This is a genomic window from Marinovum sp. E3 (genome assembly GCF_055755275.1).
In genome coordinates, this window is record NZ_CM146908.1 from 3225548 (window position 1) to 3282326 (window position 56779).

Sequence of the window (56779 nt, forward strand, 5' to 3'; positions counted from 1 at the left end):
CGCCGGGTCGAGGGGGCCAGCGGCGTGTCCTCGTCCACCCAGCCGCCACCGTGATCGCCATACACCCCGGTGGTCGAGAGATAGCCCACCCAGGCGAATTGCCCGGCGCGCGCGGCAATCTCCTGGCCCAGCGCGGCCAGCACCGGATCGCCCGCCGCATCCGGCCCGGCCGAGATCAGCAGGTGATCGGCGGCCTCCAGCGCCGGGCACAGGTCGTCGCCGGGAAAAAGCCCGGGTTCGATGCTCTCGGCTTCGAGCTGCGGCCGCTTGTCGGGGCTGCGAGTGGTGCCGATGACGCGCCACCCCTCGGCCAGAAGCAGAGGGGCAAGGGCGCGGGCGCTGTAGCCATGGCCAAAAGACAAAAGCGTGTGTGTCATGCGCGCAACCTGTCCGCAGCGGCGCCCGAAGGCAAGCGTTTCGGCGGCGGTCCGCGCAGCTTTCCGGCGGGAGGATGCAACCTTGCCCCGGCCTCGCTAGGCTCGCGCCATCTGCCACTGACCGAGTCGTCCGGATGCCCCACCTCTCCCGCCGCGCGCTGCTTCTCGGCGCGTTTGCCAGCCTCGCCGCCTGTGGCCGCCAACGCGCGCCCGAACCCGCGCCGCCCGCCGCCTTCAACCCGCCGCTCCATCCCAACGAGACGCCCGAGCTGCGCCGGAAGATCAACAGATGGGCCGATCACTACGAGATCCCCCGCACGCTGTTGCACAAGCTGGCGATCCGCGAGAGCACGCACCGGCCCTGGGCGCGCAACGGGCCCTATTGGGGCCTGCTGCAAATCCTGCCGCAGACCGCGCGCACCATGGGATTTCGCGGCAAACCCGCCGACCTGCTCGATGCCGATACCAACCTGCAATATGCCGGCAAATACCTGCGCGGTGCCTGGCTCCTGTCAGACGGCAGCGAGACGACGGCGATCAAATGGTACGCGCGCGGCTATTATTACGAGGCCAAACGGCGCGGCATGCTGGTGGAAACCGGGCTGCGGCCGGGCTGACCGGCCTCCGGCTAGGCCGCGCCGATCTCTGCCAGCGTCAGGGGGCAGCGGTCGCCGCCGTAAAAGATATCGATCAGCCGGGTATGCACGTCACTGCCATGGTCCGCACGTTCGAACAGCGTGGCGCAGGAGCGCAGCTTGAGGGCGTCGATCCCGCCCAGGATCTCTTCTGCCGCGCGCCCGCGATGGGCCAGCACCGCGGCGCCCGCCTCGCGCAGCCGCGGGCCAAGCACGGCATGCGCCGCATAGGCCCGCGCCTCGGCCAGATCGGCGAGACCGTAGCGCTGCGCCTTGGCCGAACGGCCGAGCGAGGCCAGTTGCGGAAAGATGAACCACATCCAGTGGCTCCGCTTGCGCCCGGCCTGCAACTCGCCCAGCGCCTGCTCCCAGATGCCATCCTGCGCGGCGATGAAGCGCGACAGGCTCATGCCGCGTAATCCGAACCCTCGCCATCGAGGATCGCCTTCAGCTCGGCGAAATGCCGAATGTCCTGCTCGGGATAGGTCTCGACCTCGCGCGCCACCTTGTCCGCCACCGCGTCGGAGAGCACCCGCAGCTCCCGGCCGGTCTGCAAGGCGCGGATATAGGTCTCGGCGGCGCGCTCGAAGTAATACAGCCGGTTGAAGGTATCGGCGACGGTCGCGCCGATCACCAGCACACCATGGTTGCCCATGATCATCACCTTCTGCTTCGGATCGGTAAAGAGCCGGGCGCAACGCTCCCCCTCGTCCTCGAAGGCCAGCCCGCCATACCCTTCGTCGATCACGTAGCGACCAAAGAAGGTGGCGCAGTTCTGGTCGATCGGCAGCAGCCGGCTGTCGGCCAGGCTGGCCAGGACGGTGGCAAAGATCGAATGCACATGCATGACGCAGCGCGCCTGCGGACAGTGCCGGTGCAGCCAGCCATGCAGCCCCCAGGCGGTCGGGTCCGGCGCATCCGGCCCTTCCTGCGCCGTGGGGTCGTCCAGATCGACCTCGATCATGTCGCTGGCCCGGATGCGGGCGAAATGCATCTGGTTCGGGTTCATCAGGAACCGCGTGCCCTGATCATCGACCGCGAGGCTGAAGTGATTGGCCACGGCCTCATGCATGTTGAGCCGGGCGGTCCAGCGAAAGGCGGCGGCCAGATCGACGCGCTCCTGCCAATGCTGCATGTTGGGGCGAATTTCGGTGACGGACATCTCGGGCCTCCTTCTGTCTGGCGCCACAGTGCCAGCCTTCGACCGCCGCGCCAAGCCCGGCCGGAGATCGGGAGCCCAGCCCCCAAATGCAAACGGGAGAGCCTGGGCTCTCCCGCTGCAGGTGTCGCACGTCAGCCGCGACCTACATCGCGCCGCCGATCGAAAAGAACATGGTCTCTCCGGAATGATCGTCGACCCCGTCGTTGTCGGTCGAGACGAAGATCTCGCCGTCTTCGGTGATCGCCAGGCCCTCGACCTTGTCGAGCACATAGCCGCCTGTCGATTTCAGATCGGGGATCAGGTCGTGCACCTCCTGTTTGGCCACCACGGGCAGCGGGCCGCCCAACGGCGCCGGCTGCATCTCGGACAGGGCGATGCGATAGATCTTCTTGGTCACCGCGCGGTCGTCGTGCTGGTTGTCGCGTTCCACCACATAGACATGATCACCGAAAGCGGTGATTTCCGACAGCCCGACCCAGCCGGTCTCGGGCGCGGCCTTCTCATAGAGCACGGCGCCCCAATCCCCGGTCTCGGTATTGTAGGCAACCAGTTTCACGTGGTTCTCGGGGTCGTCCTTCCATTCGCGTTGCACCGCCATCCACAGGGTGTCGCCGACACGGGTCACACCTTCGAAGCCGAAGCGCCGCTCCACCGCCATCAGCTCTGCCGGCAGGCCGATTTCCCGGTCGATCTCGCCCTTGGCGGTCACGTGATAAAGCGCATGCGGGATGAGCCGGTCGCTGCGCCCTTCGGAAGCCAGCCAGAAGCCGCCTTCTCCGTCCAGCGTGATGCCTTCGAGGTCGAGTTTCTGCGCCACGCGCCCGGCACGGGTGACCTGCATCGCGGCGGTGATCCGCGCCGGGGTCTGGCCGGCGTCGATGGTGTAGATCGTCGGCTGGTAGCCATAGAAGCTGTCGTTGACCGCATGGATCGTCTTGCCGTCGCCGGCGACCATGCCGGAGATCGCGCCCCAGCCGGTCAGCGTCGCCATGCCTTCGGAAGTGAGATGCGGATATTGCGCCGCGCCCTCCTGGTATTCGAAGAGCATGACATGCGCGCGGGCGCCGCCATCTTCGATCAGGTCGGATTCATTGGCCGAGACCAGCAGGTTGCGCTCGGGAATGACGACGTATCCTTCCGGGCCGACCCCCGAGGGCAGCAGCTGTTTCAGCACCGGAGCGGCCGGGTCGGTCACGTCATAGACGCCGACCACCGAGGCACGCTCGGCACCGACAAAGACAAAAGGCGTCTCGCCAAATCGGCCGAAGGTCACGGATTCCGGCTCCACGCCTTTGCTGTCGGAGCGCTTGTCGGGGTAATGGCCGATCTGGATGATCGCCTGTTCGAAGCTGGTGCCGCTTTCATGAACGACGGTGCCATCCTTGTGAAAGATCGTCCAGCCGCGCGCGCCGCCCTGATAATCGCCTTCGTTGGCGGTGGCAAAGTGGTCCTCGTCGATCCAGGCCACCGCGTCGGGCTCGCGCTTGCGGGCCTTCTGGCTTTCGCTAAAGATCAGCGCGCCGCGTTCGTCGGTGGCGTCGATGCCGTCGAGATCCACCGTGCCGGCCGAGAAATGCGACAGGATTTCACCCTCTTTCGACACCACGACCATGTGGTTGTTTTCCTGAAGGGTCACCACGATCTCGCCCTTGGCATTGATCGAGACATATTCCGGCTCGGGGTCCTCGCCGGCAACTTCGGCCAGGCCGGTCAGATCGACAAACCGCATCGAGCCGCAATCGAGGCGCCCCTCGGTGACATTGACCAGGGCCAGCGTGCCGGCGGGCATCTGCGGGAGCCTGCCGCCATCAAGGTCTTCGTCGCGCTCGTTCTCGATGGCGACCGCAACAAACGAGCCGTCCTGCGCCTTGGCGAGGCTGTCGGGCTGACCGCCGAGATCGCAGGTGGCGATCTCGGTGCCGCTGACGGTGTCGATCGCCGCGATCCGGCCCGACGGGGCGGTGTAGCTCTCCGAGGTGTTCACGCCGACAAAGGCGGTGGTGCCGATCACCGCCACCGAAGTCGGTTCGCCGCCGACCGCGATATTGCCCTTGGGCTGCGGATTGGCAGGTTCGGTGATGTCGATCAGGCCGATCACCTCGAGCGGGCTGTCGGTATAGACCAGCGTCATGCCGTCGGCGGTGACATCGATGATCTCCGGCGAGCTTTCGCGGCTGGTGTCTTCCCCCGCAGCCATGTTGGCGATGACCGGAAAGGATGCAACGCGGTTGAAATTCATCTCGGCCATGGCCGACCCGGCGCTCAGCGCGAGGACGGAAGTCAGACAGATGCTGCGAAAGCCCATGAAACGTCTCCTGGTAGGACAATGTCGCAAATCTCCTGCGCCGGCGATGTAACGCTGGAATGACGGAGCAAAGACGCCTTGGTGACAAAACTCCGCCCGGAGGCCGTGGCCATTGACCTTCGGTGAGGACGAGGGCTAACTGCCGCCATGTTCATCAGTCGCGGTATCGCGCTCAAAATTTCCGCTCTTGCCGTGTTCACGATCATGGCCGTTCTCATCAAGGCAACCTCGGACGCGGTGCCGCCCGGCGAAGCCGTCTTCTTTCGCTCGGCCTTTTCCATCCCGGTGATCCTGATCTGGCTGGTCGCGCGCGGCGAGCTGCGCACCGGATTGCGCACCGCCAATGTCATGGGCCATGTCTGGCGTGGGGTGATCGGCGTGTCGTCGATGGGGCTGGGCTTTGCCGCGCTGGGCCTGTTGCCGCTGCCCGAGGTGACCGCCATCGGCTTTGCCGCGCCGCTGATGACGGTGATCCTTGCCGCGCTTCTGCTGGGCGAAAAGGTGCGGCTGTTCCGGTTGAGCGCGGTGGCGATCGGGCTGATCGGGGTGATGATCATCCTCTGGCCGCGGCTGAGCCTTGACGGCACCGCCGACAGGCTGGCCACCATCGGCGCCATCGTGGCGCTGATCTCGGCCGGGTTGCGGGCGCTGGCCCAGGTGCATATTCGCCGGCTGGTGCAATCCGAGGATGCGGCGGCGGTGGTGTTCTACTTCATGCTCACCGCCACCGGCTTTTCGCTTTTCACCCTGCCCTTCGGCTGGACCGTGCCGAATGCCACCGAAACCGCGATGCTGGTCGCCGCCGGGGTGATCGGCGGGATCGGGCAGATCCTGGTGACCTCGGCCTATCGCTTTGCGCCGGCCTCGGTGCTGGCGCCCTTCGATTACAGCCAGATGCTGTTCGCGGTGGCGGCGGGCTATCTGCTGTTCGCCGAGATCCCGACCGCGGCGACGATCTGGGGCTCGCTGGTGGTGATCGCCGCCGGGGTGCTGATCATCTGGCGCGAACGCCAGCTGGGCCTCGAGCGCGGCAAGGCGCGTTCGAAAATGGGCCATATGGGCTGATTGCCAAGGCGTTCGAGGTGCGGGTCCTGAAAGCTGCATGTCGCCCTTTGACCCGACATTCGAACCGTCCCGGGCCCGACCCGGGACCTCGCGGCCAGCGGAGAGGCCCCGGCGCGGGGGCCGGGGCGCGGGGCGGCTGATGTGAACCTGTGACCCCTTGGCCCGACACCCGAACCGTCCTCGTCCCGGGCCCGACCCGGGACCTCGCGGCCAACGGAGAGCCCCCGGCGCGGGGGCCGGGGCGTGGAGCGGCGGATGTGAACATGTGACCCCTTGGCCCGACACCCGAACCGTCCCCGCCCCGGGCCCGACCCGGGACCTCGCGGCCAACGGAGAGGCCCCGGCGCGGTGGCCGGGGCGTGGAGAGGCGGATGTGAACCTGTCGTCCATTGGTCCGACACCCGAACCGTCCCCGTCCCGGGCGCGACCCTGGACCTCGCGGCCAACGGGGAGGCCCCGGCGCGGGGGCCGGGGCGCGGGGCGACCTAACCCACCACGTTGAATTCCGGCCCATAGGGGTAGCCGGTGATGTTCTCGTTCCCGTCCTCGGTGATCACCAGGATGTCATGCTCTCGGTAGCCCCCAGCCCCGGGCTGGCCTTCGGCAATCGTCAGCATCGGCTCCATCGAGATCACCATCCCCGGCTCCAGCACCGTGTCGATATCCTCGCGCAGCTCCAGCCCCGCCTCGCGGCCGTAGTAATGGCTCAGCACGCCGAAGGAATGACCGTAGCCGAAGGTCCGGTATTGCAGCAGGTCGCGTTCCTCGAAATACCGGTTGATCGCCTCGGTCACCTCGGAACAGCGCGCCCCCGGCCGGAGCAGCGAGATCCCCAGCTCATGCGCGCCGATATTGGCCTGCCAGAGCGCCAGCGAAGCGGCATCGACCTCCTGCACGAACAGCGTCCGTTCCAGCGCGGTGTAATAACCCGAGATCATCGGAAAGGTGTTCAGCGACAGAATATCACCACGCTGCAAGGCCCGCGCGGTCACCGGGTTGTGCGCCCCGTCGGTGTTGAGCTCCGACTGGAACCAGACCCAGGTGTCGCGATATTCCGCCTCTGGAAAGCGCCGGGCGATCTCCAGTTCCATCGCATCGCGCCCGGCCATGGCGACCTCGATCTCACGCGCGCCGGGCCTGATCGCCTCGCGGATCGCATAGCCGCCGACATCGGCCACCGCCGCCCCGGCGCGGATCAGCGCGATCTCGGCCGGGCTTTTCATCATCCGCTGCCGCATCGTCGTGTCAAAGAGATCGACCATCTGCGCCGGCCGCAGGAAGCTCTCGAGCTTGCCCATCTGCCAGAGCGTCAGGTGGTCGCTCTCATAGCCCAGCGCACGCCCCGGACCGGTGACCGAAAGGATCGCCCGCCAGTAATTGTCGCGCTGCCAGTCGGTATAGGTGATGTTGTCGCCATGACACCGGCGCCAGGGCTGGCCGGCGTCGATGCCGGCGCTGATCGTGACGCTGGTTTCCGGCGTGACCACCAGAGCGTAAGGCCGGCCAAAGGCGCAATAGGTGAAGCCGCTGTAATAGCTGACATTGTGCATCGAGGTCAGCACCGCCGCCTCGCAGCCGAGATCGGCCATGCGGGCGCGCAGCCCCGCCAGCCGGGCCTCGTATTCCGCCTCGGAGAATTGCAGCGGGGCCTTCTGGCCGTTGTGAAACCGATAGAAATCAGGACGTGCCGTCATGGCGACCCTCCTCGTCAAGGAAAGCTCCCGGCGTTCAGGAATTTGGGAAAAGGCCCTGAGGGGCGACGCCATCGCCCGGCCCGCGGCCAGATTGGCGATCCGGCGTCAAAAGGCAAGCGTTTTGCGGCGCCGCGGTCTCAGCCGTGGCCGTAAAGACGGGCATCGCGGCCGCAGCGCGCCTCATGTTCGAATTCCAGGCTGGAATGGGTGATGTCGAAACGCGCCGCCAGCCGCGCCTTGATCTCGGACTTGATCGCCTCCAGCCGGCCCCAACCGGCTGCGGTCAGCACCACATGGCAATCGAGCGCCGCCGCATCCTCCTGCATCTGCCAGAGATGGACATGGTGCACATCCTCGACGCCGTCGGTGGCCTGAAGCGCCGCGATCACCTCGGCGGCGTCGATCTCGGGCGGGCTGCCCAGCATCAGGGTGCGGATCGGGCCGCCGATCTCGGTCAGGGCGAGGTAGAGGATATAAAGCGCGATGCCGATGGTGATCGCCGGATCGACCCAGCGCAGATCATAGAGCAGGATCAGCGTGCCGCCGACAATCACCGCCACCGAAGCCAGGGCATCGGACAGGTTGTGCAGGAACAGCGCGCGAATGTTGACGCTGTGTTTCTGCATGCTCCAGGTCAGCCCGGCGGTCAGCGCATCGACCAGCAGCGCCAGGCCGCCCAGGATCACCACGGTCCAGCCCGCCACCGCCGGCGGATCGATCAGCCGCAGCCCGCCCTCGTAGATCAGGTAGGCCCCGACAAGGATCAGCGTGGTATAATTGATCAGCGCCGCCACCACCTCAATCCGGCCATAGCCAAAGGTCATCCGCGCATCGGCCGGCCGCCGGGCGATCTTGCGCGCGGCAAAGGCGATCACCAGCGCGGCCATGTCCGACAGGTTGTGCAATGCATCGGCGATCAGCGCCAGGCTGCCGGAAAGGAGCCCGCCGAGGATCTGCGCCAGGGTCAGCGCCGCATTGGCCCAGATCGCAATCGCCACCCGCCGGTCGCCGGAGCCGGGGTCGAGATGGGCATGGCCATGATCATGCGGCATGGGTGGCGTCCTTTCGCGGGGGTCGGGTTCCCAGAAACCTATGGCCACCGCTGGAAGGTCAAGACGAAGAATGGCCAGCGCGAGGGGCGCCGGCCATTCAAAATTCTCCGGTTGGCGCCCCGGGCGCCGAACGGCGGATCACTCGTCGTTGGCGCTGTCTTTCAGAGCCTTGGCGATGGTCACCTTGACGACCTTGTCCGCCTCTTTCTGGAATTGCTCACCGGTGGCGGGGTTGCGCACCATCCGCGCCGGACGCTCTTTCAGATAGAACTTGCCGACACCCGGCAGGGTCACTGCGCCACCGCCGGCCACTTCGCGGGTGATGATGTTGCACACCGCGTCGAGCGCCGCGGTCGCGGCTTTCTTGTCGGAATCGAGTTCTTCTGCCAGAGCCGCAACGAGCTGGGTCTTGGTCAACGGTTTTGCCATTTTCTGGTCTCCTTCAGTCTGCCCAGCACTTGGGCCTCATCGGACGCATTAAACGTCATGTTGCGGGGGGACACAACGATTAGTGGCACGTCGGGCCTTAAAAATATGGGGTTTTGCCGGTTGACCCAACGTCACAGAAAGGCGGTTTCGTCGAAAGCCCGCAATTTCCGGCTGTGAATCCGCTCCAAAGGCATCTCACGCAGCCGTTCCATCGCCCGGATTCCGATGCGCAGATGCCGCGCGACCTGAGTCTGATAGAAGGCGCTGGCCATGCCCGGCAGCTTCAATTCGCCATGCAGCGGCTTGTCCGAGACACAGAGCAGCGTGCCGTAGGGCACCCGGAAGCGAAAGCCGTTGGCGGCGATGGTTGCGCTCTCCATGTCGAGCGCCACGGCGCGCGACTGGCTGAGCCGCTGCACCGGTCCCTCCTGGTCGCGCAGCTCCCAGTTGCGGTTGTCGACGCTGGCCACGGTGCCGGTGCGCATGATCCGCTTGAGGTCGTAGCCCTTGAGCTGGGTCTCCTCGGCCACCGCCTCTTCGAGGGCGATCTGGATCTCGGCCAGCGCCGGGATCGGCACCCAGACCGGCAGATCGTCGTCCAGCACCCGGTCCTCGCGCAGATAGGCATGCGCCAGCACGAAATCGCCCAAGGCCTGGGTGTTCCTGAGGCCGGCACAATGGCCCACCATCAGCCAGGCATGCGGCCGCAGCACGGCAATGTGGTCGGTGGCGGTCTTGGCGTTCGACGGGCCAACGCCGATATTGACCAGGGTGATCCCGGCATCACCCGGCCGCTTGAGGTGATAGGTCGGCATCTGCGGCTGTTTCAGCGTCGGCGGGATCTCCTGATCGGCGGCGGTGATCTCGACATTGCCGGTCGAGACAAAGCTGGTGTAGCCGCTGTCCGGATCGGCCAGCATGGCGCGGGCAAAGGCCTCGAACTCGCTGACATAGAACTGATAGTTGGTGAACAGCACGTAATTCTGGAAATGCCCGGGGTCGGTGGCGGTGTAATGCGCCAGCCGGGCCAGCGAATAATCGATCCGCTGCGCGGTAAAGGGCGCCAGCGGCGCCGGATCGCCCGGCGCAGTGTCATAGGTGCCGTTGACGATGTCGTCGTTGGTGGTGCTCAGATCGGGCACGTCAAAGACATCGCGGAGGATGAACTCGGCCGCGCCTTCCTGCGGCACGGTCACATCGGTCTGGGCGGCAACCGCAAAATGCACCGGGATCGGCGTGTCCGACACCGCGACACAGACCGGCACGCCGTGGTTTTCCATCAGCAGGTGGATCTGCTGCCGCAGATAGCGCCGGAACAGCCGCGGCTGCGTCACCGTGGTGGCATGGGTGCCGGGCGCCGAGACATGGCCAAAGCTCAGCCGGCTGTCGACATGGGCAAAGCTGGTGGTGGTGATGCGCACCTCGGGATAGAAGGCGCGATACCGCGTGGCCGGCTGCCCCTCGACCATCGCCCGGCGAAAGGCATCGGCCAGAAAGGCGGTGGCCTTCTCATAGAGCATACAGAGCTGGTCGACCGCCTTGTCGGCATCGGTAAAGAATGTCTCGCTGCCAAGCTCGGGGGTCTGCACCGCCCTGTTTCTGTCGCTGCCCGCCATGCCGATCCCCGTCCTTGCGCCTGTTGCCGCCGACATTGGCTTAGGCCGGGGGGGACTTCAACCATCAGCACGCAACAAGCCGCCGCAACCGGCCGCTCCCCGACCTCTGCCGCAAGGCGCCCCCTGCTTCTTCTGTTGAATAAGACCGTAGGGGGTCCGGGAGGCAAAGCCGCCGGCTCTCAGCCGGCGCGCAGCCCGCGCCAAGCCGTGATGATTTCGCGCGCCGCCAGGTCGGCATGTTCGGCCTGGGTGGCATATCCCGATACCGAAATGCGGATGATCTGCCGCCCGCGCCAGACGCCATGCGAGGGATAGACCCGCCCCCGCGCCTGGACCTCGCGCAGCACGGCCTCGGTCTGCCGGTCGCCCTCGGCCCCGGCACCGCAGCAAAGCGCCACCTGGTTGAACACCACGTCGTTGAGCACGGTCAGCCCCGGCTCGGCCGCCACCGTGCAGGCAATCCGCGCCGCCAGCTGGTGATGCCGCAGGATCAGCGCGCTGAGGCCGGAGCGGCCGAGATGGCGCAGAATGGCATAGCTCGGCACCCCGCGGGCGCGGCGCGACAGCTCCGGCGTGCTGTCGGACGGCTCCCAGTCGTCATTCCGGCTCGGCAGATAGGCGCCGCGCGCCGACATTGCCGCCACCAGCGCCGCCCGGTCGCGCACGAGCACCACGCCGGCGTCGAACGGCGCGCTCAGCCCCTTGTGCAGATCGACGGCCCAGCTGTCGGCCCGCGCCACCCCGGCGCAGAGATGCGCCAGCTCCGGCACCGCGGCGGCCCAGAGGCCGAAGGCGCCATCCACATGGACCCAGCCGCCCCGCGCATGGACCTGCGCGATCAGCGCCTCGAAGGGATCGAAAGCACCGGTGTTGATCTGGCCGGCTTGCAGGATGACCAGCGGCGGCGCCTCGCATTGCGCCAGTTTCTCGGCAAAGTCCGCCGGGTTGATGCGGCCCTGATCGTCGGTCGCCACCCGCCGGGCACGGCCGGCGCCAAGCCCGGAATAGCGCAGCGCCGCGCTTACTGCCGAATGCGCCTCCGCGCCGATCAGCACCGGGATCGCCGGCGCACCGATCAGCCCGTCCTGTTCCACATCCCAGCCCTGTGCCGCCAGCAGCGCATGCCGCGCCGCCAGCACCCCCGAGAAATTCGCCGCGCTGGCGCCGGTGACAAGCCCCGCCCCGGTGCCTTGCGGCAGGCCGAAGAGATCGACCAGCCAGTCGCAGAGCGTGCGCTCCATGCCGGTGATCGCCGGGGTTTCGCTGGCCGAGCCGGCGTTCTGCCCCCAGGCCGACACCAGCGCATCCGCCGCCACGCCCACCGGGTGCGAGCCGCCCAGAACATAGCCGAAAAAGCCCGGCGCTGTCATTGCGTGCAACGCGCCGTCGGCGCCGGCGGTGATCCCGGAAATCACCTGCGGCGCAGGCTCTCCCGTTTCGCTCAGAGGCTGGCGAAACCGCGCCACAGCCTCGTCCAGCCCGACGCTGGGCCGCACCGGCTGATGCGGCAGGTTCGACCGGTAGGACAGCGCCGCGGAATAGGCGGTGGCCAGGGCGGCGCGTTCTTCGACGGTCAAGCCCATGGAAAGCTCTGTCATTCTCATGTCCAACTGACGTCGTCCCTTGCGAATCACGGGGCCGCGCCCCTTGCAGTCAGGTCAAAACCTAGCGCGGGAAATTTGCGGTCCCGGATGATATGGCGCACACTTGCGACACTTTTCACGGGAAGCTTGGCAGATATATTCCCCTGAAAGCGCTTCGAATATCGCAAGTCGACTCGCCTTACCCGGGTAACGTCACGGCAGGTCGGCCGGCGTCATTCGGTCGAGACAAGCACCGCCTCGACCCTTCGGTTGGCCTCGCGGCCCTCGGCTGTCAGGTTGCTGGTCAGCGGCGCCAGATAGCCCATACCGCCGGCCTCGAGCTGGTCGCGGTCGACGCCGTGCTCGCGCACCAGACGGTCCAGCACCGACATCGCCCGCTGGCGCGACAGCGCGATGTTGTTGTCCAGCGAGCCCACCGCGTCGGTATGGCCGACCAGTGCGATCCGCCGGTTGGGAAAGGCCGCGAGATAGCGCGCAAGCGTGGTCAGGCTGTCGAAATCCCCCTCGCCCAGCGCCGAGGAACCGGTCTGAAACGACAGATCGGCGAGCACGACCCGGCCGAGGCTTTCGAGTTGCCTGGCAATCTGCCCGCTGTCACCCGGCGGGGTCGGCGCAACCGGCCCCGGCGCGGCGCTGACCCCGCCTTCGGCCGCATCGCCGACCCGGATGATCTGGACAAAGCCCGCCGCGGCGCTGCGCGAGACCAGCACCGAAACCGCGCCACCATCGGGGTGGCGCGCGGCGAGAAAACGGAAATCGGTGAGATCGACATACATGCCCGGGCCGGGCAGCACCTCGGTGCCGAAACGGAAATCAAAGCCGCCACAGCGCCGGGTCTTGCAGTCGAACTGGATGTCATAGCCCGACGCGGCAATCTGTGTCCTCAGCGGCGCCAGCAGTTGCAGCGTGGTGCGGATGTCCCCCGGCACCCGGTAGGATTGCCGCAGCACCGCGCCCTCGACTACCTCGGCCGGGATCGCGCCCTCGGCAAAGGCACCCGTCGGCAGCGCATAAGACCCCGGATCGCGCTTTTCCTCGTAGGTCAGCACCGCCCCGGCAGGCAGCGCAAGGTCCTGCGCCACGGCCGGCCCCGCCAGGCAACATGCGATGAGCGCGAGCGCCCGCAAGTTCAGCGCGCCATCGCGTGATAGGCGCGGTTGGGCCGCATGTCGGTGGCGCTGGCCACGCGGTTCGACATGTTGAAGAACCCGGCGACCGAGGCGATGTCAAAGATGTCGCGATCCGAGAAGCCGGCGTCGCGCAGCGCCTGCCGGTCGGCCTCGGCGATCTCGGCGCTGGCCTTGGTCACCTTTTCGGCAAACTCCAGCATCGCGGTCTGACGCTTGTCGAGATCGGCGGCGCGCCAGTTCATCACCATCAGCTCGCCCAGCTCGGGATCGCCGGACAGCTGCCGCACGGCGGCACCATGGGCGGTGAGGCAATAGAAACACTTGTTGATCGACGACACCGCCACGGCGATCATTTCCCGCTCGAGCTTGCTCAGCCCGCTGCCGGCCAGCATCAGGTCGTTGTACATGGCGGTAAAGGCGTTGAGCTTGTCGATGTCGAAGGCATAGGCGCGCAGGACATTGGGCACCATGCCCAGCTTGTCTTCGCAGACATCGAAATATTTGCGGGTCTCGTCGGGCAGCGGATCGACCATCGGAAGGTCGAGCGCTGTAGGCTGGTCAGAGGCGGACATGGGCAGGGCTCCGGTTGCGTGCCTGTTTGGTGCCCGACGCAGCAAATCGCAAAACGCGCGGGCATTCAACTCCCGGTCTCGGCTGGCTTTTCGCCGCCGCGACGCCGGGCGAATATCCGCCGTGGCGGGGCACCACGTCGGAACATCCGCGGCGCTCGGCGGTTTCTTCTGCACACCGATTGGAGGAATTAGTGATGAGTACCGAAGGGAACCACAGTCTTGTGTCCTCGTCCGACGTGAACGGCACCGCCGTCTACAGCCGCGATGGCACGCATATCGGCACGATCGATCACCTGATGATCGACAAGGAATCCGGCAAGGTGGCCTATGCGGTCATGGGTTTTGGCGGCTTTCTCGGGCTTGGCGAAGAACACCACCCGGTGCCCTGGGGCAAGCTCAATTATGACGTCAGCCGCGATGGGTTTACCACCGATCTGACCGAAGCCGAGGTCAAGGGCGCACCGGAGCGGACCAGCGACTGGCACCGCGACCGCGCCTGGGAGCAACGGGTGCATGAGCACTACGGCGCGCCGATGTACTGGATCTGACCGGTCAGACGGATGACTTCTCCGCCCCTCGATGCTGTCGGGGGGCGGTTGTGCGTCAGGCTTCGGCGATCCGGTAGTGATAATGGCCGACGCAGGCAAAGCCCATGCCGGCGTAAAGCGCATTGGCGCCGGTGTTGGCCTCGGTGCAGAGCACCGACAGATGCGTGGCGCCGCGGTCTGCCGCCCAGACCGCCGCCTGCCGCATCATCCACTGCGCCAGCCCCTTGCGGCGCTTGGCCGGGACAACTTCGAGCGCATGCAGCATGGCCAGCCCGTCAACCAGCCCGACATAGGCGGTGGCAGCGGGGCTGTCCTCGATCCGGCCCAGGATGGTGGTCTTGTCGCAGGTGGCGCGCCACATCACCGCCAGCCGTTCCGGGCCGATGCCCGCCGCGGCCCAGAGATCGCGCATGATCGCCAGCGGCTCCCAGATGCAGAAGGTGGTGACGCGGGGAATGGGCCGGTCGGTCAGATCCTGCACCGGGGCGACATAGAGATTGACCGGATCGACGATCCGGTAACCGGCGGCCTCGAGCGTGGCATCGAGCCGCTCTTCGCCGGCCCTTATCTGAAACAGCGGCTGCTGGCCCAGCGCGCGCATCTCTTGCTCGGCCCGCAGCCGATCGTCCTCGGACCAGCTGGCGCCGGGCAGAAGCGTCGCCGCCGAGACACGTTTGCCGCCGCCGGCGCCATCGCGCAGCAGGAAGGCCCCGCTGGCAAAGCTGCGCGCCGGGGGCCATGTCGCCTCGCAAAGCGCCATCAGCTGATCGGCGCCGGGCCTCATTCGGAAAACAGCGCCTTGAGCCGGGTCATCGCCAGATCGATCCTCGCCCCGTCCTGCGCGCGGATCACGATATTGGCGCCATAGGCCCCGTTCTGCTGATACGGATAGGAGCCGAAGGACAGGTCGTCGAATTCCTCCGCCAGCGCCGCCAGCGGCCCGGCGATATCGCCTTCGCCGCGCTGCACCCGCAGGGTCTGGCTCAGCAGCGGCGCGCCCCCCGTGAGCGTCGGCAGGACGGAGGCGACCATGGCCTGAAACACGCTGGGCACGCCGGCCATGACATGCACATTGCCCAAGAGAAAGCCCGGCGCGATCGACACCGGGTTGTCGATCAAGGTCGCGCCATCGGGGATGCGGGCCATCCGCAGGCGGGCGGCGTTCAGCTCGCGCCCGGTATTGGCGTAATGCTCGGCCAGCAGCGCGCGGGCATCCTCGCGCACGTCGATAGGCACGCCGAAGGCCTCGGCGATGCAATCGGCGGTGATGTCGTCATGGGTCGGGCCGATGCCGCCGGAGGTAAAGACATGGGTGACCGCCGCCGAGAGCGCCTTGACCGCCGCGACGATGGCGGGCGCGTCATCGCTGACCACGCGCACCTCCTTGAGGTCGATGCCGTGTTTGGTCAGCTCGCCGGCGAGGTAATGCATATTGGCGTCGCGGGTGCGGCCCGAGAGGATCTCGTCGCCGATCACCAGCATGGCGGCGGTGGGATTGGCCATCGGGGCCTCCTTGAATGCAGATTTTCAGAGGTATAGGCCGGGCGCATGCGCTTTCAAACCCCTCTTGTTCCGGCCACGCTCCTGCGGCGATACAAACGCTTCCTCGCCGATTGCCGGCTGGATGACGGCCGCGAGGTTGTGGCCCATTGCGCCAACCCCGGCTCGATGCTCGGCCTTGCCGACCCCGGCTTTCGGGTCTGGCTCGAGCCCAACGACGATCCCAAGAAAAAGCTGGATTACGGCCTCAGGCTGGTCTCGCCCGCCGAGGGCGTGCTGGTGGGGGTGGATACCTCGGTGCCGAACCGCGCGCTGCGCGGGGCGCTCGAGGCCGGCAGCGTGCCGGGGCTCGAAGGCTACCGGACGGTGCGGCCCGAGGTGAAGTACAGCCGGAACAGCCGGATAGATTTCCTGTTGCAGGCCGCCGGGCGGCGCGATTGCTATGTCGAGGTGAAATCGGTCACGCTGAGCCGCGAAAACGGCGTGGCGGAGTTTCCCGACAGCGTGACCGCGCGCGGCACCAAGCATCTGGCCGATCTTGCCGCGATGGCGCAGGCCGGGCACCGGGCGGTGATGCTCTATCTGGTGCAGCGCAACGATTGCACCACGATGCGGCTGGCCGCCGATATCGACCCGGCCTATGCGGCGGGCTTTGTCGAGGCTTGCGCCGCCGGGGTCGAGGTGATGGTACTGGGCTGCGAACTGACGCCCGAGGCCATCCGGCCCGGCGGGCGGATGGATTTCACTCCGGCGTAACCGCATCTCCGACGACGAGGTCTTGCATGTCTCTTCTTGGTCTGGCCCTCGTTCTCGCTGCTGCGGTCTGCCATGCGACCTGGAACTTTCAGCTCAAGCGGATCGGCGGCGGGCCGGAGCTGGTCTGGCTGTTCTCGGCGCTGACGGTGGTGATCTATGCGCCGCTGGCGCTTTGGGTGCTGGTGTCACAGGCGCCGAGCTTCGGGCCGCAGCAACTCATCTGGCTGGCCGGCAGCACGGCGCTGCACATGGCCTATTTCCTGCTCTTGCAGGTCGGCTATCGCAAGGGCGATCTGTCGCTGGTCTATCCCACCGCACGTTCGACCGGGCCGCTTCTCTCCACCAGCTTTGCCGTGCTCTTTCTGGGCGAGATCGTCAGCGCGCAGATGGCGCTTGGCGCGGTCGGCATCGTCTTTGGCGTGCTGATGCTGACCACCGGCGGGCGCGTGAAGGGCCAGCAGATCTCGACCTCGCTCCTCTTTGGCCTGGCCGCCGGCGGGCTGATCGGCAGCTATACGGTCTGGGACGCCTATGCGGTCTCGGCGCTGCTGATCCCGCCGCTGCTGCTCGATTACGTCTCGAGCGTGGCGCGATCGGTGCTGCTGGCGCCGATGGCCCTGAAACGCCGCGCGGTCATGCGATTGCAATGGCGCGATCACCGCGCGGGGCTGGTGATCATCGCGCTGTTCAATCCGCTGGCCTATATCCTCGTGCTCTATGCGCTGACCTTCACCCCGGTGGCCTATGTCGCGCCCACCCGCGAGGTCAGCGTGCTGCTGACCGTGCTGGCGGGCAGCCTGCTGCTGGGCGAAGGCCATCTTCGCCACCGGATGATCTGGGCGGGGGTGATTCTGGCCGGCATGGGCGTTCTGGTCACCTCTTGATTGCATCGCGGCGGCGCCCCCTCACCGCGGCAGCACGGGAACTTGTCCCGCGCGGGCTGGCTCTTTACGCTGCAAACGCATAAGACAGCCAGCAAGACGTTTTTTACGGAGCAATTGCATGAACCGTCACAAGGGGCGCATGACGCGCGACGGGATCCGGATCCATGAACAGGCGGATTTCGCCGGCATGCACGAGGCCGGCCGGGTCGCAGCCCAGATCCTCGACGAAGTGGCCCCTCTGGTCGAGGTCGGCCAGACCACGGGCGCGCTCGATGCCTTCATCGAGAAGCGGGTGGGCGAGCTGGGCACCAAATCGGCCACCATCGGCTACAAGGGCTATCAGCACGCCTCCTGCATCAGCGTCAATCACGTGGTCTGCCACGGCATTCCCGGCGACAAGAAGCTGAAGGACGGCGATATCCTCAATATCGACGTGACCGTCATCAAGGATGGCTGGTTCGGCGACACCAGCCGGATGTTCGTCGCCGGCAAGCTCAGCCGCAAGGCCGAGCGGCTGATCCAGGTGACCCATGACGCGCTGATGCGCGGCATCGAGGCGGTCAAGCCCGGCAACACCTTTGGCGATGTCGGCCATGCGATCCAAAGCTTCGTCGAAGGCCAGCGCATGTCGGTGGTGCGGGATTTCTGCGGCCACGGGCTGGGCACGGTGTTTCACGCGCCGCCCAACGTGCTACACTACGGCCGCGCGGGAACCGGGCCGGTGCTCGAGGAAGGCATGTTCTTTACCATCGAGCCGATGGTCAACCTCGGCCGTCCCGAGACCAAGGTGCTGTCGGACGACTGGACCGCTGTGACCCGCGACAAGTCGCTTTCTGCACAGTTCGAACATTCGGTCGGGGTGACCGCGGAGGGCGCCGAGATCTTCACGCTCTCGCCCGGCGGCCTGTTTCACCCGACCTATTCCGAATAAGCCGCGCGCCCGTGTCACGGGCCGAGATGCGTATTTGATAAGAGAAGAAGCCCCTTTCGGTGGCAGGGTGTCACCGCCCGGGGCGCGATCAGAACGAGGAACCTTTGATGCCTGCTCCGAAACCCGTGGTTCTGTGTATTCTCGACGGCTGGGGCCTGCGGGACGAAACCGAGGCCAATGCCGTGGCGCTGGCCGAGACGCCGAATTTCGACCGGCTGATGGCGAATTGCCCGAATGCCACGCTGACCACCCATGGCAATGACGTCGGCCTGCCCAGCGGGCAGATGGGCAATTCCGAGGTCGGCCACACAAATATCGGCGCCGGCCGGGTGGTGGCGATGGACCTCGGGCAGATCGATCTCGCGATCGAGGACCGTTCGTTCTTTTCCAACGCGGCGATCCATGCCTTCATCGAGAGCGTGCGCGGCCACGACGGCACCGCGCATCTGATGGGGGTGATTTCCGATGGCGGCGTGCATGGCCATATCGACCATGTGCTGGCCGCCGTCGAAATGATCGTCAGCGCCGGGGTGCCGGTGGTGGTGCATGCGGTCACCGATGGCCGCGACGTGGCGCCGAAATCGGCCGAGGACTTCCTGCGGACGCTGGTGTCGAAGCTGCCCGAGGGTGCCCGGGTGGGCACCGTCACCGGGCGTTATTTCGCCATGGACCGCGACAATCGCTGGGACCGGGTGGAACAGGCCTATCGCGCCATGGTGGGCGGCGCCGCCGAACACAAGGCCGGCACCGCCGTGGCGGCGGTGAAAGAGGCCTATGACCGCGATCAGACCGACGAATTCATCCCCGCCACGCTGATCGGCAATTACGACGGTGCCCGGGATGGCGACGGCTTCTTCTGCCTCAACTTCCGGGCCGACCGGGCGCGCGAGATCCTGCTGGCGGTGGGCGAGGATGACTTTGACGGCTTCGACGGCCGCAACCGGCCGCAATGGGCCTCGATCCTGGGCATGGTGGATTACTCCAAGACCCATGACACCTTCATGGCCGCCGCCTATCCCAAGAAGGTCGTGGTCAACACGCTGGGCGCCTGGGTCGCGGCGAAGGGGCTGAAGCAGTTCCGCCTGGCCGAAACCGAGAAATACCCGCATGTCACCTTCTTCCTCAATGGCGGCAAGGAGGTGCCCGAAGAGGGCGAAGACCGCTACATGGCGCCCTCGCCCAAGGTGGCGACCTATGACTTGCAGCCCGAAATGAGCGCCGGGGAGGTCTCGGACCAGTTCGTGAAGGCAATCGAGACCGGCTATGACCTGATCGTGGTGAACTTTGCCAACCCCGACATGGTGGGCCACACCGGCGATCTGGAGGCGGCCAAGGCGGCCTGTCAAGCGGTGGATACCGGCCTCGGCCGGGCGCTCGAGGCGCTGGACAAGGCCGGCGGCGCGATGATCGTGACCGCCGACCACGGCAATTGCGAGCAGATGGTCGACCCCGAGACCGGCGGGCCGCATACCGCCCATACGCTCAACCCGGTGCCGGTGATCCTGGTCGGCGGGCCCGAGGGGGCCAGGCTGCGGCAGAGCGGGCGGCTGGCCGATCTGGCGCCCACGCTTCTGGCGCTGATGGCGCTCGACACGCCCGAGGAAATGACCGGAGAAAGCCTGCTGGCATGATCCTGCGCGCCGTGACCCTCCTGTGCCTGTTCGCCGGGGCGGCGCAGGCGCAGATGACCACAGCCGAAGCGGCGCGCGATGCCGTGCGCATGCTTGAGGAAAGCGCCCAGGCGCTGAGCGAGGCCCGTGGCGGGCGCGAGCGGGTCAAGGCGCTGACCGAAATCGTCAAGGGCTATGAGACCGGTCTGGCGGCGCTGCGCGACGGCATGCGCGCGGCCTCGTTGAAAGAGGCGCAGCTCACCGAGGATCTCCAGGCCCGCGACAAGGAAATCTCGCGGCTTCTGGGCGTGCTGCAATCCATTTCGCGGGCGCCGGCGCCGGTCACCCTGCTGCATCCTTCGGGCCCGACGGGCACCGCACGGGCCGGCATGCTGCTGTCGGATGTGACGCCGGGGCTGAAGGCCCGCGCCGATGCCTTGCGCGCCGATCTCGAGGAGGTGCAGGCGCTGCGGCTGTTGCAGGCGCAATCCGCGGCCAAGCTGCAAGAGGGGCTCGAAGGTGCGCAGGAGGCGCGCACCGCGCTGTCGAAGGCGGTGGCCGACCGTACCGATCTGCCGCGCCGCTTTGTGGAGAACCCGGTGCAGACCGCCGTGCTGATCGCCGCCACCGAAACACTGGAGGGTTTTGCCAGCGGTCTCAGCACCATCGCCGAGGACGAGGCGCCGGGCAGCCTGCCCGACATCAGCCACCGCAAGGGCAAGCTGGCGCTGCCGGTGCAGGGCCAGCTCCTGCGCCGCGCCGGCGAGGCCGATGCCGCCGGTGTGCGCCGCCCCGGGCTGCTGATCGCCACCGGGCCGCAGGCAGTGGTCACGACCCCCACCGCCGCCACCATCCGCTATGCCGGGCCGCTCCTGAACTACGGGCTGGTCGCCATTCTGGAGCCGCAGGCCGACACGCTGTTCATCTTTGCCGGGCTCGAGGCGGTCTTTGGCCAGACCGGCCAGGTCCTGCCGGCGGGCGATCCTCTAGGGCTGATGGGCGGAGAGTTGCGGACGGATGTGTCACTATCGGGTGATGGGGCTGGAAACGCCCGCCCGGAAACGCTCTATATAGAGGTCAGAGAGCTGAATCAGCCTGTGGACCCACAAGATTGGTTCCGCACCACCGACAAGGGATAAGACACCAATGAAGAAGTTCGTCATGGCCGCCGTCGGCGGTACGCTGGCAGGCATTGTCGCAACCACCCAGCTTGCCGGCCCGCTGCTGGCCCAGGAAGAGCGTTCATCGGGCAATGTCTACGAGCAGCTTGACCTGTTTGGCGACATCTTCGAACGCATTCGCGCGCAATATGTCGAGGAGGTCGACGAAGGCGAGCTGATCGAGGCCGCGATCAACGGCATGCTGACCTCGCTCGACCCGCATTCCAGCTATCTGTCGCCGGATGACGCCGCCGACATGCGGGTGCAGACCCGGGGCGAGTTCGGCGGTCTGGGCATCGAGGTGACCCAGGAAGAGGGCTTCATCAAGGTGGTGTCGCCGATCGACGACACCCCGGCAGATGCCGCCGGGATCGAGGCCGGCGATTTCATCACCCATGTCGATGGCGAATCGGTGCTCGGCCTGACGCTGGACGAGGCGGTCGAGATGATGCGCGGGCCGGTCGGCTCCGAGATCATCATCACCGTGGTCCGCGAGGATCAGCCCGAGCCCTTCGATGTCTCGATCATCCGCGACACCATCACCCTCACCGCCGTGCGCACCCGCACCGAAGGCGAGACCGTGGTGCTGCGTGTCACCACCTTCAATGATCAGACCACGCCCAATCTCGAAGAGGGACTGGCCGAGGAGATCGCGGCCGCCGGCGGGCTCGAGAACGTCAACGGCATCGTGCTCGACCTGCGCAACAACCCCGGCGGTCTGCTGACCCAGGCGATCCGGGTGTCGGATGCCTTCCTCGAGAAAGGCGAGATCGTCTCGACCCGCGGCCGCAACCCCGAGGACGGCGAGCGCTACAACGCCACGCCCGGCGATCTTGCCGAGGGCAAGCCGCTGGTGGTGCTGATCAACGGCGGCTCGGCCTCGGCCTCGGAAATCGTCGCCGGTGCCTTGCAGGATCACCGCCGCGCCATCGTGGTCGGCACCAAATCCTTCGGCAAGGGGTCGGTGCAGACCGTCATGCCGCTTCGCGGAGACGGCGCCATGCGGCTGACCACGGCGCGCTATTACACGCCGTCGGGCCGGTCGATCCAGGCGCTCGGCGTCTCGCCCGACATCGTTGTCGAACAGCCGCGTCGGGTGGCCAACGAAGAGGATGAGGAAACCACCCCCAATTCGCGTTCCGAGGCCGACCTGCGCGGCTCGCTCGACAATGACAGCCTGAGCGAGGACGAGATCGAACAGATCGAAGCCGACCGCGCCAAGGCCGAAGCCGCCGCCGCGCTGCGCGAAGAGGATTACCAGCTGGCCTATGCCATCGACATCCTCAAGGGCCTGTCGGCGCTGGGTCCGAAAGACGAGTGAAACTGCTCTGCCCCCGGCCGCCGTGCCGGGGGCGATCTCGAGTGACCGCGAGGCCCGCATGACCCCCGAAGACATCGCCCGCCTGCCCTATCGCCGCAATGTCGGGGTGATGCTTGTCAACGCCGCGGGCGAGGCCTTTGTCGGCCAGCGGATCGACAGCGAAACGCCGGCCTGGCAGATGCCGCAGGGCGGCATCGACAAGGGCGAGGACGCCCGCGCCGCCGCGCTGCGCGAATTGCAGGAAGAAACCGGTGTCCTGCCCGAGCTGGTGACCGTGGAGGCGGAAACCCGGGCCTGGATACCCTATGACCTGCCGCATGATCTGGTGCCGAATATCTGGAAAGGCCGGTTTCGCGGCCAGGAACAGAAATGGTTCCTGATGCGTTTCCATGGCACCGACGATCAGGTGCGGCTGGATGCCGACGATCATCAGGAGTTTTCCGAATGGCGCTGGCTGCCGCACGACCGGCTCGTCGATCATATCGTACCGTTCAAGCGCGAGGTCTATGCCCGCGTGGTCGAGGAGTTCCGCCCCTATCTTGAGAGGTGAGTGATGCGTCTCTTGACTTGTCTGCCGTTGCTTGTCTGGGCCGCCGGGGCGCAGGCGCTGACCTGCCTGCCGCATGACGTGGCCGCTGTCTACCAGGATGCCAGGGACAGCGAGGATCGCTACATGGTGGTGCTGGGCCGGATGGGCTTTGACGCGACGCGGCTGCCCGAGACCGACATGACCGATCAGGCCAACACTCCGCCCGACACCCGAATTCCGGCGCGGCTGACCGGCGACGCGTTGAGCCGCGCCGGATTCATCCACCCCTATGACGCGGACATCGTGCTGAACGTGCAATGTTTCGGCCCGTGGTGCGCAGGGGCCCAGAGCGGCGATCCGGTGCTGGCCTTCGTCAATCTCGACGCCGCCTCCCCGGAGGTGACGATCACCCCCTGCGGCGGCTTTGCCTTTGCCAGACCCACGCCCGAGATGACCGAACAGGTGATCGCCTGTCACACCGGCGGCGACTGCACGCCGCGCAAGCAGCGCTAGAGCTCAGGGCACGATCAGCCTTGTGCCGGGGGCGGCCAGTGCCGCGATCCGGCGCAGGTGGTCGGGGCGGAAGGCGATGCAGCCTTCGGTCGGAGAGCCGGGCCGCCGCCAGCGGTGCAGGAAGATCGCCGAGCCACGGCCGGGCGTGGCATCGGGCCAGTTCCAATCGGTCAGCAGCACCAGGTCATAAAGCGGATCGGCGCGGCGCAGCGCCTCGTGCGAGCCGGTGTAGGGCGCGCGGACCAAAGTGTTGTAATCCTCGTCTTGCGGCTCGTCGGACCACAGATCGCCGGGGCGGATCGGCTCGGCCCAGGGCGCCGGGCGGGCCATCCGGTCGGGGCGATACAGCAGCCCGGTGATGTGGTGCCGGCCGCGCGGGGTGGCGCCATCGCCCTCGCGCTTGTCGGCGGTCAGCCCGCCGCGGCCGATGGTGCAGGGCCAGAGCCTTCCGGCAAAGCGCAGCCCGCGCGGGGTGAGGACCATCACAGCAGATGCCCCGATTTCGCCGCCTTGGTGGCGAGATAGGCGGCGTTCTGATCGGTCAGCCCGACCTTGAGCGGCACCCGTTCGGTCACCGCGAGACCGGCGCCCTGCATCATCGCGATCTTGCGTGGATTATTGGTCAGCAGCCGGACCCGGGCAAAGCCCATGGCCTTGAGGATATCGGCGCCGATGCGGAAATCGCGTTCGTCATCCTCGAAGCCCAGCCGGTGATTGGCCTCGACCGTGTCGAAGCCCTGATCCTGCAAGGAATAGGCGCGCATCTTGTTGGCGAGCCCGATGCCGCGACCCTCCTGGTTGAGATAGAGCAGCACCCCCTGCCCCTCGTCGCCCATCTGCGCCAGGGCGGCATGAAGCTGCGGGCCGCAGTCGCATTTCAGCGAGCCCAGCACATCGCCGGTGAAACAGGCGGAATGCAGCCGTGCCAGCACCGGCTGCGCCCGATCCGGGCGGCCGATCTCGAAGGCGTAGTGCTCGACCCCGCCATCATCGGGGCGGAAGATGTGCAACCGTCCGCCATGGGCCAGCCGGGTGGGCAGGCGCGCCGCCACCACCGGATGCGGATCGGTGGCCCGCAGCAGCAGCGGCCCGGCGCTCCCGGCCTCGAGCCGTGTGAGCAGCGCGGCTTCCGGCAGGCTCTCGACCGCGGTTTCCAGCACCACGGCGGCGGGCAGGAGCTGTGCCGATTTCACCAGCGACACCGCCAGCCGGTGCAGCGCCGCATCGCCTTCGCGCAAGGCGAACAGCGGGCCCTTCATCGGTGTCCGCAGATCATCGGCCGGATCGGCGATGGCGCGGATCCAGGCGCAATCGGCCTCTTCCGGCAGCGGCAGCCGGGCGACATCGCCGTCATAGGGGCGCGCCTTCAGCGTCTCGGCCCGGCGTCCGGTGATCGCCAGCACCGGCGCCCCGCCCAGCGCCCGCAGGGTGGCCAGCCGCGCCGGCCCCATGGTTTCGGCCGCAAGCACCAGCGCGGCGCTGCCGTGACCGCAGAGCACGACCGGCACCCCCATCCGAAGATCGGCGCGGGCGCGGTTGATCAGCTCCGCCGTGTCAGGTGCAAAATGTCCAGTCATCAGGCCTGTCATGTAGCCGGTAATGATCGGGAATTGAAACATTTCCTCGCCTCCCGGGTGATATTCACACGAGCGCGTGAACGGCTTGCAGCAAATCTTGCCCCTCGCCGGCTGCGCCCCAATCTCACGAAGAAGAGATTTGGAGGACCGAGATGGCACAGCTCAAGAACCTGCTTCTTGTCGATGATGACGACGACCTGCGTGAGGCGCTGGCCGAACAGCTCATCATCACCGAGGATTTCGAGGTCTTCGAGGCCTCCAACGGCGCCGAGGCGATGGAGCGGGTCAAGGCCTCGCATTTCGACCTGATCATCCTCGACGTGGGCCTGCCCGACACCGATGGCCGCGAGCTCTGCCGGCTGATGCGCAAGCAGGGCGTCAAGGCGCCGGTGCTGATGCTGACCGGCCATGACAGCGATGCCGACACCATTCTCGGCCTCGACGCCGGGGCCAATGATTATGTCACCAAGCCGTTCAAGTTCCCGGTGCTCCTGGCCCGTATCCGCGCCCAGCTGCGCCAGCACGAGCAGAGCGAGGACGCCGTCTTTGCGCTGGGCCCCTATACGTTCAAGCCGGCGATGAAGACCCTGGTGACCGAAGACGAAAAGAAGATCCGGCTGACCGAGAAAGAGACCAACATCCTGAAATACCTCTATCGCGCCCCCGAAGGCGTCGTGCCACGCGACGTTCTGCTGCACGAGGTCTGGGGTTACAATGCAGGCGTGACGACACACACGCTCGAGACGCACATCTACAGATTGCGCCAGAAAATCGAGCCGGAACCCTCGAACGCCCGGCTCCTTGTAACCGAATCTGGCGGATATCGGCTCAATGCCTGAAAGGGCGCATAGATCGAAGGGCGATAAAGTGCTATGTTACGGTCACCTTTTGTAGGTGACAGAGATCCCGTTGCATGTGCGGGTTATCACATGCTCCTCCCTGTTGGACTGACCCGGGCCCCGGCCCGGGTCTTTTTTTTGCCAGAGTTTCCGGCGGCGGTGTCATCGAGCGGGAGCCGGGTGGCGGGACCGCTCTCCTTTCCGATGCGGGGCCGGAGTGTCTTGCGCCCCGGACCTGATCCGGGACATTGCGCCGGGCCGGTCGCCTGGCGCGCAGCGGGAGGCCCCGGCGCGGGGGCCGGGGCGGGTGGCGCGGGACCGATCGGTCAGTTGCGCACCAGCTTCTCATAGGCGTCCGACATCTCGCGGGTCAGCGCGCCGACCTCGAAGGTGTAGTCGCCGATCTGGCTCACCGGTGTCACCTCTGCCGCCGTCCCGGTCAGCCAGCATTGCTCGAAGCCTTCCATCTCTTCCGGCATGATGTGGCGCTCGTGCACCTTGATCTGACGGTCCCGGAGCATGTTGATCACCGTCTGGCGGGTGATGCCGTTGAGAATGCAGTCGGGCAGCGGCGTGTGCACCTCGCCTTCCTTGACAAAGAAGATGTTGGCCCCGGTCGCTTCCGCCACATAGCCGCGATAATCCATGAACAGCGCGTCCGAGCAGCCCTTGGCCTCGGCGGCGTGCTTGGACATGGTGCAGATCATGTAGAGACCGGCGGCCTTGGCCGAGGTCGGGATGGTTTCCGGGCTTGGGCGTTTCCACTTGGAAATGTCGAGCTTGGCGCCTTTCATCTTGGCATCGCCGTAATAGGCGCCCCATTCCCAGGCCGCGACCGCGACCCGCACCGGATTCTTGGCCGAAGCGACCCCCATGTCCTCGCCCGAGCCGCGCCAGGCCACCACGCGAACGTAGGCGTCGGTCAGCACGTTGGCCTTCAGCACCTCGTATTTCGCCGCCTCGAGCTCTAGGACCGAATAGGGGACCGGCATGTCGAGCAGCGCGCCGGAGGCCAGGAGCCGCTCGGAATGGCGCAGGCTCTCGAAAATCTTGCCATTGTAGGCGCGCTCGCCCTCGAACACCGAGCTGGCGTAATGCAGCCCGTGGGTCAGGATATGCACATTTGCATCCCGCCAGTCGACAAGCGTGCCATCCAACCAGATCTTGCCATCGCGATCATCATATGAGCCAGCCATGTCGCTCCTCCAAAGCCCTTCATTTTCCATATGTTGCGCGGATTTGGTCCGGTGTGGACATAATATTGCGCAAAAACTGTGAGTCGCTACCAGTTGAGACTTGGAATGTCAACAAGGCTGACGTACTGTGACCCGACAGCGCCAGTACACAAGGGAGAGGCATGGCAGAGCCCAGCGGAGAACAGCTGCTTTATCTGACCGACGAACAGCTTCGGCAAGGGATTGAGGCGATGTTCTTTGCCTATCGCGGCTTTACCGCCGATCCCGACCGGATCCTCGACGAATTGTCTTATGGCCGCGCCCATCACCGGGCGGTGCATTTCATCAATTGCGCCCCCGGCACGACGGTCAACAACCTGTTGAATATCCTCGGAGTCACGAAACAATCGCTGAACCGTGTGTTGCGCACGTTGATCGCGGACGGTCTTGTGGAAAGCAGGGTCGGCCGGTTGGACAAACGCGAACGGCACCTGTACCTGACCGAGGAGGGAAAAGCCCTGGAGGCAAAATTGTCGGATGCCCAGAGAGCGCGGATGCGCGCCGCCTATCGCAAAGCCGGGCCGGAGGCCGTGGCCGGCTTTCGCCAGGTGCTCGAGGCGATGATGGACGCCGACATGCGGCGCAATTACCGCGCCCTGCGGGAGCCCAGGACATGAGCGCGCAGGATCTGCATCTTCTGATCGTCGACGACGACGAACGCATCCGGGTGCTGTTGCAGAAATTCCTGATCCGCAACGGTTTCCTGGTGTCTGCCGCGCGTGACGCCGGCCATGCCCGGCGCATCCTCTCGGGGCTCGATTTCGATCTCATCGTGCTGGACGTGATGATGCCCGGCGAAGACGGCATCAGCCTGACCCGCGATCTGCGCGAGGACTCGGCCACGCCGATCCTGCTGCTCACCGCCAAGGGCGAGACCGAGGACCGCATCGCCGGGCTCGAGGCCGGGGCCGACGATTACCTTGTCAAACCTTTCGAACCCAAGGAACTTCTGCTCAGGATCAACGCCATCCTGCGCCGCATGCCGGAAGCGCCGGAGACCAATGCCATGCCCAAGCTTTTGTCGCTCGGGCCGCTGCGCTACGACATCGAGCGCGGCGAACTGTGGCAGGGCGAGGACGCGGTGCGCCTGACCGCCACAGAAAGCCAGCTGATGCGGATCTTTGCGGCCCGGCCGGGCGAGGCGGTGAGCCGCGCGCAGCTGGTCGAGGACCTGGGCCGCGACAAGGGGCAGAGCCAGGAACGCGCCGTCGACGTGCAGATCACCCGACTCCGGCGCAAGCTCGAGGCCGATCCGAAACAGCCGCGCTACCTTCAAACCGTGCGCGGCGCGGGCTATATGCTGGCGCCGGACTGAGCCGCAGGCGATGGTGGGTTCACAACCCCACCCTACGGCCGAGTTGTGACCCGGCGGGGGCCGCGCACCCACCCCACGCCCGCTTCATGACCACGCAACAGGTTGCCACCCCAGCCCACGGCCGGCCACCCCTGTAGGGTGGGTTTTCAACCCACCGCCCGCAACGCCCAGCTTGCAACCCGCCCCCGAAACCTGCCAGATCGGCAAAACCGCCACCCAGAGGGAGGAGAGACCATGACCACGCTGGTACTGACCCATGAGACCGGGCTGCGGCATGAAACCCCGCAGGGCCACCCCGAACAGGTGGCACGGCTCGAGCACATCCTGCACGCCTTCCGCCAGAACGACATCGCAGTGGAAACCGCGCCCGAAGGCCGGCGCGAGGATGTGCTGCTCTGCCATCCCGAGCGGTACATCGCCCGGCTCGAGGCGGCGCTCCCGGCCGAGGGGCTGCACCAGCTCGACGCCGACACCTGGATGTCGCCCGGCAGCCTGGCCGCGGCCTGGCACGGCGTCGGCGCGGTGCGCGAGGCGGTGGACCGCGTGCTTGCCGGTGACGCGCGAAACGCCTTTTGCGCCATGCGCCCGCCCGGCCATCACGCCGAACAGGAAACGCCGATGGGCTTTTGCTTCTTCGGCAATGCCGCCATCGGCGCGAAACACGCGCTCGAACGGCACGGCCTTGCGCGCGTCGCAGTGGTGGATTTCGACGTTCACCACGGCAATGGCACCCAGTCGCTGCTCTGGGACGAGCCGCGCGCGCAGTTGATCAGCAGCCAGCAGATGCCGCTCTGGCCCGGCAGCGGCGACCCGTCGGAACGCGGCGCGCATGACAATGTGTGCAACATTCCGCTCGCCCCCGGCTCGGACGGCTACGAGATGCGCGACGCCTATACCCATGACGTGCTGCCCCGGTTGCGCGATTTTGCCCCGGAGCTGATCCTGATCTCGGCCGGGTTCGATGCCCATCGCGACGATCCGCTGGCCAATCTCAACTGGTCGACCGAGGATTTCGTCTGGTTGACGCAGGAGATCTGTCAGGTCGCGCAAGAGTGTTGCGAGGGCCGGGTGGTCTCTGTTCTGGAAGGCGGTTATGATCTCGCCGCATTGGCGGAGGCAGTCACCGCCCATGTGAAAACGCTTCAGGAGGCCGCGGCGTGAGCGAGAAAAAGGTAGACGAACTGACATTCGAAGAGGCCATGGCCGAGCTGGAGCGCGTGGTCGGCCAGCTGGAACGGGGCGACGTGGCACTCGACGATTCGATCAAGCTCTACGAGCGCGGCGCGGCGCTGAAGAAACGCTGCGAACAAAAGCTCAAGGACGCCGAAGAAAAGGTGCACGCCATCACCACCGACGCCGAGGGCAATGCCACCGGCACCAAGCCCGTCGAAGGCCTCTGAGCGCCGGCGCACCGGCTTCACCCAGTCCGACACACGCCGGAGGCCCCGCAGAGGCCGCCCCACCTGAGTGTGCCCGCCAAGAGGACCGCCCCGGATGTTCACCGATACCCTGAAATCCGACGCCGCGCGCGTCTCGGCCCATCTCGACCTGGTGATCGCCGGAATCGACGACCTGCCGGTGACCCGGGCGATGCGCTATGCGGTCGCGGGCGGCAAGGGGCTGCGCGGCTTTCTGGTGATGGAAAGCGCCCGGCTGCACGACATCGCCGAGACCCATGCGCTCTGGCCCGCCGGGGCGATCGAGGCGGTACACGCCTACAGTCTGGTGCATGACGACCTTCCCTGCATGGACGATGACGATCTGCGCCGCGGTCAGCCCACCGTGCATGTCAGATGGGACGAGGCGACGGCGGTGCTGGCCGGCGATGCGCTCCAGACCCTGGGGTTCGAGATGGTCACCGATCGGCGCTGCCACCCCGACGCCGAAGTCCGTGCCGAGCTGGCGCTTTCGCTGGCACGGGCGGCGGGCGCACGCGGCATGGTGCTGGGCCAGGCGCTTGATATCGCGGCCGAAAGCGCCGATGCGCCGCTCGGCCTTCAGGAAATCACCCGGCTTCAGGCCGGCAAGACCGGCGCGCTCATTCAATGGTCGGCCGAAGCCGGGGCGCGGCTCGCCCGCGCCGACACCGCCCCCTTGCGGCACTATGCGCAGGCGCTGGGCCTTGCCTTTCAGATCGCCGACGACATCTTGGATGTGGAAGGCGATGCGCAGAAGGCCGGCAAACGGCTGCAAAAGGACGCGGCGGCGGGCAAGGCGACCTTTGTCTCGCTGCTCGGGCTCGAAGCCGCGCGCCTGCGGGCGCAGGAGCTTGTCACCGAAGCCTGCGACGCGCTTTCGCCTTACGGGCCCCGGGCCCGAACCTTGCGCGAGGCCGCCCGCTTCGTTATCTCGCGCGACAATTGAGAGGCCAAGGAGCCGCGCATGTCTGACCGCCCGGAAACCCCGCTGCTGGATACTGTCCACGGCCCCGCCGACCTGAAACGCTTTTCCGACGCGGAACTGGTGCGGCTGGCGCATGAGCTGCGCACGGAAACCATCAGCGCGGTGAGCGAGACCGGCGGCCACCTGGGCGCGGGCCTTGGCGTGGTGGAACTGACCGTAGCGCTGCACGCGGTGTTCAACGCGCCGCGCGACAAGATCATCTGGGATGTGTCGCACCAGTGTTATCCGCACAAGATCCTCACCGGCCGCCGTGACCGCATCCGCACTCTGCGCCAGAAAGACGGGCTCTCGGGGTTCACCAAACGCTCGGAAAGCCCCTTCGATCCCTTCGGCGCCGCGCATAGCTCGACCTCGATTTCCGCCGCGCTGGGATTTGCCGTGGCGCGCGATCTCGGCGGCGCCTGCGACACCGGCCATGGCGATGCCATCGCGGTGATCGGCGATGGCGCGATGAGCGCCGGCATGGCCTTCGAGGCGCTCAACAATGCCGGCCACCTCGGCAAGAGGATGATCGTCATCCTCAACGACAACGAAATGTCGATTGCCCCGCCGGTGGGGGCGATGTCGTCGTATCTGTCGCGGCTTTATGCCGAGGCGCCGTTCCAGGATCTCAAGGCCGCGGCCAAGGGCGCGGTCTCGCTGCTGCCAGAGCCGTTCCGCGAAGGCGCCAAGCGCGCCAAGGACATGATCAAGGGCATGGCGGTGGGCGGCACGCTGTTCGAGGAGCTGGGCTTTTCCTACCTCGGGCCGATCGACGGCCACGACCTCAACCAGCTCTTGCCGGTGCTGCGCACGGTGCAGGCACGGGCCACCGGGCCGATCCTGATCCACGCGCTGACCCGCAAGGGCAAGGGCTATCACCCGGCCGAAAACGCCGACGACAAGGGCCACGCCACCGCGAAATTCGATGTCGTCACCGGCAAGCAGAAGAAAGCGCCGTCCAACGCGCCCGCCTATACCAAGGTCTTCGGCCAGGAGCTGATCAAGGCCGCCGAAAAGGACAGCCGGATCTGCGCCGTGACGGCGGCGATGCCGGATGGCACCGGGCTCGATCTGTTCGGCACACGCTATCCCAGCCGCTGCTTCGACGTGGGCATTGCCGAACAGCACGGGGTGACCTTCTCGGCCGGGCTCGCGGCGGGCGGCATGCGGCCGTTCTGCGCGATCTATTCCACCTTTCTGCAACGCGGCTATGATCAGGTGGTGCATGACGTGGCGATCCAGCGCCTGCCGGTGCGCTTCGCCATCGACCGCGCGGGGCTTGTCGGGGCCGATGGCGCCACCCATGCCGGCGCGTTCGACGTGGCCTTCATGGCCAACCTGCCGGGAATGGTGGTGATGGCCGCCGCCGACGAAGCCGAGCTGGTGCATATGGTGGCCACCGCCGCCGCCCATGACGATGGCCCCATCGCCTTTCGCTATCCACGCGGCGAAGGCGTCGGCGTCGAGATGCCGGAACAGGGCGTGCCGCTGGAAATCGGCCGCGGTCGCATGGTGCGCGAAGGTCAGGGCGTGGCGATCCTGTCGTTTGGCGCGCGGCTCAAGGAGGTGCTGGACGCCTGCGAGGCATTGGGGGCCAGGGGCATCAGCCCGAGCGTGGCCGACGCGCGCTTTGCCAAGCCGCTCGACCGCGAGCTGATCCTCAAGCTTGCCGCCGAGCATGAGGCGCTGATCTGCGTCGAAGAGGGCGCGGTGGGCGGTTTCGGCAGCCATGTGGCGCAGCTTCTGGCCGAAGAAGGCGTCTTCGACAACGGGCTCAAGTACCGTTCGATGGTGCTGCCCGACATCTTCATCGATCAGGCCAGCCCGCGCGACATGTATGCCGTGGCCGGGCTCAACGCCGAGGATATCGAAGCCAAGGTGCTCGAAGTGCTGGGCGTGACGGAGATCAAGTCCTCGCGGGCGTGACGGCGGAAGGGGACGGGCGGAAGCCCCGCCTACGGCGTTCTCTCTCGGACCCCGGTGTGGCGTTGGCGCAGGGCCCTGACGGCATGCGCGGGCAGGATGGCGGCGCATTGCGCATAGCGCGCGACCAGCCGGCGGGGATTGGACAGCATCCGCCAGAGCCATTCCAGCGCCAGCCGGCGCATGATCCGCGGCGCGCGCTGCTGCGCCCCGGCAAGGAAATCGAGCCCGGCGCCGATCGAGGCGAAGCCGAGCCCCGGCGTGATCACCCGGCCTCGTGCCGCCAGAATCTCCTGCTTCGGCGCGCCCAGCGCCAGAAAGACCAGCCGCGCGCCGGAAGCCTCGACCTCACGCAGCACCGCATCGCCGCCCGGCCCCGCCGGATCGAACCCCATCGGAGGCGCGATCCGCGCCGCCACCTTCACCCCCGGCACCCGGGCCGAGAGCGCCTCTGCCGCGCCGGCAAGGGCCGCCTCGGTGCTTCCCAGCAGGGCCACCGGCACGCCCTGCCGCGCCGCCAGCCCGGCCAGGGGCACCACCATGTCCGCTCCGGGGACCAGCTCGACCGGATCGCCGGCCAGACGTGACAGCCAGACCAGCGGGTTGCCATCGGCCACCACCAGATCCTGCGCCCGATAGGCCTCGCGAAATTCCGCGCTCTGCCGCAGTTTCACCAGGTGGTCGAGGTTGACCGTCGCGAGGGCAAAGCCCTCGCCCCGCGCCAGGCGCGCCGCGACCTCGGCCATCAGCCCGGCACGCCGGGGCATGTTGATTGCCAGCCGGTAATTCCCTACCTCAAAGTACACGTTGTCCTCCGCATGGTCGGACATATCATCGGGGTCCAAGATGGCGAAGGTAAGAACAAATCGCAGATTCCACGCGGCGCCGCGGCATTTTTTGCGCCCGCGCCGGCGACAGCCGAAAAATTGCCATCTTCGGGTGATTAAACCGCGCCTGACAGCAACCAGACGGACCCGCGCGCGCATGCCCCTGATACGGACCGGCACGACCCTTGGCCCTGCCCTGCGCGGGGGGCCGTGCTGATGCGCGCCGTGGGCCTCATCGGCTGCGGCTTTGTCGCCGATCTCTACATGCGCTCGCTGGCGCTTTATGACGATCTGTCGGTTGCCGCCGCACATGACACCGACGCCGCGCGGCTGGCCGCCTTTTGCGCCCATTGGGACGTGCCGCCGCAGGCCGATCTGCAAGACTTCCTCGCCGCGCTGCCCGAGGGCGCCATCGTGCTCAACCTGACCAATCCGGGCGCGCATTACACCGTCAACCTCGCCTGCCTGGCCGCCGGCCGGCATGTCTGGTGCGAAAAGCCGCTGGCGCTGACGATGGCGGAGGCCAAGGCGCTCAAATCCATGGCCGATGACGCCGGGCTGATGCTCGCCTCGGCGCCGAGCAGCGTGCTGGGCGAGGCGGCACAGGTCTTTCTGCGCGAGATACGCCGCGGCACCGCCGGCCCGGTGCGGCTGGTCTATGCCGAGCTTGACGACGGCTTTGTGCCGCAGGCCCGCCATGGCAGTTGGATCAGCGAAAGCGGCGCGCCCTGGCCGGCCGAGGACGAGTTTCGCACCGGCTGCACGCTGGAGCACGCGGGCTATTACCTGACATGGCTGATCGCCGCCTTCGGGCCGGTCAGGCGCGTGGTGGCGGCCTCGGCCGAGGTGATCCCCGACAAGCCCGGCGGCGCAAACACCCCCGATTTTGCCACCGCCACGCTGTTTTTCCACGCGGGACCGGTGGCGCGGCTGACCTGTTCGATCGCCGCGCCGCATGATCACCGCATCCGCGCCATCGGCGATGCCGGCGTGCTGGAGGTGAAACAGGCCTGGAACAATGCCGCCCCGGTGCGCTTTCACCGGCGGGTCAACCTGCGGCGGCGGCTGCTCGAACTGCCATTCGGGCGGCGGTGCAGACCCGGCGGGCCGACCCATCCCAAGGTCTCGCGGAGGGGCGCGGCGGCGATGAATTTCGCGCTCGGCCCGGCCGAGATGCTGGACGCGCTGGCCGAGGGCCGCGCCTGCCGGCTCGACAGCGATTTCGCGCTGCATCTGACCGAGGTGACCTTGGCAATGCAGAACGCCGGCGAAGAGACCGGACCGCAGGACATGACAACCACCTGTCCCCAACCGGAGCCGATGCCATGGGCGCGCTGACCCTGCTGATCACCGGCGCGGCAGGCTATGTCGGCCGCCACAGCGTCGCGGCCGCCCGGGCGCGGGGCCACGCGGTGATCGCCGTGCTGCGCGACGCCAGCGCCGCCCCCGAGAGCTGGCGCGACGACGCCGGTATCACGGTGATTGCCGGCGACCTGACAGACTGCCCCGCCCTGCCCGCGGCCTGCGCCTTGGCCGACGTGGTGCTGCATCTGGCGGCCTCGCTCTCCGGCGATGCCACGCGGCAGGCGCGCGATACCTTGCAGGCGACCCGGAGCCTGCTGGCCGCCCTGCCCGACGGCACCCGGCTGGTGCACATGAGTTCCATGGCGGTCTATGACATGGCCCACGCCGACCCGGGCGCGATGATCACCGAGAATTCGGCGCTGCTGGACGCCGGAGCCAGGGCCGATGCCTATGCCACCAACAAGGCGGCTCAGGAACGGCTGGTGTCCGATACCGCCAAGACACGGGGCCACGGTGTCACCATCCTGCGGGCCGGGGCGGTTTTCGGCCCGGGTCGGCTCTGGAACGCGCATCTGGGTCTTGCCCTCGGGCCGGTGCTGCTGCGCCTGGCAGGCCGCGGCGAGATCCCGCTGTGCCATATCTCCACCTGCACCGGGGCGCTGATCAAGGCCGCCGAACACCCGGCCACCGGGCCGATCAACGTGCTCGACGAAGACCTGCCGACCCGGCAGCGCTATCTCGCCAATCTCGCCGGTACGCCGCCGCTGGTCCTGCCGCTCAACTGGCGCTGGGTGATGCCCCTGGCACGGCTGTCCGCGACGGTGCTGCCACGCCACAGGCTGCCCGGCCTGCTGCGCCCCGAGGTGCTGCGGGCGCGGTTTCTGCCGCTGTGTTACGACAACAGCCGGATGCGCGAGACCCTGGGCCTGCGGCAGGCGAAGAGCTTCGAGGCGCTGATGCATGAGGCCCAGGGATGACCGGCCCCCTCCTCTACCTCACCGGCGAATACCCCCGCGTCACCGATACCTTCATCCAGCGCGAGGTCGCGGCGCTCAGGGCGCAGGGTATCACGATCATGACCGCCTCGATCCGCCGCACCGGGCCAGAGCATCTGGTGGGCGAGGAACAGATCGCCGAGGCGGCGCAGACCTTTCACGTGCTCGAGGCGGCGAAACATCCGCTGCGGCTCGCCGCCGCCAAGCTCCGCCTGTTGCGCCATCCGGGGCGGTTCTTTCGCGCCTTCGCCCTGGCCTGGCGCACCGCGCCGGGGGGATTGCGCAACTGGCTCTGGCAGATGTTCTATTTCGCCGAGGCCATCATGCTGGCCGATCACATGCAGCGCCATGGCGTGCGCCACCTGCACAACCATATCGCCAAGGCGAGCTGCACCGTGGCGATGCTGGCCTCGGAGCTCAGCGGCATCCCCTACAGCTTTACCCTGCACGGGCCGGATATCTTCTTTGCCCCGGACCACTGGCGGCTCGACGAAAAGATCGCCCGGGCGCGTTTCGTGGCCTGCATCTCCGAATTCTGCCGGGCGCAGGCGATGATCTTTTCCGACCGCGCGCTCTGGGACAAGCTGCACATCGTGCATTGCGGCATCGATCCGGCACGCTACGATCCGGCCCCGCGCCAGGGCCCGCCGCATCTGACCTTTGTCGGACGGCTGGCGGCGGTCAAGGGCGTGCCGGTGCTGCTCGAGGCGCTGAGCATCCTGAAAGGCGAGCTGCCCGGGCTGCGCGTCACCCTGATCGGCGACGGGCCGGAACGGGCGCGACTGGAGCAGGACGCGGCGGATCTCGGTCTGCGCGATATGGTGGACTTTGCCGGCTATCGCAGCCAGTCCGAAGTCGCCCGGGCGCTGAAGGTGACCGACGCGCTGGTGTTGCCGAGCTTCGCCGAGGGCGTGCCGGTGGTGCTGATGGAGGCGATGGCGGCCGGACGACCGGTGATCACCACCGGCGTCGCCGGGGTCTCGGAACTGGTCGAGCACGGCAAGAGCGGCTTTCTCGTGCCGCCCGGCGATGCGCAGCGGCTGGCGCAGGCAATCCGCGCCGTTCTGGCCGACCCGGACCGCCGCGTCGAAATGGGCCGGGCCGGGCGCACCCGCGTCGTCGAGGACTTCGACATCGGCAAGGAGGCGGCCTGGCTCGGCCGGTTGTTCGAGGTCTACGCCGACGGCACGGCGCATCCGGGCAAGCGGCCATGAGCGCGGTCGACCTGATCCTGATCGGCCGCAACGAGGGCGACCGGCTGCGGCGCTGTCTGGCCTCGGCGCAGGGGCAGGCGCGGCGGATGGTCTATGTCGACAGCGGATCTTCCGACGGCAGCGTCGCCGTGGCCGAGGCGGCCGGGGCCGAAGTGGTGCATCTCGACCTCAGCCGGCCCTTCACCGCGGCGCGCGCCCGGCACCAAGGGTTCCTGCATCTCGAGGCCACCGGCGGCGCGGCGGAGATCGTCCAGTTCATCGACGGCGATTGCGCCATTGCACCGGGTTGGATCGAGACCGCACGCGCCGCGCTTCTGGCGGAGCCCAGGCGCGGGCTGGTCACCGGCTGGCGGCGCGAGATCGCGCCCGGGGCCTCGGTCTACAATGCCTTGGCGCAGGTGGAATGGCACCGACCGGCGGGCGAAATCCGCGCCTGCGGAGGCGACATGATGCTGCGCCGCACTGCCTATCTCGAGGCCGGCGGCTTCGACGCGCGGGTGATCGCGGCCGAGGATGACGAGCTGTGTTGCCGGCTGCGCAAGGCCGGCTGGCAATTGCTGCGCATCCCCGAAGAGATGACCCAGCATGACGCCGCGATGACACGCTTTGGCGCCTGGTGGCAGCGGGCGGTGCGGACCGGGCATGGCTTTGCCCAGGTCGGCCATCTGCACCCGGACTACTTCCGCCGCGAGCGGATGCGCAGCTGGCTCTGGGGGCTCTTGGCGCCGGTTCTGGCGCTCGTCGGCCTGTTTGCGGCGCCCTGGCTGACGGCGCTGGTGCTGCTGGCCTATGTCCTGTCCTGGCTTCGCACAGTGCGGGGGCTGATGCGACAGGAAGGCCTGCCGCGCGCCACGGCGCTGCATCACGCGGTCTTTCTGACGCTGTCGAAATTTCCCAACCTGATCGGGATGCTCCGGTTTCATCTGCGCAGGTGGATGGGGCGGGACATGCGGATCATCGAGTACAAGTGAGCGTAATGGTTTTGAGAACAGGTATTATCGGCGCGGGCTACATCGCGGATTGGCATGCGGATGCGGTAAAGATGACCGGCGCCGCCAGGCTGACGGCGGTCTGCGATCTTTCGGCCGATGCGGCAGGCGCGCTGGCGGCAGCACATGGCGCGCAGGTCTTCACCTCCGTCGACGAGATGATCGCGGCCGGCGTGGTCGACGCCGTACATATCTGCACCCCGCCGCAGCTGCACACATCGCTGGCGGTGCAATGCCTGGAGGGCGGGCTGCATTGCCTGGTGGAAAAGCCGGTCGCGCTTTCGGTATCGGACATGGAAGAGATGGCGCGGGCGGCCGAGGCCTCGGGCAAGATCCTGGCGGCCGGCCACAATTTCCTCGGCGTACCGAGCTATGCGCGTCTGAAATCCATGCTCCGCTCCGGCGCGCTGGGCCGTGTGGCACAGGCCGAGATCAACTGGCATTTCCCGCTGCCGCCACTGCGCTCGGGGCCATACGGCCTCTGGCTCCTGCGCGAGCCGGGCAATCTGCTCAAGGAGCTGGGGCCGCATCTCTTCGCTTTCGCCGTCGATCTCTTTGGCCCGGTCGAGGTGGTGTTTCTCGATGTCGCCAAGCCGGTAGCATTGCCCGGCATGGGCGAGAGACCGCAGGTCTGGCGGATACTGGCGCGGGCCGGCTCGGTGGATCTGGCGTTCAACATCTCGCTGGTCGAGATCATGGATGACCGCTCGGTCACGATCCGGGGTTCCTCTGCCATGGCGCGGCTGGATTACGCCAATGACACGTTGCAGGTGAGCCGCGACAACACCGCCGATATCGTCGCCAACCCCTTTCTGCGGCAGATGGGTCTCGCCGGTCAGGCGCTGCGCGAAGGTATGGTGAACGGCACGCGGCAGATGCTGTCGCTGAACCGCAAGCAACCTTATGCGCTATCGTTTCAGGGCCTTGTCCGGGCCTTTTATGCTGCCGCCGAAAGCGGCACGCCGGTCGATGCACGCTTTGGCCCCGAAGCCGCGCTGACGGTCACCCGGGCGATCGATGCGACGCTGGACAGGCTGCCCGCGCTGGTCGGCCCGAATCTGCCCGCCAGAACCCGCGATCCGCAGCCCAGGGCGCTGGTGATCGGCGGCACCGGCTTTATCGGCCGACACCTGACCCGGGCGCTTGTGGCGCGGGGCACCGATGTGCGGGTGCTGTCGCGCGGGCGTAACGGGCCATTTGGCGACCTGCCGGATCAGGTCGAGACGGTGGCGGTTTCGCTCAAGGATGACGCCGGATTGCGGGCGGCGATGGAAGGGATCGAAGTGGTCTACAACCTCGCCCGCGCGCTCGAAACCACCTGGGCGGCCGCGCTCGAGAACGACGTGGGTGTCGCCCTGCGCGTAGCCGAGGCGGCGCAGGCGGCGGGGGTCAAGCGGCTGGTTTATACCGGCACCATCGCCTCGTATGACATGTCCGATCCGGGCCAGACGATCACAGAGACCACCGGCTTTGGCGCCGACATGGCAGACCGCAACCTCTACGCCCGGTCCAAGGCGGAATGCGAACGCCGGCTGATGCAGATGCATCGCGACAGCGGCCTGCCGGTCACCATCGCCCGGCCCGGTATCGTCGTCGGCCCCGGCGGACCCTTGCAGCACTGGGGGATCGGGCGCTGGCATGGCGCCGGCGCGGTGCGGATCTGGGGCAAGGGGCACAATATCCTGCCCTTCGTGCTGATCGACGACGTCTGCGACGGGCTGATCGCCATGGGCGAACACCCCGAGGCGGTGGGCGAAGATTTTACTCTGGTGGGCGAGCCGATGATGAGCGCGCGCGATTATTTCGACGCGATCCATCAGGCCACCGGCGCGCGGATCGCGGTGAAGCCAGGCAATCTGCACCTGTTCTGGGCGGCGGATGCAGTGAAATACCGGCTGAAACGGCATGCCCTGGGTCGCCGGGACGCACTCCGCGCCTCGTTGCGCGACTGGAAGAGCCGGGCGCATCTCTCGCCTTTCGACAATGCCAAGCCCAAGCGCCTGCTGGGCTGGCAGCCCGAGGCCGACCGTGCGAGGTTCGTGGACAAGGCAATCACCGGGGCCAACCTCTTTGGTTTCTGAGAAGGTCCAAGGAATAGGCTTATTTCTGCCTGATTTTCGGTGTTTGCTGCCGGAGAGTGACAAGGCGGGACACATCGGACCCCGCCGGGGCAAGAGCGATTGATCATGGAAAAACGCTGGACGAGGAAGAAACGCGCATCGCGCGAGGCCGGAGGACCGGCGCCGAAACCGGCGCTGACCGGGCCGATCCACCTGGCGCCCGAACGCGAAACGCCGCTGGAGCCGGAAGAGCTGACGCCACCGGAAACACCCACACCGGCGGACGTCAGATCCGAGGCAGAGCGTACATCTGAAGCGGCGCCCTCGCCCGAGGCCAAGCCCAGAGCGCCCGCGAAAGACGCGCGGCCCGCCGTCGCGCCGCGAGAGCCCGCACCAGAGCCGGCCCCGGCCCCTGCCGTTGAGGCGCCGGAGCCCGATCAGCCAACGGAGCCCGCCCCGCCCCCCCGCCGCAAACGCGGAGAACCCGGGGCCTGGGCGGCGCTGCCGAGCTTTCACGTCAATGCCCGCAAGCTCGAGCGCAATCGCATCATCACCGCCACCCGCGAAGACCCGGTGCATTCGGCCTTTGACGTCTTGCGCACCAAGCTCCTGCGGGCGCTGCGCGAAAATGGCTGGACCCGCGTCGCCATCACCTCGCCCACCGAAGGCTGCGGCAAGACCTTCCTCGCCGCCAACCTGGCGATTTCGCTGTCGCGGCAGAGCAATTGCCGCTCGGTTCTGCTGGATCTCGACATGCGTCACCCGACGCTCGACAAGGTTCTGAATATCCCCGATGCGCCAGACCTTCCGGCCTTTCTGCGCGGCAACCTGCCGCTCGGCGATCTGCTGCGCCGCCCGGCGGAAAACGACTTCAAGATCGGCGATCAGGTGGCTTTCGGCGTCAATGCCCGGCGTGAACCCTATGCCGCGGAATTGCTGCAAGACCCCGACACTGCCGCGGTGCTGAGCGGGATGGAAGTGGCGCTTGCGCCCGATGTGGTGCTGTTCGATATGCCGCCGGCGCTGGTCAATGACGATGTGCTGGCCGCGCGGCCGCTGTTCGACGGCATCATCCTCGTTGTCGGCGGCGGCATCACCAAGCCGCAGCAGGTCCGCGATGTCGAGCGCAGGCTCGGCACCGAGACGCCGCTGCTTGGCGTCGTGCTCAACCGCTCCGAAGGCGAGGCAGCGCAGATCTACAGCTACTGAGACCGCGCCGCGCGGGGCTGGGGGTCAGAGCCGGGCCGCCTGGCGTTCGCCCGTGTCAAAAGGGTTGATATTGGGCCATCGGTCGTTGATCACCCGCAGCGCCGCCGGGACCAGCGCCAGCATCCCCAACAGCCACCCCAGGATCATGACATTGCGCATTCGCTGTTCGCGCTGCGTCTGGACGACCGGGATCGACACCACCGTCTGAATGCCAAGCGCGCGTTCAAGCTGGGTCGCGTTGCGGATCGCGGGGTTCATGATCTCGAGGATCAGAGCCAGGCCGACACCAAAGACGATGCTGGCCACGCCGCCCATGAACGCCGTCTTCTTGCGGCTGCGTGACACCGGGTATTCGGGCACCAGCGCGGTTTCCAGTACCTCGAACCGCTCGGTCTGTTTTTGCTGCTGCAAGGTCCGATCGGTCTCGGCCTTGACCTTGCTGGCGGTGATCTGGCTCAGCTGATCGCGCAGCTGGGTCAGCTCACGATCGAGCGCGTTCAGCTCCTGCTCGACCTGCGGGCTGTTGCTCAGCGCCGCCTCGACCACGGCGATGCGCTCCTGCACCAGCCGGCGCTGCTCGGCGAGCTGGGCGATCTGCGCCTCGAGCACGCCTTCACGCGACCGCCGCGCGCTGGTCTGAAGCTGAATGATGTCGCGTTCGATATCGAGCTCGGTCTGCCGCAGGGTGTCGAGCCGGCTGCGCTGGCCGGTAATCACCGACGGCAGGCTGTCGGCATTCTCCTGCTTGAACCGGGCCAGCCGCTCTTCGAGCGCGATGATCTCGGCCGTGAGCCGCTGTTCCTCGCCGCTGAAGAACACAAGCGCCTGTTCGGTCTGGCTCTCCTGTTGCGAGCGGCCCTGATCGACCACCCGTGCCAAAAGCTCGTTGGCCACATCCGCCGCCTGTTCCGGATCGGACATGGCGACGCGGATGGTCAGGCCGGTGGGGCTGCCGTTGGTCAGCCAGGGCTGGGTGCTGTCCATCACCGGAATGATCGAGGTAGCCTCGCGGAACAGCGCCACCTTGTAGCCGATCGAGTCTTCCTCATCGGCATAGAGGCCGAAATCCTCGATGATCTCGATCACGTTGTCGCGGGCCATCATCCGCTGTTCGATCAGCGTCAGCCGATGGGCGGCATCGGTGCGGCCGGTACGGCTGTCAATGATGGTGGCATCCTCGATCTGGGCGACGGCAATCGCCTCATAGACCTTGGGCTGTCTCAGGGCGAAATGGATCGACAGCGCACAACCCACAAGCGTGATCAACATGATCAGGGGCAGCCGCCGGCGCAGCACGTTTCTCAGATCGGCAAACGATCCCAACTGGTTCATCTTTTAGCTCCAACACGCGCCCCCGCGCGGGGCAGCTCACCTGACCGAGCCGGCCGCGCCTGCCGAAATAGGTCGGCAGAAGGCCCCGGTGATTTGCCCCATCTGCAATCTAGGCGAATTGTCCAAAATTCGCCACTACTTCAGCCCGGAATTCCGGAAACACTCCGTTTCCTGACAGGCTTTTTCATAAACAATCCAAGTAATTACCGGCCTCATCACGGTTCTGCCAGCGGCCGGCGGCGCTTACCCCGCCTGCCGCCGCGCACGCATCTCGCGACGCCGGGCCATCGCTTCTTTCCGCGCCGCGGCACCGGGGTGCTCCGGCAGGGGCGCTTCGCTGTGCGGCTCGGTCTGCCCATTGGCCGGCGGCGGCGCCCGCTGCGGCTCGGGCCGTGGTCTGGCCGCCGGTTTTGCACCGCCGATTTCGGCAATGCGCGCCGCCAGGCCGGTCAGGGTCGGATAGCCGAAGACATCGGCGATGCTGAGCCGTGTCAGCCCCAGCTCCCTGCGCAGCTCGCGATGCGCCTGCACCGCCAGAAGCGAATGACCGCCCAGGTCGAAGAAGTTGCCCTGCGCCGGGATCTCGCCCAGCCCCAACACGCTTTGCCAGACCTCGGCCACCTGCGCCTGAACCGCCGTTGCATCGGCACCGGCCGCAGGCGGCGGCGCCTTGGCCGGGGCGGCAGGGGCGGCGGCTGGTGCGCGCGCGGCCAAGGCCTTGCGGTCGACCTTGCGGTTGGGTGTCAGCGGGAATTCCGCCAGATGTTCGATCCGCGACGGCACCATGTACCCCGGCACCGCCTCCGCCAGCGCCCGGCGCAGCGCACCCGCCGGGGCCGTGCCATCGTGGAAGGCCACCAGCGTCTGGCCGTCCTGCACCACTACAACCGCTTGCGTCACGCCTTCCATCGCCTCGAGCCGGGCCTCGATCTCGCCGAGTTCGATCCGATAGCCGCGCAGTTTGACCTGGGTGTCGGCGCGGCCGAGGAAATCCACCGTGCCATCCGCCTGCCAACGCGCCAGATCGCCGGTGTCATAGAGGCGACCGTCGGCAAAGGGGTTCGCGACAAAGCGTTCCGCTGTCAGCCCGGCGCGCTGCCAATACCCGCGGGTCACCCCCTCGCCGCCGATATGAAGCGTGCCGGTAACGCCAACCGGCGCGGGGTTTCCTTTGTTATCAAGTATATATAGCTGTGTGTTGGCAATCGGCGTGCCGATGCCACAGATCGCTTCGCCGCCACGGGCCGGGCCGGTGGACGACCAGATCGTCGTTTCGGTCGGCCCGTACATGTTCTCGATCCGGGCGTCGGCGAGCCCGTGAAGCTCGTCCACCAGCGCCCCGGCCAGCGGCTCGCCGCCAAGCATGATCCGCTCGACCTGGGCCAGCGCCTTGCGGGTCTCCGGCGACAACAGCAACAGACGCATCGTCGAAGGGGTGCATTGCAGATGGGTCACGCCATGGCGGGCAATCTGCGCCGCAATGGAATAATCGCGCTCGACCCCGGCATTGCAGCGCCGCAGCACCTCGGCCAGCGGGTGCAGCCCGGCCAACACGGTGTCGACCGGAATGCCATAGTCGATCAGGCAGGCCACCTCGGTCACGCCGATCTCTTTCAGGCTCTCAACCCGCGCCACCGCATCCTCGACCGTGCCAAAAAGCCCCGAGTCCTCGAAATAGCGCTGAAAGGCGAAATCGAGGATCGCGTCCATCTCTTCCTCGGTGAGCCCGTCGAGCGAGAGGTCGAAGGCGTTCTTGGCCCCCTCGGGCCGCTTGAAGGCAGGAAAGGCCCAGGCATATTGCTTGATCAGCCCGGCGGCCGAGCGCAGGTAGTCCTTCATCGGCTCGCGGGCCACCTCGCGCGCGGCCTCGCGGGTTTCGGCGACATAGCTGTGCAGCATCAGCGTGACGGTGAATTCCTCAGGATCATGCCCGGCCTCGCGCAGCGCGTCATGGTAGAGCGCGATCTTGCCCGCCACTTCCTCGACCGTCTGGCCCAGCAGGTGGGTCAGCACATTGGCACCGATCTTGCCGGCCTCTTTCCAGGTCGCCGGGTTGCCTGCCGTCGTCACCCAGATCGGCAGCTTTTTCGACACCGGTCGCGGCTGCGTCACCACCGCATGCAGGGTGCCGTCCGCCTTGGGATATTCCACCGCCTCGCCGGCCCAGAGCCGGCGCAGCTCTTCGATCTGGCGCAGCATGGCGGGCTTGTTCTCGGGCGGCGTGTTCTCGGGGCGCAGCACGAAATCGTCGGGCTGCCAACCGCTGGCGATCGCCATCCCGGCGCGGCCATTGGTGAGATTGTCGATCACCGCCCATTCTTCGGCGATCCGGGCGGTATGATGCAGCGGCGCGACACAGCTGCCGGCGCGCACGGCGATGTTTTGCGTGACACCCGCGACGGCGGCGCCGGTGACCGAAGGGTTGGGATAAGGCCCGCCGAAGGCGTGGAAATGCCGTTCCGGCGTCCAGACCGCGCAAAAGCCGTTCTGATCGGCGAATTTCGCGCCTTCCAGAAGCGAGCGATATTTATCGCGGCCGACGCCATCGTCGTTGCCCCAGTAGTAGAGGCTGAAGTCCATGCCCTCGCCCGGCTGGGTGGTCTCGAGCTTCTGTTCCTCGTTGACCAGCACCAGCTTGTAACCGCGCGCCAGCGAATAGAACAATTCCAGCACCGAGATGTCAAAGCTGAGCGAGGTCAGCGCCAGCCATGTGCCCGGCGTCTCGCGGCCGATCCGGGTATCCATGCCGGCAAAGAAGTTCACCACATTGCGATGTTCCACCATGACACCCTTTGGCCGGCCGGTGGAGCCGGAGGTATAGATCAGATAGGCGAGATCCTCGGGGCTGGCCTGCGGCGCGGGGTCGTCCGAAGGCGCGGTCTCGATCTCCGGAGCGGCGTCCAGGGTGAGCACATGGGCGGCGCTCTCGGGCAGTTGGTCCTTCAGCGCCTGTTCCGTCAGCACAACCGGCGCGCCGCTGTCTTCGAGGTAAAGCGCGAGCCGGTCGGCGGGATAGGTGGGGTCCATCGGCACATAGGCGCCGCCGGCCTTGAGGATCGCCAGCGCGCCAACCACCAGATGGATGTTGCGCGCGGTACAGAGCCCGACCAGCGTGCCGGGGCCGACCCCCATGCCACGCAGTACATGCGCGACGCGATTGGCGCGGGCATTGAGCGCGGCGTAGCTCATCTCTTCGCGGCCGACCACCAGCGCCGTGGCCTCGGGCGTGCGGGCGACCTGCGCCTCAAAGGCGGTCTGCATCGTCAGGCTGCGGTCATGATCGGCTTGGGTCCGGTTCCAGCCGTACAGCACCAGATCGCGCTCGGCGGGCGGCATGTCGGGCAGCGCCGCGCCCTGGATACGGGCCTCGGCCATGGCGGCGAGACGGTCGGCGAGGATGCGGCCCATCGCGGGGCTGATCCGGGCGCGGTCAAAGACCAGCCTGCCGGCGGCGGTGACGGTGAGCGGAGCCTCGGAGGGGACGTCCAGCGCAAAGGCCACATCCGGCAGGCGCAGCGCCGGGATCTCCGGACTGCGCAGCGCCAGATCGGCGGGCACGGCGGGTCTTGCTTGCAGCCGCGCGATGTCATCGCCGCGCTGGAACGGCACCCAGGGCAGGGCCAATCCGCCGCGCGTCTCAAGCCCGGCATGCACCAGCGCAATCCCGGCGTCGGGCATGCCGCTGGCCTGGGCCGCCCAGTGCCGGACAAGATCGGCCTTCTGTTGCAGGTCGAGCGCCTCCGGCCAGTCGAAAGCGATCTCTTCGGTGCCACTGGCGCCCTGCCCACCGCCGGCGAGGGTCGCGGGCGTGAAACTGGCGAAGGCGCGGCGCCAGAAAGGTTCGGCCGGGGCCAGCGCCTCGGCAAAACCGGTCAGCGCCTGCACCTCTTCGGGCGCGACAGGGGCCAACCTGTCGCCGGGCTTCGCAAGCGCCGTGATCTCGGGAACGCTGCCGTCCATCCGCCGCAGCCCGGCCAGCCGCACCGCACCTTGGCCACAGGCGACGGTCAGGGCCTCGGCCACCGCCAGCACCTCGCCCGGCGCCCCCTGCCCCGCGACGGGCTGGGCCCGGCCAACCGCATAGGCCTCGCCCGCGATCCTGACCTTTGCAGTGCAGAGCGGGTTGGGATAATCGCCGTGATCCAGCGCCCGAACCATCCGCGCCACCCTGTCCGCCGGCCGGTCGAATTGCAGCAGGCCCATGGCTTCGGGCCGGGTGGTCCGCCCGTGATAGCTGCGCTGGCTCAGATCCTGCGGCTGACGCTGTGGCGTGCCGGCCAGTTGATCCAGCAGCGCGGGGAAGCTCTCGACCCCGGCGGCATAACATTTCAGGTTGAGGCTCAGGGCGGTCTCGTCGGCGGCCAGCGCGATCTCGCGCGTCACCAGGATATCGCCCTCGTCGATGCCGCCCGCGATCATGTGCCAGGTGATGCCATGGTGCGCCTCACCTGCCAGCAGCGCCCAGACCGGCGCGTTCAGACCGGCATGACGCGGCAGCGGGCCGTCGTGAAAATTCACCGCGCCGCGGCGGGCCAGCGCCAGCACTTCGGCCGGCAAGACATCCAGATTGGCAATCGAGAGCAGCCAGTCGCAGGCCAGCCCCTCCAGCCGGGCCGGCAGCTCCTTCCCCGGCGTCTCGACCCGCACCCCCTGCGCTTCGGCCCAGGCCCGCAGCTCCGGCAACCGGGTGACAAGCGCGGCGATGGCATGGCCCCGGTCCAGCATCTGTTCGGCGCAGGCGCGGGTAAGCGTGTCGTTTCCGACGACGATGGCGGTGAATGCACTCATGGCAGCCTCCTGGCGGGTTGCGGCGTGGCGCGGCGTTCGGATCGGGACAGCAGCGCACGGACATGATGTGCCACCAGATCGCGCAGAAAATGCGGCGGATCGGCGTCGGGTTTGCGTTGCAGAACCTTGCGCAGACGCCACATCAGCCCGCCGGTGGCATGGGTCAGCGTGGCCAGCGCGGCATAGGCGGCGCCGTGGGACTTGGTGAAATAATACAGCCGGCTATCCAGCCAATAGCGCGGCACCCGGTCCCAGCGCTTCATGCCGGTCGAGACCGAACCGATATGGGTGACGCGGCTTTCGGGCAGATAGACCGTCTGCCAGCCGTCGCGCGCGGCGCGCAGGCAGAGATCGGTTTCCTCGAAATACAGAAAGAAGGTCTCGTCGAACAGCCCGATCCGGTCGAGCATCTCGCGGCGCAGCATCATCGACGCCCCGGCCAGCCAGTCGACCGGCTGCGGCCGGTCCGGCAGATCGATCGGCACGCGGGCCTTGTGCAGCAGACGGCTGACCGGGCCGAAGCGCACCGAATGTTCGAATTCGCCGGCAATCGAGGGAAAGCGGAAGGCGGTATATTCCTGTGCGCCGGCCTCGGTCCGGATCAGGCTGCCGGCGATCCCGGTCTCGGGATGGCTGTCGAGCCAATCGGCCAGCACCCGGATCGCCCCGGGCTCGGGGAAGGCATCGGGATTGAGGATATAGATGTAATCGGCCGGCTGGCCATCGTCGCGACCGGCGCGCATGCCGTGGTTGTTGCCGGCGCCAAAACCGCCGTTGCGCCCGGCCGAGATCACCCGGACCTGCGGCCAGCCCTCGGCGGCAACGAAGGCGGTCAACTGCTCGAAAGAGCCATCGCCGCTGTCATTGTCGACGATCAACAGCTCGGCATCGAGCCCCTGCAACGCCGTCACGGCCGTGCGCGCAGCCCGGCGGCACAGCTCGGCGGTGCGATAATTCAACAGGATACACAACAGGCGCGCTTGGCTCATGGTCACTCCGCCGCTTTCTCACTCGGGACATACACAGGGGTCGGCGTTTCCGCCGCCTCGATCGCGGCGCGGATGCGGGCGGCAAGGACGCGGACATTGGGCTCCAGCACCATGGAATCATGGGTGCCCGGCACCTCTTCGACCTGGAGGCCCGGCACCCGGCCCGTCCAGTCGTTGTCGGGCAGCACATAGGCTCGGTCGGCATCCACCAGGCGCCCGCCCGACACCTGCCACTTGCCCCGCAGCGGCGGCCGGAACAGGTGCAGATTTCCGGTCCAACCGCGCAGCGGATAGCGGGCGATGGCCTCGTAGAACGCCGCCTCGATGGCGGCATTGTGGAACTGGTGCTCCGGCGCCGCTTCGGCCACGGGGCGCCGCCGCTTGTCGAACTCCCAGCGGATGCGCCGCGCCGCCCAGCGCAGCGGATAGGTCACGCCGCCGCGCCGCAGCTCCTGTACCTGAATCAGCGCGCGGTCCTTCAATGTCAGCTCGCGGCGCACCGGCAGGGGCGTGTCGAGCATGACCACAAGCGCCACCTCCTCGCCCGCCGCCTCGAGCTGATGGGCCATCTCGTAGGCGGTGATGCCGCCGCCGGAGAACCCGCCAAGCAGATAGGGGCCCCGCGGCTGTACCTGCCGCAGCTCGGCGATGTAGTCGCGGGCGGCCTCGCGGATATCGCGGTGCGGCTGGTCGTCGCCATAAAGTCCCCGCGCCTGAAGGCCATAGAAGGGCCGGTCGCTGCCGATCAGATTGGCAAGATGGCGCAGGTTGAGCACATTGCCGAACATGCCGGCGACAAGGAAGAACGGCGTGCGGTCGCTGCCCTCGCCTTCATGCATCGGCACCACATGGGTAAAGCGGCGTTGGTCCTCTTCGGTCCGCTGTGGCGCTGTCGTGCCCTCCTGCGGGCCGACGCGGGCCTCGATCAGCGCGGCGCAGGCGCGGATGGTGGGCGCCTCGAACAGCACCGAGATCGGGAATTCGGTGCGATAGGTCTTCTTGATCATCGCGAACAGCCGCACGGCGATCAGGCTGTGACCGCCGAGATCGAAGAAATTGTCCTCGGCACCGATCTCGCTGACCCCCAGAAGCTCTTGCCAGAAACCTGCGAGGGTGCGTTCGATATCGGTCTCCGGCGGCACGAAATCGGTGTCGAGGTCGGGGCGCTCGAACTGCTGGCCCGAGCCTTGCGGCGCGCCGGTCTCACCCGCCTGAGCGATCAGCGCCGGCAGGTCGAGCGACGAGACCACCAGCTGCGGCAGATCGGTCGCCAGGGCGCGCAGAAAGGCCTCGGCGCCCTCGTCGGGGCGGATGCCCTGGCTCAGATTGTGGTGCAGGCGTTCCTCGGCCGGCGACAGCGGCTGGATGTCCTGCGCCCGGTCAAAGCGCAGCTCGGCGGCGGTGGGCCGGGGCGCCGCGGCCAACCCGCCGGCGTCGAGCCGCTTGATCGAAAAGCCCTGGATGACGGCGCAGACATGGCCCTGCGCGTCGGTCAGGGTAATGTCGAACCGGGCGACGGGATCGGTGGCCCTGTTCGCCCCGGCGTTGCGCACCCAGCTCACCAACCGCTCCGGCAGCGGGCCAAAGACCTGGACCTGGCCATAGGACATCGGCACCCAGAGCGCCGCCCGGTCGTAGCCCGCGATCAGCTCCATCGCCCAGCCGGTGGCAATATCCATCAGCGCCGGGTGCAGCGGCGCGCCATCCTCCTGCGCCTCGGGCGGCAGAACAAGATCGGCGATGCCCTCGCCGGCGCCCAGCGCCGTGGCCCGCAGCACCCGCCAGCGGGGCCCGAAATCAAGATGCATCTCCTGCGCCGACCGCAGCGGGATATCGCTGAAATGCCCGCCCTCGCAGCGCGCGCGAATGGCGGCCAGGTCGACCGGCGGCGGCGCGGGCTGCGGCCGGAGCGCAAGCTCGGCCTCGGCATGAAGCTGCCAGCCGGTGCGGCCCTCGTGGCGAATGGCGCTGCGCACCTGCATGGCATAGCCGGCGTCGGAGCGGCGCAGGTAGAGGCGCACCTCGGTTTCGGCGCCGTCGGGGGTATAAAGCGGCCGCAGGAAGGTCAGGTCGCGGATCGCGAAAGGCCCGGTCTCGCCCTGCGCCGCCAGCGCCTCGGCGGCCAGCTCGAGATAGCCGGTGCCGGGCAGCAGCGCCTGGCCGTCGCGGGTGCGGTGTTCATCGAGCGCCCAGCGTTCGGCGGGCCGCCAGTTCGCCTCGAAGAGCCGCGCACCGGTGTCGTCAAAGGTGGCAATGTCGAGCAGCGGCAGGCCGACCGGTTCGCGCGGCGGCTCCGGCAGATCGCCGGTGCGTTCCGCCACGGCCTGGGCCGCCATGCCGACCTCGGACCAGATGCCCCAGTTGAGCGCCAGCACCCGGGTCTTGCCGTCGCGGCGAGCCTGGGCAAAGGCGTTGAGGTATTCATTGGCGGCGACGTAATCCACCTGACCGGCCGGGGCGGTGACGGTGGAGCTGGAAGAAAACAGCACCAGCCAGTCGAGCGTGCCGTCGGGAAAGACCTCGGCCAGCACCTTGGTGCCGTGGATCTTCGGCGTCAGAACGTTTTCGATGCCGATCTGCGTCTTGGTCAGCAGCGGCGCATCATCGACCACGCCGGCGGCATGGATCACGCCATGAAGCGCGCCGAACCGGGCGCGGGCATCGGCGGCCACGGCCTGCATCTGTTGCAGGTTGCTGACGTCGGCCTCGGCCAGCAGAACCTCGGCGCCCTGCGCCTCGAGCGCCAGCACCGCCTCGATCCGGCGAGCGGTGGCGTCCTGCGGCCCGTGGCTCTTGCAATACCGGTCCCAGGTGTCGCGTGCCGGCAGTGCGCCGCGCGACACCAGAACGATATGGCGCGCGCCCTCGGCCACCAGCCGGCGGGCGATGCTGAGGCCGATGCCACCAAAGCCGCCGGTGATAAGGTAGCTGCCGCCGTCCCGGATCTGCGGCGCGGGCGCGGCCGCGAGCGTCAGGGCCCGGGGGGCGCGGACAAAGCGCCGCGCGCCGCGCAGCGCGGCTTCGGCGGTCGTCGGCGGCGCCAGCAGGTCTTCGAGCACATGCAGGGCCAGCGCGTCGAGCCGGTCCTTGCTGCCGCGGCCTTCGGGCAGTTCGAGATCGATCATGGCGGTGGTCACGCCGGGCAGCTCGCGCGGGATCACCCGAAGCGGGCCGGCAAGCGTCGATTTCTCGGGCCAGCGCAGCGCCTCTTGCCGCACCCGGGCCGCGCCATTGGTCAGCGCGGTGATGTGCAGCGGCTTGGGCAGGTTTTCCTCTTCGATGGCCTGCGCGAGAAACAGCAGCGAATAGAACCCGTGCTCCTGCACCCGGTGGAAATAGGACGAGCCGGGGCGGTGGCTCTCGTCGCGGGTGACCAGCCAGAAATGCGCCACCCGGCCCGGCACCATGCCGCGCGCCATCAGATCGCGGATCAGGAGGTCATACCCCTCGCGGCCGCGTTCCGGCGCCAGCACGTAAGCGCTGTCGTCCGAGCGGGCAAAGGCATCGCCGGGCCAGACCTCGATCACGGTATGATTGGCGGCGCGCAGCCGCTCGGCGGTGCGCCGCGCCAGGCCGGCGTCATCCATGAACATCAGCCAGGTTTCCGGCGCGGTCAGATGCAGTTCGGCCTCGACATCCACTTCGCAGGCCGCCAGTTCCGGTACCCAGGCCATGCGGCTGGCCCAGGTCTCGATCTCGTCGGAACGGGTGAGGAAACGCTCGGCCCCGCTCTCGCGTACCTGCCCCGGCTCGATGTAATAGGTCTGATGCTGAAAGGCATAGGTCGGCAGTACCACGCGGTTGCGCCGCGCCTCGCCCCAGATCTGCGCCCAGTCGACCGCGACCCCCAGCGCCGAGAGACGGCCGAGCGCGGCAAGGAAATAGGCGTCATCCTCGATGCTGTCTTCGGGATGGCGCAAAGTGCCCAGCACCTGATTGGCCGGCAGATCGGGATGCAGACGGGCCAGCGAGGCCAGCGCCTTGCCCGGTCCGACTTCGAGAAAGACCCGGGGCTGGCCCTGCGCCAGCGTGCCGATGCAATCGGCGAACCGAACGGTGTTCCGAAGATGGCCGACCCAATAGTCGGGGTCGGTGGCCTCTTTGTCGGTGAGCGGCTGACCGGAGCGGTTGGAGATGATCGGGATCTGCGGCGGACGCAGCGCAATGCCTTGCAGATAGGCGCGGAAGTCGTCGAGGATCGGGTCGAGCATGGCGGAATGGGCCGCAATGTCGATGGCGACCCGCTGACAGTCGATGCCCTCTGCCGTCAGCCGCGCCTGCAAGGCCTCGAGCGCCGCCTGCGGGCCGGAGGCGACGGCAAGCTCGGGCGCGTTGACCGAAGCAAGGTCGAGATCCGCGCCAAGGTAGGGCGACAACGCCTCGGCCGAGAGCGAGACCGAAAGCATACCACCCTCTGGCACGCTGTCGAACAGCCGGCCGCGCAGGTGGACGAGACCGATGCAATCCTCGAAGGACATCACCCCGGCGAAGCAGGCGGCGGTGTTTTCGCCCATCGAATGGCCGACCAGCGCGGCCGGCGTGACGCCCCAGCTCTGCCAGAGCCTGGCCAGCGCGTATTCGACGATCATGATCAGCGGCAATTGCACCGAAGGCCGTGTCAGCCGCTGGTCGGCCGTGGCCCGGTCCTGCGCGCGCGGCAACCAGAGCGCGCGGATGTCGTAGTCGAGCTTCGGCTGAAGGATCGCCAGCCCGCGGTCGATCCAGTCGGCAAAGACCGGCTCGGTCTCGTAGAGATCGCGTGCCATGCCGGCATATTGCGCCCCGCCGCCGGGGAACATGAACACCACCTCGGGCGTGGCATCGAGCGCGCTATGGGCAAAGACCCGGCGCGGATCGAGCGTTTCCAGCAGGTCGGCGGCCTGGTCGTGGCTTTCGGCCACCAGAACCCGGCGGTGCTCGAACTTGCGCCGGCCGGTTTCCAGGGTATAGGTCACATCGGCCAGGGTCTGCTCGGGGTGGGCGCGCAGATGCGCGGCCAGGCGCCGGGCATTGGCCTCGACCGCGGCCTTGCTGCGGCCGGTGACGGTGAGGATCTGAAACGGCCAGTCGCTTTCCTCCGAGGCCGGACGCTCGGGCGCTTCTTCCACCACCAGATGCGCGTTGGTGCCGCCGACCCCCAGCGAATTGACCCCGGCACGGCGCGGACCCTTGTGGCTCTGCCACGGCGAGAGGCGGTCGTTGACGCGGAACGGAGAGTTTTCGAAATCGATCGACGGGTTGGGCGCCTCATAGCCGAGGCTCGGCGGAATTTCCCGGTGGTGCAGCGCCAACGAGGTCTTGATCAGGCTCGCCACACCGGCGGCGGTATCCAGATGGCCGATGTTGGTCTTGACCGATCCGATGCGGCAAAAGCCGGTCTGGTCGGTGGTTTCCTCGAAGGCCTGGGTCAAGGCGGCCACCTCGATGGGATCGCCCAGATAGGTGCCGGTGCCGTGGCATTCGACGTAATCGACGGTCTCGGCGCTGACCCCGGCCATTGCCTGCGCCTCGGCAATCGCCGCCGCCTGACCCTCGACCGAAGGCGCAAGGTAGCCGGCCTTGGCGGCGCCGTCGTTGTTGACCGCAGAGCCCTTGATCACGGCCCAGATCGGGTCGCCCTCGGCCAGCGCATCCTTGAGTCGCCGCAGCACAACCACGCCGACGCCCGAGCCGAAGACCGTGCCCTGCGCCCGGTGATCGAAGGCATGGCATTGCCCGTCGGGAGAGAGGATCTCGTTTTCCTTGTAGAGATACCCCCGGCCTTGCGGCAGCTCGATCGTGGCGCCGCCGGCCAGCGCCATGTCGCATTCGCCGTTGATCAGCGACTGGGCGGCGTAATGTGTCGCCACCAGCGAGGTGGAACAGGCGGTCTGGAGATTGAGCGAGGGGCCCTTGAGATCGAGGATATGGCTCAGGCGGGTGGCCATGAAATCCTTGTCATTGCCGGTATGGCGCAGCAGGAACATGCCGGTCTGATCCACCAGATCGGGGTTGGAACAGAGATTGAAGTAGAAATAGCTGCCCATGCCGCAACCGGCAAAAACCCCCACCGGGCCGCTGTCTGGCTCCGGGATGCGGCCGGCGGTTTCCAGCGCCTCCCAGGCGCATTCGAGGAACTGGCGATGCTGCGGATCCATGATCGCCGCGTCCTTGGGCGACAGGCCAAAGAACTCGGCGTCGAAATCGGCGAACCCGTCGAGCGGCGCGGCAAAGGGCACGTAGTTGCGATGGCGCAGCAGGCCCGGGCTTTCGCCGGCCTCGCGCAGCGCCGCGTCGCTCAGCCGCGTGATCGAGGACCGTCCGCTGCGCAGGTTGTCCCAGAAGGCATCGACAGATGCGGCGCCGGGCAGGCGCGCGGCCATGCCGACAATGGCAATATCAGTCTCGCTTATGGATGCGAGGTCGTAATCAACAGACATCCGGTAATCCCGTTTGCCCCCGGCTCCCGGAGGTACAGTCAAATTGAGGTAAAATTGCGGCGCCTTCCGGTTGAAGCGTCATCGCGTTTTCCTCCCCTTGTCGCTCATGGCAGTGCCGCCGGCATCACCCCGGGCATCAGCCGCAGGATCGCGTCGCCATTGATCATCCAGGCGCCCAGCGCGATCCCCACACCGACAGCGGCAAAGACCATGTCATGCAGCGGATCCCAGGCCTGCATCTTGCGCGCCAGCCGCACCACCATCGGATAGACCGCGATCATCGCGATCCCCTGCCCGGCCAGCGCCCCAAGCAAGCCGCCGAATTGCAGCCCGGCCAGCAGTCCTGTCACCATCAGGCAGGCCCGCGTCGCCTGAAGCAAGAAAAAACGCCGGCTGTCGCCTGCGGCTACGGCAGCCTGGTCATAGGTCAGCGCCGCGATCAGCGGAATCTGCGCGATGGCGATCACCACGGCGACCGGCCCGGCCAGAGCATAACGCGGGTCGTAAAGCAGGTCGACAAGCCAGACACCCGAGGCGGCAAACACCGCCTGAAGCGCCATCAGCCCGGTCGAGACCAGACCCCGCATCTTGCGCAGCTTGGCAAAATTCGCCGGATCGGCGCCAGGCGGGGTTTCGCGATAGATCGGGATCAGCACCTTGCGGGTGATCATCAGCCCCAGCAGCATCGGAAAGGAGGCCAGGAAAAAGCCGATATTGTAGACGCCGAACTGATCGATCGGCAGATAGCGGCCAAGGATGATCTTGTCGCCCTGATGATAGAGAAAGCCCACCAGTGTCGACAGGAAGATCCATTTGCCGAAATGGATCAACTCCTGCGCCGCCGGCTTTTCCCAGCGCAGGTGGTTGCGGCGCCCGGGCAGAAAGGCGGTGTTGAGCCAGAGCTGGACCAGGGCCGAAAGCAGCCCCGAGACGACCAGCGCCCAGACCGAGCGCAGCCAGAAGGCCAGCGCCACCGCGGTGACGATGCCGATCACCTGGGTCGCGATATCCAGAAGCGTCACCCGACCCAGCATCAGATGCCGGTTGGCGGTTTCCATCTTGGTCGGGTTGAAGCCCTGCACGATCAGGGTCAGCCCCATGGCGGGCAAGAGCAACAGCAGCATCGGCTCGCCGTAGATCTGCGACACCGGCCAGGCCAGAGCGCAGGCGGCCAGCCAGAGACAGAAACCGCGCACCACCTGGATGGTCCAGGCGGTGTCGAGGAAATCGGCATCGTCGCCGCGCTTGCTCTGCTGGATCGCGGGGGCGACGCCGACATCGGAAAACATCTGCAAACCCTGAAGAAACACCATCGTCAGGGCCATCATGCCGAAAGCCTCGGGAAACAGCAGCCGTGTCAGGATCAGGTTCGAGGCCAGCCGGATCAATTGCGCGCTGCCGAACCCGCCCAGGGTGAACAGCGCCGAACGCAGCGCCCGGGCCGTCAGCGAGCTGCCGCGGAATATCTGCATCACCGCGATCATCGGCCCCGGCTCCAGCCCTTGTCGGTGCCAAGACGGGTGGCCAGGGCGACGCCGGCATAGACGGCAAACCCCGCCGGATCGTTCAGCGCCAGGCGCAGCTTGCCGGCGGCGCCCAGCGGCGGTTTTTCGTCATTGGCGGCCAGCGCCGGATACAACCGCCGTATCTCAGTCACGCCGATGTTCTGCCGCCGCCGCACCCGCACCAGCGCGCGCCACCCCTCGACCAGCGGCCAGCGATAGCGGCCCGGCACGGCATGGCGTTCGGCCGCGCTGAAATGCAGCCTGGCAAAGGTGTCGTCAGAGATGATCGGCGGCCAGTCGGCCCAGCGCGCGCGCCCCGCGGCGTTCACCGCGAACAATCCGCAGCCCGGCACGCCCCGGGCGATGAAGGGCACCTGACGATAAACCCGGGCATAGGCCCGCGAGACGGCGCTGCGCGGCTGGACGATCTCCAGCGTGCCACTGCCATAGGCCGGCACGGGGCCGCTCAGATGCTCTGCC

Annotated in this window: 47 protein-coding genes (2 of these 47 cut by a window edge); 24 read left to right on the forward strand and 23 right to left on the reverse strand. The window is 67.3% G+C overall.

Translation table 11 applies throughout. From position 1 onward, the window contains the following. Positions 1–377, reverse strand: the start of a protein-coding gene (locus tag AC0J5K_RS15855; protein ID WP_274565782.1) for an SDR family oxidoreductase. The gene continues 484 nt to the left of window position 1, outside the view; only the first 377 of its 861 coding nucleotides appear in the window; the start codon lies at positions 375–377; its stop codon lies off the left edge, out of view. A gap of 134 nt (positions 378–511) precedes the next feature. Here AC0J5K_RS15855 and AC0J5K_RS15860 point away from each other — a divergent pair, with 134 nt between their 5' ends. Further along, complete coding sequence (locus tag AC0J5K_RS15860) at positions 512–994, forward strand: lytic transglycosylase domain-containing protein (protein ID WP_274565781.1); 483 nt, start codon at positions 512–514, stop codon at positions 992–994. A gap of 11 nt (positions 995–1005) precedes the next feature. Here the strand turns inward: AC0J5K_RS15860 and AC0J5K_RS15865 are convergent, their stop codons facing one another. From AC0J5K_RS15865 to AC0J5K_RS15875, 3 genes are all read right to left on the reverse strand, one after another. Further along, positions 1006–1422, reverse strand: a complete 417-nt coding sequence (locus AC0J5K_RS15865; protein ID WP_048533318.1) for a DUF1810 domain-containing protein — start codon at positions 1420–1422, stop codon at positions 1006–1008. Next, positions 1419–2174, reverse strand: coding sequence for a class II aldolase and adducin N-terminal domain-containing protein (locus AC0J5K_RS15870; protein ID WP_074836039.1), 756 nt, complete (start codon positions 2172–2174; stop codon positions 1419–1421). Before AC0J5K_RS15870 ends, AC0J5K_RS15865 begins: the two co-directional genes overlap by 4 nt. A 142-nt stretch (positions 2175–2316) precedes the next feature. Next, positions 2317–4479, reverse strand: coding sequence for an esterase-like activity of phytase family protein (locus AC0J5K_RS15875; protein ID WP_274565780.1), 2163 nt, complete (start codon positions 4477–4479; stop codon positions 2317–2319). Between the two features lie 204 nt (positions 4480–4683). Here AC0J5K_RS15875 and AC0J5K_RS15880 point away from each other — a divergent pair, with 204 nt between their 5' ends. After that, entirely contained in the window at positions 4684–5544 is an 861-nt protein-coding gene (locus tag AC0J5K_RS15880; protein ID WP_371398817.1) for a DMT family transporter, read from the forward strand. Between the two features lie 485 nt (positions 5545–6029). Here the strand turns inward: AC0J5K_RS15880 and AC0J5K_RS15885 are convergent, their stop codons facing one another. The 7 genes from AC0J5K_RS15885 to AC0J5K_RS15915 all read right to left on the reverse strand — a co-directional run bounded on the left by AC0J5K_RS15885 (position 6030) and on the right by AC0J5K_RS15915 (position 13641). Continuing rightward, positions 6030–7238 carry an aminopeptidase P family protein gene (locus AC0J5K_RS15885; RefSeq protein ID WP_074836043.1) on the reverse strand — a complete coding sequence of 403 codons (1209 nt, stop codon included), beginning with the start codon at positions 7236–7238 and terminating at the stop codon, positions 6030–6032. A gap of 137 nt (positions 7239–7375) precedes the next feature. Continuing rightward, positions 7376–8290, reverse strand: coding sequence for a cation diffusion facilitator family transporter (locus AC0J5K_RS15890; RefSeq protein WP_074836044.1), 915 nt, complete (start codon positions 8288–8290; stop codon positions 7376–7378). A 138-nt stretch (positions 8291–8428) separates the two neighbouring features. Beyond that, positions 8429–8719, reverse strand: coding sequence for an HU family DNA-binding protein (locus AC0J5K_RS15895; protein ID WP_048533324.1), 291 nt, complete (start codon positions 8717–8719; stop codon positions 8429–8431). A gap of 131 nt (positions 8720–8850) precedes the next feature. Beyond that, positions 8851–10335, reverse strand: a complete 1485-nt coding sequence (locus AC0J5K_RS15900) for an AMP nucleosidase (protein ID WP_048533325.1) — start codon at positions 10333–10335, stop codon at positions 8851–8853. Positions 10336–10514: 179 nt separating this feature from the next. After that, positions 10515–11933: a pyridoxal phosphate-dependent decarboxylase family protein gene (locus AC0J5K_RS15905; protein ID WP_274565779.1), complete on the reverse strand. Its 1419-nt coding sequence runs from the start codon at positions 11931–11933 to the stop codon at positions 10515–10517. Positions 11934–12151: 218 nt separating this feature from the next. After that, positions 12152–13021: an OmpA family protein gene (locus AC0J5K_RS15910; RefSeq protein WP_274565778.1), complete on the reverse strand. Its 870-nt coding sequence runs from the start codon at positions 13019–13021 to the stop codon at positions 12152–12154. Positions 13022–13068: 47 nt separating this feature from the next. Then, on the reverse strand, positions 13069–13641 hold the full coding sequence (locus tag AC0J5K_RS15915; RefSeq protein WP_048533328.1) for a peroxidase-related enzyme: 573 nt from the start codon (positions 13639–13641) through the stop codon (positions 13069–13071). A gap of 194 nt (positions 13642–13835) precedes the next feature. Between AC0J5K_RS15915 and AC0J5K_RS15920 the strand changes: the two genes are divergently transcribed. Then, on the forward strand, positions 13836–14189 hold the full coding sequence (locus AC0J5K_RS15920; protein WP_048533329.1) for a PRC-barrel domain-containing protein: 354 nt from the start codon (positions 13836–13838) through the stop codon (positions 14187–14189). Between the two features lie 55 nt (positions 14190–14244). Here AC0J5K_RS15920 and AC0J5K_RS15925 read toward each other — a convergent pair whose 3' ends face one another. Beyond that, positions 14245–14973 (reverse strand): GNAT family N-acetyltransferase, encoded by a 729-nt coding sequence (locus tag AC0J5K_RS15925; RefSeq protein ID WP_274565777.1) that lies wholly within the window; start codon positions 14971–14973, stop codon positions 14245–14247. Further along, positions 14970–15692, reverse strand: coding sequence for a competence/damage-inducible protein A (locus AC0J5K_RS15930; RefSeq protein WP_074836050.1), 723 nt, complete (start codon positions 15690–15692; stop codon positions 14970–14972). Before AC0J5K_RS15930 ends, AC0J5K_RS15925 begins: the two co-directional genes overlap by 4 nt. 45 nt (positions 15693–15737) lie before the next feature. Between AC0J5K_RS15930 and sfsA the strand changes: the two genes are divergently transcribed. From sfsA to AC0J5K_RS15970, 8 genes are all read left to right on the forward strand, one after another. Beyond that, a complete protein-coding gene (gene sfsA / locus AC0J5K_RS15935) occupies positions 15738–16445 on the forward strand; it encodes a DNA/RNA nuclease SfsA (protein ID WP_074836052.1) in 708 nt (235 codons plus the stop codon). 26 nt (positions 16446–16471) lie between these two features. Continuing rightward, positions 16472–17329 carry a DMT family transporter gene (locus AC0J5K_RS15940; RefSeq protein ID WP_074836053.1) on the forward strand — a complete coding sequence of 286 codons (858 nt, stop codon included), beginning with the start codon at positions 16472–16474 and terminating at the stop codon, positions 17327–17329. A 118-nt stretch (positions 17330–17447) separates the two neighbouring features. Next, complete coding sequence (map, locus tag AC0J5K_RS15945) at positions 17448–18260, forward strand: type I methionyl aminopeptidase (protein ID WP_074836055.1); 813 nt, start codon at positions 17448–17450, stop codon at positions 18258–18260. A 107-nt stretch (positions 18261–18367) separates the two neighbouring features. Next, the gene (gene gpmI, locus AC0J5K_RS15950; RefSeq protein WP_274565776.1) at positions 18368–19891 is read left to right on the forward strand and encodes a 2,3-bisphosphoglycerate-independent phosphoglycerate mutase; all 1524 of its coding nucleotides are present in this window, start codon (positions 18368–18370) and stop codon (positions 19889–19891) included. After that, positions 19888–21009, forward strand: coding sequence for a murein hydrolase activator EnvC family protein (locus AC0J5K_RS15955; RefSeq protein ID WP_074836058.1), 1122 nt, complete (start codon positions 19888–19890; stop codon positions 21007–21009). Before gpmI ends, AC0J5K_RS15955 begins: the two co-directional genes overlap by 4 nt. 7 nt (positions 21010–21016) lie before the next feature. Next, positions 21017–22351: a S41 family peptidase gene (locus AC0J5K_RS15960; RefSeq protein WP_048533337.1), complete on the forward strand. Its 1335-nt coding sequence runs from the start codon at positions 21017–21019 to the stop codon at positions 22349–22351. A 58-nt stretch (positions 22352–22409) separates the two neighbouring features. Continuing rightward, the gene (locus AC0J5K_RS15965) at positions 22410–22901 is read left to right on the forward strand and encodes an RNA pyrophosphohydrolase (RefSeq protein WP_048534018.1); all 492 of its coding nucleotides are present in this window, start codon (positions 22410–22412) and stop codon (positions 22899–22901) included. A 3-nt stretch (positions 22902–22904) separates the two neighbouring features. After that, positions 22905–23393 (forward strand): hypothetical protein, encoded by a 489-nt coding sequence (locus AC0J5K_RS15970; RefSeq protein ID WP_274565775.1) that lies wholly within the window; start codon positions 22905–22907, stop codon positions 23391–23393. Positions 23394–23396: 3 nt separating this feature from the next. On the opposite strand, the gene AC0J5K_RS15975 is transcribed toward AC0J5K_RS15970, so the two are convergent. Both AC0J5K_RS15975 and ribA read right to left on the reverse strand, forming a co-directional pair. Further along, positions 23397–23876 (reverse strand): L,D-transpeptidase family protein, encoded by a 480-nt coding sequence (locus AC0J5K_RS15975; RefSeq protein ID WP_274565774.1) that lies wholly within the window; start codon positions 23874–23876, stop codon positions 23397–23399. After that, entirely contained in the window at positions 23876–24970 is a 1095-nt protein-coding gene (gene ribA, locus AC0J5K_RS15980; RefSeq protein ID WP_074836113.1) for a GTP cyclohydrolase II, read from the reverse strand. The genes AC0J5K_RS15975 and ribA overlap by 1 nt, the downstream gene beginning before the upstream one ends. A gap of 152 nt (positions 24971–25122) precedes the next feature. Here ribA and AC0J5K_RS15985 point away from each other — a divergent pair, with 152 nt between their 5' ends. Continuing rightward, positions 25123–25809, forward strand: a complete 687-nt coding sequence (locus tag AC0J5K_RS15985) for a response regulator transcription factor (RefSeq protein ID WP_048533340.1) — start codon at positions 25123–25125, stop codon at positions 25807–25809. Between the two features lie 326 nt (positions 25810–26135). Here AC0J5K_RS15985 and AC0J5K_RS15990 read toward each other — a convergent pair whose 3' ends face one another. Further along, positions 26136–27005, reverse strand: a complete 870-nt coding sequence (locus tag AC0J5K_RS15990; protein ID WP_274565773.1) for a branched-chain amino acid aminotransferase — start codon at positions 27003–27005, stop codon at positions 26136–26138. Between the two features lie 161 nt (positions 27006–27166). Between AC0J5K_RS15990 and AC0J5K_RS15995 the strand changes: the two genes are divergently transcribed. The 6 genes from AC0J5K_RS15995 (at position 27167) to dxs (ending at position 32670) form a co-directional block, all read left to right on the forward strand. Then, positions 27167–27661, forward strand: coding sequence for a MarR family winged helix-turn-helix transcriptional regulator (locus AC0J5K_RS15995; protein ID WP_048533342.1), 495 nt, complete (start codon positions 27167–27169; stop codon positions 27659–27661). Further along, positions 27658–28359, forward strand: a complete 702-nt coding sequence (locus AC0J5K_RS16000; RefSeq protein WP_048533343.1) for a response regulator — start codon at positions 27658–27660, stop codon at positions 28357–28359. The genes AC0J5K_RS15995 and AC0J5K_RS16000 overlap by 4 nt, the downstream gene beginning before the upstream one ends. A 234-nt stretch (positions 28360–28593) precedes the next feature. Further along, a complete protein-coding gene (locus AC0J5K_RS16005) occupies positions 28594–29520 on the forward strand; it encodes a histone deacetylase family protein (protein ID WP_274565772.1) in 927 nt (308 codons plus the stop codon). 38 nt (positions 29521–29558) lie between these two features. After that, complete coding sequence (locus AC0J5K_RS16010; protein ID WP_371398941.1) at positions 29559–29759, forward strand: exodeoxyribonuclease VII small subunit; 201 nt, start codon at positions 29559–29561, stop codon at positions 29757–29759. Positions 29760–29853: 94 nt separating this feature from the next. Next, complete coding sequence (locus AC0J5K_RS16015; RefSeq protein ID WP_274565771.1) at positions 29854–30723, forward strand: polyprenyl synthetase family protein; 870 nt, start codon at positions 29854–29856, stop codon at positions 30721–30723. 18 nt (positions 30724–30741) lie between these two features. Further along, positions 30742–32670 (forward strand): 1-deoxy-D-xylulose-5-phosphate synthase, encoded by a 1929-nt coding sequence (gene dxs / locus AC0J5K_RS16020; protein WP_274565770.1) that lies wholly within the window; start codon positions 30742–30744, stop codon positions 32668–32670. Between the two features lie 29 nt (positions 32671–32699). Here dxs and AC0J5K_RS16025 read toward each other — a convergent pair whose 3' ends face one another. Then, on the reverse strand, positions 32700–33473 hold the full coding sequence (locus AC0J5K_RS16025; RefSeq protein WP_074836114.1) for a WecB/TagA/CpsF family glycosyltransferase: 774 nt from the start codon (positions 33471–33473) through the stop codon (positions 32700–32702). A gap of 237 nt (positions 33474–33710) precedes the next feature. Here AC0J5K_RS16025 and AC0J5K_RS16030 point away from each other — a divergent pair, with 237 nt between their 5' ends. The 6 genes from AC0J5K_RS16030 (at position 33711) to AC0J5K_RS16055 (ending at position 41266) form a co-directional block, all read left to right on the forward strand. After that, positions 33711–34832: a Gfo/Idh/MocA family protein gene (locus AC0J5K_RS16030; protein ID WP_274565769.1), complete on the forward strand. Its 1122-nt coding sequence runs from the start codon at positions 33711–33713 to the stop codon at positions 34830–34832. Beyond that, the gene (locus AC0J5K_RS16035) at positions 34820–35776 is read left to right on the forward strand and encodes an NAD-dependent epimerase/dehydratase family protein (RefSeq protein WP_274565768.1); all 957 of its coding nucleotides are present in this window, start codon (positions 34820–34822) and stop codon (positions 35774–35776) included. Before AC0J5K_RS16030 ends, AC0J5K_RS16035 begins: the two co-directional genes overlap by 13 nt. After that, a complete protein-coding gene (locus tag AC0J5K_RS16040) occupies positions 35773–37008 on the forward strand; it encodes a glycosyltransferase (RefSeq protein WP_274565767.1) in 1236 nt (411 codons plus the stop codon). The genes AC0J5K_RS16035 and AC0J5K_RS16040 overlap by 4 nt, the downstream gene beginning before the upstream one ends. Next, a complete protein-coding gene (locus AC0J5K_RS16045; protein WP_274565766.1) occupies positions 37005–37979 on the forward strand; it encodes a glycosyltransferase family 2 protein in 975 nt (324 codons plus the stop codon). Before AC0J5K_RS16040 ends, AC0J5K_RS16045 begins: the two co-directional genes overlap by 4 nt. 5 nt (positions 37980–37984) lie before the next feature. Continuing rightward, entirely contained in the window at positions 37985–40078 is a 2094-nt protein-coding gene (locus AC0J5K_RS16050; RefSeq protein ID WP_274565765.1) for an NAD-dependent epimerase/dehydratase family protein, read from the forward strand. 105 nt (positions 40079–40183) lie between these two features. Next, entirely contained in the window at positions 40184–41266 is a 1083-nt protein-coding gene (locus AC0J5K_RS16055; RefSeq protein ID WP_083415999.1) for a CpsD/CapB family tyrosine-protein kinase, read from the forward strand. A gap of 24 nt (positions 41267–41290) precedes the next feature. Here the strand turns inward: AC0J5K_RS16055 and AC0J5K_RS16060 are convergent, their stop codons facing one another. The 6 genes from AC0J5K_RS16060 to AC0J5K_RS16085 form a co-directional block, all read right to left on the reverse strand. After that, on the reverse strand, positions 41291–42598 hold the full coding sequence (locus AC0J5K_RS16060) for a GumC family protein (RefSeq protein ID WP_274565764.1): 1308 nt from the start codon (positions 42596–42598) through the stop codon (positions 41291–41293). A gap of 243 nt (positions 42599–42841) precedes the next feature. Further along, positions 42842–47386 carry a MupA/Atu3671 family FMN-dependent luciferase-like monooxygenase gene (locus AC0J5K_RS16065; RefSeq protein ID WP_274565763.1) on the reverse strand — a complete coding sequence of 1515 codons (4545 nt, stop codon included), beginning with the start codon at positions 47384–47386 and terminating at the stop codon, positions 42842–42844. Further along, positions 47383–48375, reverse strand: a complete 993-nt coding sequence (locus AC0J5K_RS16070) for a glycosyltransferase family 2 protein (protein ID WP_274565762.1) — start codon at positions 48373–48375, stop codon at positions 47383–47385. Before AC0J5K_RS16070 ends, AC0J5K_RS16065 begins: the two co-directional genes overlap by 4 nt. 2 nt (positions 48376–48377) lie before the next feature. After that, positions 48378–54794, reverse strand: a complete 6417-nt coding sequence (locus AC0J5K_RS16075) for a type I polyketide synthase (protein WP_274565761.1) — start codon at positions 54792–54794, stop codon at positions 48378–48380. Between the two features lie 104 nt (positions 54795–54898). Then, a complete protein-coding gene (locus AC0J5K_RS16080) occupies positions 54899–56266 on the reverse strand; it encodes an oligosaccharide flippase family protein (protein WP_244526461.1) in 1368 nt (455 codons plus the stop codon). A gap of 8 nt (positions 56267–56274) precedes the next feature. Then, a protein-coding gene (locus tag AC0J5K_RS16085) for a glycosyltransferase family 2 protein (RefSeq protein WP_244526462.1) crosses the window boundary here: on the reverse strand, positions 56275–56779 show its 3' portion. Its footprint extends 335 nt past the window's final position; 505 of the gene's 840 nt are visible here — the last part of the coding sequence; its start codon lies beyond the right edge, outside the window — the gene reads right to left on this strand; its stop codon occupies positions 56275–56277.

Excerpts from the sequence above, each read along its gene's own strand:
- AC0J5K_RS15860 (WP_274565781.1), top strand. The coding sequence starts at position 512 with ATGCCCCACCTCTCCCGCCGCGCGCTGCTTCTCGGCGCGTTTGCCAGC.
- AC0J5K_RS15865 (WP_048533318.1), bottom strand. The coding sequence starts at position 1,422 with ATGAGCCTGTCGCGCTTCATCGCCGCGCAGGATGGCATCTGGGAGCAG.
- AC0J5K_RS15870 (WP_074836039.1), bottom strand. The coding sequence starts at position 2,174 with ATGTCCGTCACCGAAATTCGCCCCAACATGCAGCATTGGCAGGAGCGC.
- AC0J5K_RS15875 (WP_274565780.1), bottom strand. The coding sequence starts at position 4,479 with ATGGGCTTTCGCAGCATCTGTCTGACTTCCGTCCTCGCGCTGAGCGCC.
- AC0J5K_RS15880 (WP_371398817.1), top strand. The coding sequence starts at position 4,684 with ATGGCCGTTCTCATCAAGGCAACCTCGGACGCGGTGCCGCCCGGCGAA.
- AC0J5K_RS15885 (WP_074836043.1), bottom strand. The coding sequence starts at position 7,238 with ATGACGGCACGTCCTGATTTCTATCGGTTTCACAACGGCCAGAAGGCC.
- AC0J5K_RS15890 (WP_074836044.1), bottom strand. The coding sequence starts at position 8,290 with ATGCCGCATGATCATGGCCATGCCCATCTCGACCCCGGCTCCGGCGAC.
- AC0J5K_RS15895 (WP_048533324.1), bottom strand. The coding sequence starts at position 8,719 with ATGGCAAAACCGTTGACCAAGACCCAGCTCGTTGCGGCTCTGGCAGAA.
- AC0J5K_RS15900 (WP_048533325.1), bottom strand. The coding sequence starts at position 10,335 with ATGGCGGGCAGCGACAGAAACAGGGCGGTGCAGACCCCCGAGCTTGGC.
- AC0J5K_RS15905 (WP_274565779.1), bottom strand. The coding sequence starts at position 11,933 with ATGACAGAGCTTTCCATGGGCTTGACCGTCGAAGAACGCGCCGCCCTG.
- AC0J5K_RS15915 (WP_048533328.1), bottom strand. The coding sequence starts at position 13,641 with ATGTCCGCCTCTGACCAGCCTACAGCGCTCGACCTTCCGATGGTCGAT.
- AC0J5K_RS15920 (WP_048533329.1), top strand. The coding sequence starts at position 13,836 with ATGAGTACCGAAGGGAACCACAGTCTTGTGTCCTCGTCCGACGTGAAC.
- AC0J5K_RS15925 (WP_274565777.1), bottom strand. The coding sequence starts at position 14,973 with ATGAGGCCCGGCGCCGATCAGCTGATGGCGCTTTGCGAGGCGACATGG.
- AC0J5K_RS15930 (WP_074836050.1), bottom strand. The coding sequence starts at position 15,692 with ATGGCCAATCCCACCGCCGCCATGCTGGTGATCGGCGACGAGATCCTC.
- sfsA (WP_074836052.1), top strand. The coding sequence starts at position 15,738 with ATGCGCTTTCAAACCCCTCTTGTTCCGGCCACGCTCCTGCGGCGATAC.
- AC0J5K_RS15940 (WP_074836053.1), top strand. The coding sequence starts at position 16,472 with ATGTCTCTTCTTGGTCTGGCCCTCGTTCTCGCTGCTGCGGTCTGCCAT.
- map (WP_074836055.1), top strand. The coding sequence starts at position 17,448 with ATGAACCGTCACAAGGGGCGCATGACGCGCGACGGGATCCGGATCCAT.
- gpmI (WP_274565776.1), top strand. The coding sequence starts at position 18,368 with ATGCCTGCTCCGAAACCCGTGGTTCTGTGTATTCTCGACGGCTGGGGC.
- AC0J5K_RS15955 (WP_074836058.1), top strand. The coding sequence starts at position 19,888 with ATGATCCTGCGCGCCGTGACCCTCCTGTGCCTGTTCGCCGGGGCGGCG.
- AC0J5K_RS15960 (WP_048533337.1), top strand. The coding sequence starts at position 21,017 with ATGAAGAAGTTCGTCATGGCCGCCGTCGGCGGTACGCTGGCAGGCATT.
- AC0J5K_RS15965 (WP_048534018.1), top strand. The coding sequence starts at position 22,410 with ATGACCCCCGAAGACATCGCCCGCCTGCCCTATCGCCGCAATGTCGGG.
- AC0J5K_RS15970 (WP_274565775.1), top strand. The coding sequence starts at position 22,905 with ATGCGTCTCTTGACTTGTCTGCCGTTGCTTGTCTGGGCCGCCGGGGCG.
- AC0J5K_RS15975 (WP_274565774.1), bottom strand. The coding sequence starts at position 23,876 with ATGGTCCTCACCCCGCGCGGGCTGCGCTTTGCCGGAAGGCTCTGGCCC.
- ribA (WP_074836113.1), bottom strand. The coding sequence starts at position 24,970 with ATGACTGGACATTTTGCACCTGACACGGCGGAGCTGATCAACCGCGCC.
- AC0J5K_RS15985 (WP_048533340.1), top strand. The coding sequence starts at position 25,123 with ATGGCACAGCTCAAGAACCTGCTTCTTGTCGATGATGACGACGACCTG.
- AC0J5K_RS15990 (WP_274565773.1), bottom strand. The coding sequence starts at position 27,005 with ATGGCTGGCTCATATGATGATCGCGATGGCAAGATCTGGTTGGATGGC.
- AC0J5K_RS15995 (WP_048533342.1), top strand. The coding sequence starts at position 27,167 with ATGGCAGAGCCCAGCGGAGAACAGCTGCTTTATCTGACCGACGAACAG.
- AC0J5K_RS16000 (WP_048533343.1), top strand. The coding sequence starts at position 27,658 with ATGAGCGCGCAGGATCTGCATCTTCTGATCGTCGACGACGACGAACGC.
- AC0J5K_RS16005 (WP_274565772.1), top strand. The coding sequence starts at position 28,594 with ATGACCACGCTGGTACTGACCCATGAGACCGGGCTGCGGCATGAAACC.
- AC0J5K_RS16010 (WP_371398941.1), top strand. The coding sequence starts at position 29,559 with ATGGCCGAGCTGGAGCGCGTGGTCGGCCAGCTGGAACGGGGCGACGTG.
- AC0J5K_RS16015 (WP_274565771.1), top strand. The coding sequence starts at position 29,854 with ATGTTCACCGATACCCTGAAATCCGACGCCGCGCGCGTCTCGGCCCAT.
- dxs (WP_274565770.1), top strand. The coding sequence starts at position 30,742 with ATGTCTGACCGCCCGGAAACCCCGCTGCTGGATACTGTCCACGGCCCC.
- AC0J5K_RS16030 (WP_274565769.1), top strand. The coding sequence starts at position 33,711 with ATGCGCGCCGTGGGCCTCATCGGCTGCGGCTTTGTCGCCGATCTCTAC.
- AC0J5K_RS16035 (WP_274565768.1), top strand. The coding sequence starts at position 34,820 with ATGGGCGCGCTGACCCTGCTGATCACCGGCGCGGCAGGCTATGTCGGC.
- AC0J5K_RS16040 (WP_274565767.1), top strand. The coding sequence starts at position 35,773 with ATGACCGGCCCCCTCCTCTACCTCACCGGCGAATACCCCCGCGTCACC.
- AC0J5K_RS16045 (WP_274565766.1), top strand. The coding sequence starts at position 37,005 with ATGAGCGCGGTCGACCTGATCCTGATCGGCCGCAACGAGGGCGACCGG.
- AC0J5K_RS16050 (WP_274565765.1), top strand. The coding sequence starts at position 37,985 with ATGGTTTTGAGAACAGGTATTATCGGCGCGGGCTACATCGCGGATTGG.
- AC0J5K_RS16055 (WP_083415999.1), top strand. The coding sequence starts at position 40,184 with ATGGAAAAACGCTGGACGAGGAAGAAACGCGCATCGCGCGAGGCCGGA.
- AC0J5K_RS16060 (WP_274565764.1), bottom strand. The coding sequence starts at position 42,598 with ATGAACCAGTTGGGATCGTTTGCCGATCTGAGAAACGTGCTGCGCCGG.
- AC0J5K_RS16065 (WP_274565763.1), bottom strand. The coding sequence starts at position 47,386 with ATGAGTGCATTCACCGCCATCGTCGTCGGAAACGACACGCTTACCCGC.
- AC0J5K_RS16070 (WP_274565762.1), bottom strand. The coding sequence starts at position 48,375 with ATGAGCCAAGCGCGCCTGTTGTGTATCCTGTTGAATTATCGCACCGCC.
- AC0J5K_RS16075 (WP_274565761.1), bottom strand. The coding sequence starts at position 54,794 with ATGTCTGTTGATTACGACCTCGCATCCATAAGCGAGACTGATATTGCC.
- AC0J5K_RS16080 (WP_244526461.1), bottom strand. The coding sequence starts at position 56,266 with ATGCAGATATTCCGCGGCAGCTCGCTGACGGCCCGGGCGCTGCGTTCG.